Source organism: Bradyrhizobium sp. CCBAU 11386 (assembly GCF_028128955.1).
Lineage (GTDB): Bacteria > Pseudomonadota > Alphaproteobacteria > Rhizobiales > Xanthobacteraceae > Bradyrhizobium.
Genome location: NZ_LBKA01000227.1, coordinates 1 through 55659 on the forward strand (window position 1 = coordinate 1; position 55659 = coordinate 55659).

The window sequence follows — 55659 nt, forward strand, 5'->3', positions numbered from 1 at the left end:
CTCGGAATGGTGGGCGACATCAAATCGGAACGGTGGGCGAGATCATTCCGGAATGGTGGGCGACATCGAGCGGAATCAGCACGAGGAATACGCTTTGCCCCAAAAGCGGTCAATTTTGCGCGGCGATGCAATATGTTGCGATGGGCCAACAGTTGCCGTCGGCCAAGTTCAAATTCTTGATGCTTGATCCAAAAAAAAGACCGCCTCGCGGCGGTCTTTCCGAATTCGATCAGCTGCTTTGTTCAAGTGGTTGGGCGATAGCAGCGGTGCTATTCCGCCTTACGGCGGCGCTTAATCATCCAATAAACACCGTAGCCGACCGCAAGGATGGGGAGACCGGCTCCAGCGACAGGCACGGGCGCGCCGCGAACACCACCACCATTTTGACCCTGGTTATTGTTATTTTGACCTTGGTTATTTTGGGCCTTGGCCAAATTCGGGATACCGAACACCAGAGCCCCGGCCAGCGCGAATAGGGCAGTAATTTGTGCTAATTTCATCATGGCGGACCTCCAGATGAAACGAACAATAAGCAACTCGCTTAATGCGTCAATTTAAATCGACGAATTAAATTATTAAATTTAGCCGCCAAGCAGGTCAACTTGTCGCGGATCGACATTCCGCCGATGCCGTTCTGTACATCCCACTGAGACGACAATGGTCACAATCTCGCTCTCATGGCGTCTCGCGACGAACGTCTATGTCCGCGATGGGTCATTTTCGACCAAAAGCGCCCGGTTAGCAGGTGCCTTTACGTCCGCTTTTGACCGAAAGCGTCAGACTGGCCCCGCGGGCCTGATCCATCCTTCGTGGCTCCGCACCAGTTTTCACCAAAAAGGAACAGTGATGAGAGGAACGATCCGCCGTGTTGCGGATGCGGCCGGACTAGATCAGGCAACCGTGCGGCGAGCCGTCCAGTCGGCCGGGCTTGATCCCAAAACCGTCAGCTTCGAGGAAGGCTTGAACCTGGCTCGCTCGATTGCCGATCCGGCCCGCGTCATTGGACATGCTGCAAACCGCAGAGGCGAGGGCGGGCACAGTGCCGTAACCGACACCCTGGCTGAAGCTAAGGCCCATGCTGAGCGACTGAGAGCCCGAAAGATTGAGCTTCTGAACGCCAAACTCGAAGGGTCGCTCATACCCCGGGAGGCCGTGACGGCTACAGGCGCTCGCATTCTGTCGGAGGCGCGAACAGCTCTGCTTTCGCTGGGCCATCGCGTCGCTGTCAAGGTGGCGGGCAAGACTGATACGCGTGAGATCGCGCGCATCGTTGAAAACGAAGTTCGTGATGTGCTCGGGGCGCTCGCGAATGACGAGAGATTTTTCGTAGAGTTGCGCTCGGACATCTCCTTCAGCCAATCGTACTGATAGGTCGCGTCGCGCTCCAAAATGAAATGGTCAGCCTCGGCAAAGCTGCGGGCGACATGTTCCGGGCTGAACGTATCTCGGAAAGGGAGGAAGTAGCTCTTAGGTGCCCTGCCAAGGGCCACAAGAACGAGCCAATCGTGGTCGGACAATAGCAACATGCGACCATCGCGCGGCACGACCTTGTTGACCAGATCGATATCGCTGCTATCGAGCGAGATCCGAACCTCTCCCGCCCCTCGTCCCAATTTCAGTCTGGCGATGCTTGGATATTGCAAGTACGACTGCAGCCCGATCGGCACGTTCTGTTGCCTGTCCTGCGCGCTCAGCAGCACCACAACCGAGATCGCTGCTGTTGCCGCCGACGATAACGCGGGGGCGAGTTGCGAAGTCGTTTGGCCGAGGACGACGCGGAATGCAGATCGACACCACCAAGCGCAAACCGCAAGATAAGCAAAGGCGTTTTGCTGCCACACCGCGTCAAGTGACCGATTCATCCACTTCGCCATGAACACCAGCGCGACGAGAGACAGTACAAGAAGATACGCGCGCTCGATGCTACGCCAGTTGGCCCACGTTGCGGCAACGCTAACAGTTGTTCCGATGGCCATCGCCGGCAAGATCAATTGGTAAATCGTCCCAAATCCGGGACGCCAGTTCATCGTCACCCCCACCCAATTCGAGACGCTGTGCAGCCCGATTGGCGCGAGAAAGGCATGCAGGAAGTCCATCGAAAGTACGGCCGGACCGAAGGCCGCGACGAACAACGCGATCAGGATCGCGATAGACAGTCCGGTGAATGCCGCGACCTCCCAAGGCCAGCGCTTCTCGAACAGCCGCACTGACAACGCCGCGCAGCCCACGGCCCATGTATAGATCCCCGTCTCGGTGTTCCAGAAGATCGAGCCGGCACAGACGGCGGACATCGCCACCAATAACCGACCTGAAGGTTGCGCCAGGTAATGCGCAAGGATGCCAGAGGCAACGAACACGAACATGTACCGCATGGCGAGAGCAGACGGTGCGCTGAGCGCTTCGCCGTCGCCAAATTGACAGACTACAAGAAACGTGACCGCCAGGAGAAACGGCAGTGCTCTGCTCTGGAAGAAGTCGCGCAGCACCCAATAAGCCGACAGGTGATAGATCGCGAGACATGCAGCAACGAAGCCAATGTAACGTAAGTATAGAACGTTTGTGTCAGCGCGGAGCAGTTGACCAAATAAGTAGGACGGTCCGTATCCGTAGAAGGACAGGAAGTCGCGGCCAGGCACCAGGCCATCAGTAAATTGATAGAGCGCCGGCCCAACCAGAAAAGATACGGCGTGAGCGTTGGCCGCGGCCATCCCAGCCAAGCGTTGCACGCTCGCAGGTAGGGTAAGGGCGAGCAATGCCGTGATCAGCACGGCGTCAATCCATCCAAACTCAAAAAATTTGATCGACTGGAGCGCCGGGGTGCCTTTGATGCTGATTTGGGCCCGGAAGCGTGTCACGAAGGGAATGAAGATCGCTGCGACCGAGACGGCCAGCGCGATCATCTGAGGTTTTTGCTGGAATGCAGCCTGGAGAAATGCCTCGAGTGCCAAGACAATTGCCAGCGCCGAGACGGCGAACAGGATCAGCGAACGGCCTTCAAAGAATTTCCTGAGCCTGAGCGCTGCGAAGCCTGAGGCGATGCCGAACACGTAGAACAAGACATAGAAGATTTTCTCGGCACGCTTGACTGCTGCACTGTCCGAGAAATTCAATTGGACGACCGGGAAGTCCTGCGCGAGATTTGCGCCTAGGTCCAGCTTGGTGGCGTTCAAGATCAGATAGGCAAATATGCCAGCCGCAATAGCGCCGACACATGCCCCCCACGCCGCAAAACTCTGAAACCTCCAAAGGCTGAGCTCTGATTCTGTCGCTGGCTTGATAAGACGCGAAATCCTGATCGCGGGACCTCCCGCCATTGTTCTTGCTTTCATTTCGGTGCCCCAACCCGATGTTGTCGGGCGTCAGGATAGCTCGCCCCGCTGCCGGGTCGCTACCCTTTTCCGACGGCTCCTGGAACTCGGAAGCAGCGGCATAACATTGCCCCCCATGGAATCCGCCGAACATTGCTCGGTGCTCTGAGCACCAACCGATGTCAAGCTTGTCCCCACATATCGTCGCGAAGACTGCTGCCGCACTACCGCTTATTCGGCCGTTTGATTGGTCGCGCGCGGCTGGCGGCGTCAGCTTGCCGGAAGCCTGATCTGCCGGCCCCGCGCCAGCGTGTCTGAGGGCGCCTCGTGGAAGGTGGCACGGTAGGCCGCGGCAAACTCGCCCATGTGGTGGAAACCCTGGGCGCGCGCGCAGGTGGCAACGGTGGCGCCTCCGCCTTTGAGCAGCCGGGCGCGTGTCGCCCACAATCTCTTCAGGCGGATGTACTGGTGCAGGCTCATGCCGCGCACCTTGCTGACGGCGCCGCTGAGCGTCCGGATCGAGACGCCGAACTCACCGGCGAGGTCGGCCGTGTAGATCGGAGCGGTCGGATAGGCCGTGACGTAATCGTCGATCCGCTGCACGAGCTTGGTCGACCGCCCGCCCTGGACCGAGGTGCTCCGATCCGGGCGCGCATCGATCCGAAACAAATCGTCGAGCGCGAGCAGCAGGCCTTCCTGGAGATGGGCGGCGACCTCGGTGGTCTCGAACAGGAGCGGCTGCACCGACGCGGTTCGCAGGATGTCGAGCAGGAGTTGCCGTGTGTGCAGCAGCGCGGGCCGGTTCGCGACATAGGCCCGCAAATCGTCGGCATGATCGAACCAGCCCCGGTCTTTCAGGCCCGGAGAGAAGATGATCATCGCGTGATAATTGGTTTGGGGTTCGACGAAATGGCATTCATCGTTGCCGCGGAGCGCAACGAAGAAGCGCGCGTCGAGATCCATTCCCTTGGAATTGACCTGAAGGTCGTCGGTCATCGGCAGGATCACCATCCCGCCCGGCATGCGATAGGCGGTGTCGAGGATGCGCGCGAAGGATCTCATCACGATGATGCGGCACGCCGGCAGAGAGACGACGGCGCGGGCGGCCGCGAAGTTCGGGACGTCGAGCGGAATGCTTCGGGCATCCTCCATCGACTCGATCGGCCGAAAGGCATCAACATCGGCAAAGCCGATCAGTTGAAGCGCGGAGGACGGGGCGAGGGCGTCGAACATGCGTCTGGCCGGCTGCTGCAATGTGACAATCAAATGAACGTCGGTACATCGCCATCAATGGCGAAACATCGAGCTTCAGTAAACGGGATTCCGGGCCGTAGTATTGCGGACATCATGCCATGACGTCCGTCAGATCATTGTCACCGTCAACGTTCTCGGCTCATCGGTTGGCCGGAGGCGAGGTCGATGAAATGCACGCGCGTGCAGGCAGGACAGGCGAAGGACTCCGCCCCTCCGGTCTCTGCTGCTTCTCCAGATGGGTCTGCACATTCATGCCCGTCTGGGGGCATCGAAAAACAATCAAATCGGCCATCGCCGTAGAATGACGGCGCGGCGAATTTTCCTCTTTGATCTGGATCAGTTTTGGAATTGCTCCAGACCGGCCGGACAGGCGCGTGGGCAATCCGCGATCTCGCAAAAGCGAAGGGGCCCCGAGGGCCCCTTCGAATGTTACCAGCGGCGATAGCCGTAATAACCATAGCGCGGGCCGTAGCCGCCGTAGTAGCGCGGCGGTCCATAATATCGGGGGCCGTAGTACGGCCGCGGGCCGTAATAGCCATAATAGTTCGGACGCCAGAAACAGCGCCCCCAGGCATCGCAGACCATGCGGACCTGCTCGACGTCGGAGACCTGCGGGACGGCAGGTGCAGGCGCGATGGGCATGGCGGACGCCGCCGGTGATGCCGCGAGGGCACCGAACATTGACGCGGCGACGAGGCCAATCTTGAGATTCATGATGTCTTCCTCCGCTTACGCAATACAGGATATCGAAGTTGTTCTGATCAAATTGTGGCGGAACCGAAATGTAATGCTGATGAACAAATCTTCAGTTGTCCCGCCCCGGGCCTGATCCAGCTCCGCCAGACTACGCCAGCTCCGCGCTTCTGGCCATGCCGTGCTCGCCTCGCGGCCGCATCGCGGGACATCGCCATCATCCTTGATCCTGCGCAATTCGCCCTTGATGCTTCCTCCCTAGTGTTGTCGCCGTGGGCCGTCCTTCGCGGAATACGAAGGGCGTCGGCCGGTCGTCGGCATCGGTCGCCCACTGTTTGTTTGGAGCTGTGCAATGGACAAGATGAGAATCGACAAGGGTGACTGGCTGGTCGTGTGCGACGGGCGCAAGGCGCTCATTCTGGAAAACCTCGGCGACGAGATGTTTCCGAACCTCCACACCAGGGAGGTGCACGAGCAGCCCAATCCCCCGACGAGCGCGCAAGGAAGCGACGCGCCGGGCCGATTGCATGGCGCTGCCGGGGGTGCGCGCAGCTCGGTCGAGCAGACCGATTGGCACGATGAGGCCGAGCGCGCCTTCCTGCGCGGCCTGGCCAGCCGGCTCGACGCCGCGGTCAGCTCGGGCGAGACGTCGGCCCTGACCATGGTGGCCTCACCGCGTGCGCTCGGCATGATCCGGGCCGATTATTCGGACGTCGTGCGCAAGGCGCTTCAGGGCGAGGTGGGCAAGGACCTCGTCAAGCTGCCGGTCTACGAGATCGAGAAGCAATTGCTGCTGTCGGGCGTCGCCCGATAGGGACGCCCGCAGCGGACGCGCCAGCGCCCCTCAGTAGCAGGGGTGCCGGCGGCGGTCCTGGCCGACATAGGCGGCCGCGCTCTGGTAGCAGTGGTTGGTCGAGGGGCCGTCGTAATAGGCGAAGGTGCCGGGGGTGATGCCGGGGCCGTAATTGTGCAGATAGCTGATCGGGTAGGGCAGCGGGTTGGCGTAGGAGCGGTGGTAGCGGTGATGTCCCCGCGCCTCCGCGAGGCCAGGGGCTAGGATTGCGGCCGACAGGGCAGCAACCGCGGCTACAAGCTTCAACTTGCTCATCTCGATTCTCCGGAACCCGCGCGAATAGGTCAGCCGGTTATAGCCATTTCAGGCCGCCAGGACACCCGTCCGGCGGCCGGAAAACGGGGCCAATCCCGCAGATTTCCGGGTGGGTGTGACAGAATTGCCGGAAGTGCGGCCGGATCCTGCCCATTTTTGGCCTTTTCGGGATGCTTAACGAATTCCCCACACAAGTATGACCAAAGAGAATTCGGATAAGAATCCTGTTGCCGGCCCTTTGGGGGTCCTTCGAGGCCGGTCCCATTCCTGAAGGCTGTCGTCGTCCGCCGCCATGCGCATCACGCTTTTGAGCCTGCTGTTGCTCTGCCTCGCCGCCGCCACGCCAGCGCGGGCCGAGCTGCACATCACCCGCGACCATGGCGGCTATGTCGAGGAGTACAAGGCCAAGTACAAGCGCGTCCGCGAGAAGGGCGAGCGCGTCATCATCGACGGCATCTGCAACTCGGCCTGCACGCTCGTGCTCGGCATCGTGCCGATGAACAAGATCTGCGTGACGCCACGCGCCAGCCTCGGCTTCCATCAGGCCTATTATGACAAGGCCTTCACCTTCGGCATCAAGGTCACCAGCGCGGAAGGGACGTCCGACCTGATGTCCTACTATCCTGACACGGTGAAGGACTGGATCCGCCGCAATGGCGGGCTCACCACCGACATGAAGAAGATCAAGAACGGCGTCGAGCTCTGGAAGATCATCGACCCCTGTCCGGAAGAATGGTGAGCGGCTGATCCGAGCCGCTGCGGTCCGTCGCAGCGCAGCATCGCTCAGGTCGAAATTCGCATTGCCGCATAGGCCCCCATCGGGCAATGAGGGCGGCAATGAACCATAATCAAGAAGCCCTGACCGCCCGCGCCGCGCCGATCCTGTTCGTCCTGCTCTGGAGCACCGGATTCATCGGCACCAAATACGTCATCAACAATGCCGATCCCTTGACCTATCTCGCCATCCGCATGGCGATCGTGGTCGGCCTGATGGCGATCATCGCAGGCATCGCGCGGCCGAAATGGCCGGACCGAATCGGCATCGCGCATAGCGCGGTTGCCGGCATCCTCGTCCACGGCTTCTATCTTGGCGGCACCGCGATCGCGATCGCGCATTCGATTCCGGCCGGGCTCTCCGCGCTGATTCCGGGCCTGCAGCCGATCCTGACCTCGACCATCGCCAACCGCTGGCTGGGCGAGAAGGTGACGCCGGTGCAATGGGCGGGGCTCGTGCTCGGCCTCGGCGGCGTGGTGCTGATCCTGCACAACCGCCCCATGACCGGCGAAGCCGGGCTCGGCTGGCTTGCCTCGGTGGTCTCGCTGGTCAGCATCACGCTCGGCACGCTCTATCAGCGCCGCTACTGCAACCACATCGACTGGCGCGCCGGCAATTTCGTGCAATATGTGGCCGTCACCATCTTCTTCGCGATCGGCGCCTTCCTGTTCGAGGAACGCGTGGTGCACTGGACGCGGGAGTTCGTGCTTGCGCTCGGCTGGCTCACTGTGGCGCTCTCGATCGGATCAATCGGGCTGTTGTACTGGCTGATCCGCCACGCCGCGGCGACGTCGGTCGCGAGCCTGTTCTATCTCGTGCCCGCCGTGACCGCGCTGATGGCTTACGCACTGTTCGACGAGAAGCTCGATGCGCTGGCGATTGCCGGCATGGCGATGTGCGCAGCCGCGGTGTTCGTGGTCAACCGGCGCGTCTAGGCTGACGGGGCGAGGCGATAGCATACATCCCTGACGTGCGCGGCGCGCCGTGTTAGGCTGGCGGCATTTCAGCTTCCCTTTCACGCGGTGATTTCCATGAAGAAGGCGAGACGTGCGCTGCTCGGCCGGTCCCTGAAGCCGGTCCGGATTGCCTGCATCAACTACGCGGAGGAGTCGATCAGCGGCCGCATCATGAGCCAGCTCACCGCCGCGCTCCAGAAGTGTTACGACAAGCATTTCCTGCCGGTGTGGGGCTATCCGGTCGATCTCTACGTCACGAAGAAGCCGAAGCCTGCCGATTGGCAGCTCGTCTATTTTGACGACGCCTCGCATGAAGGGATGCTCGGGCGCCATGAGCTGACGCATCGCGGCCAGCCGATCTCGAAGATCTTCGTCAAGGCGCTGGACGGGGAGCCCGTCAGCGTCGCGGCCTCGCACGAGCTGTTCGAGATGGTGCTCGACCCCATGGCCAATCTCTGGGCCGACAAGAACAGGAACACGCAATATGCCTATGAGGTCTGCGACGCCGTGGAGGAGGACTCCTTCTTCGTCGACGGCTTCGAGATGTCGAACTTCGTCTACCCATCCTGGTTCGAGCCGTTCGAGCATCCCCGCGGCACCAAGTTCGACCACAAGGGAACGCTGAAGGAGCCGTTCTCGATGACCGAGGGCGGCTACGTCATCAAGAAGGTCAACGGCAGGCGGGTGATCAAGCAGTTCGGCTCGCCTGAGAAACGGCGGCGCTTTGCCAGGGAGGACCGGCGCGGCCATCGCAGCGAATTTCGCGATCCGCAAGGGGTCCATCACCCGGGCCGGCGCGCAGCCAAGCGGCGAGGATAGGCTATTGCCGGGAGAAGCCTCCGGGCGCGTCCGCACCCGGAGGACTGTTCGTGTCTGTTTTCGGGAGCGCGATCAGCGCTTGGACTTCTTGGCCTTCTTCTTTTTGGCGGCCTTCTTCGCGGATTTCTTCACTGCCTTCTTCGCGGTCTTCTTGGCCGCTTTTTTTTTCGACGACTTCTTTGCGGCCTTCTTGGCCTTCTTCTTGGAAGCCTTCTTGGCCTTCTTCGGCGCTACTTTCTTCGCGACCTTCTTGGCGGCTTTCCTGGGCTTCTTGACGGCAGTGACTGCGGCGTCCTTGGTCACATCCACGGCGGTGGTGACCGTCTCCATTGGCTGTTCGGTGATCGGCTTGTCGTCGTCCATATCGTCCCCCACGGTTTGTATGGAGCGATGACGATAGCGGGTTTCAAAATTGTGTCAAAGCAACCCTCAACCTTTGCGGATCTTTGCGTAGGCGGAGAGCGCACGCTCGCGTCCCCTGGTGTGATCGACGAGCGGCTGCGGATAGGTCTTGCCGAGCATGACGCCGGTGCTCGCCAGCTCGATCGGCGTCGCCTGCCAGGGCTGGTGGATCAGCTTCGCCGGCAGTCCTTCCAGCTCCGGCACCCAGCGCCGCTTCGAGCTGCCGCTCGACCGCCTGATGCGGCGCCTGGGCGATCCCATTCCAGTAGACGGCGCCGGCGCCGCTCTCGCGCGCCACCTCGGGGATCACCGCGGCCGCGGGGCCCTTGCGCAGGATCAGCAATCCGCCGCGCGCGGCGATCTCGGCAGCGAGCGCCCGCAGCGGCTGCGCCAGCCACCAGCGCACCGCGCCGCCCGGTGCTCGCCCGGCGGTTTGGCCCAGCACGTAGAGGCAGATCACCGGCGCGCCGGTCTTCGCGGTGGCGTGGAGGGCGGGGTGGTCGGACAGGCGGAGGTCATCGCGAAACCACACGATGATGGGCGGCGCGCTCGGCGTGGTCAGGTGTGTCCTCGTTTACGATTTGGAAAGCATGCCGCGTGCGGCGGCGGGAACCGTCGTTAATGCGACCGTAAGCCCCTTGCACGATTATGCAGGAATTACGGGGGTCATTCCATTCATGTCCAGCCTTTCGACGGCGAAGTATCTGCCGCAGTTCAAGCTTGGTACCAAGGCCGTCCTGTGCGCCGTGCTGCTGATCGCCGTGAACACGGCGCTGGTGGTCGGCGCCGGCTATTGGTCGCTCACGTCCGCCTTCAATGATCGCGCGCTGCGCGACATCGAGGTCAATCTGCGCACGCTGGCGCTGGCCTTTGCCGAGACCGTTCCGGACGCCAGGATCACGGTGAGGGATGGCGCGGTCGCGCGCGCCGAGATCCCCAAGATGCCCGAGTTCAAGGATCACGCCATCGTCGATCGCGCGGTGTCCTATGTCGGGGGCAACGCGACCCTGTTCGCGTTCGACGAGGCGAGCGGGCAGTTCGTCCGCCGCTCGACCAATGTGAAGAAGGAGAATGGCGACCGCGCCGTCGGCACCCAGCTTGCCGCCGATCATCCGGCCCAGGCCCTGCTGCGCCGTGGCGAGGCCTACAAGGGCCCGGCCGTTCTGTTCGGCAAGTCCTTCATGACCGCCTATTTCCCGGTCGCGGACGCGACCGGCAAGGTCGCCGGCATTCTCTACGTCGGCATCCCGATGGCCCAGTTCGAGAGCATGCTGACCCAGGCGATCGAGAGCATGGCGGCCGCCGCCGGGCTCGCCGCGCTGCTGGTCCTGGTCCTTACCCTGCTGATCGTCCGCCGTGTCACCCGGCCGCTCACCTCGGTCACGCGCTCGCTCACCGCGCTGGCGAACGGCCAGAGCGACGTCGAGATCGACTGCGAGGATCGCGCCGACGAGATTGGCGAGATCGCCCGCACCGTCGCCGTGTTCAAGAGCAATTCGCTGGAGCGAGCCCGCATGCGCAGCGAGCAGGCGGCGGCTTCGGCTGCCGCAGTCGAGCAGCGCAAAGCCGACCTGCGCAACTTCGTCGAGCAGTTCCGCGGCAGCGTCGGCGGCATCCTCGACAAGGTGTTGACGTCGTCAGGCGAGTTCGAGCGGGTGGCGCGGCAATTGACCGACACCGCACGCTCGACCGCCGATCTGTCGGCGCAGTCGGCCGGGGCGTCCGAGGACGCCTCCGAGCACGTGCGTTCGGCGGCGTCAGCCTCCGACGAGCTGTCCCAGTCGATCTCCGAGATCACGCGGCGCGTGCAGGAATCGAACGAGATCTCCGCCGAGGCGGTGAGGCAGGCCGAGGCCACCGACCAGCGCATCGCGCAGCTCTCCGAGGCCGGCGCGCGCATCGGCGACGTCGTCAAGCTGATCACCTCGATCGCCGAGCAGACCAACCTCCTGGCGCTGAACGCCACCATCGAGGCCGCGCGTGCCGGCGATGCCGGCCGCGGTTTTGCGGTCGTGGCTCAGGAGGTCAAGACGCTCGCCGGCCAGACCGCCAAGGCGACCGACGAGATCTCGAACCAGATCGCCAGCATGCAGCTCGCGACCGAGGAATCGGTCGCCGCCATCAGGGCGATCAGCCAGACCATCGAGCGCATCAGCGGCATCGCCGGCTCGATCTCGGCTGCGGTCGAGCAGCAGAAGAGCGCGACCCACAACATCGTGGCCAGCGTTCGCGCCGCGGTCTCCGGTACGGCCGAGGTCGCCGTCAACGTCCGTCACGCCGCCAAGGGCGCGAGCGAGACCGGCGAGACCTCGAGCCGGATGTTTGCCTCGGCGCAGGCGCTGTCGGGCGAGAGCCTGCATCTGAAGGCCGAGGTCGATGGCTTCCTCGAGCGTGTTCACGCGGCGTAATTCAACGTCGTCATCCCGGGATGGTCCGAAGGACCAGACCCGGGATCTCGAGATTCCGGGTTCGGTCCTGCGGACCGCCCCGGAATGACTGTTGGTTATTTCGGCTGCGGCACGATCCGGATGTAGGGCTTCGGCTCTTTCCAGCCCTGCGGATAGATCGTCTTGGCCTCGTCGTTGGAGACCGAGCCTGCGATGATCACGTCCTCGCCCTGCGTCCAGTCGGCCGGGGTTGCGACGCGATGCTTGGCGGTGAGCTGGAGCGAGTCGATGACGCGCAGGATTTCCTGGAAGTTCCGGCCCGTGGTCATCGGATAGACCAGCACCAGCTTGATCTTCTTGTCCGGCCCGATGATGAAGACGTTGCGGACGGTCTGGTTGTCGGCCGGCGTGCGGGTGAGGGGATCGCCCGAGGTCGAGGCCGGCAGCATCTCGTAGAGCTTGGAGACGTTGAAGTCGGTGTCGCCGATCATCGGGTAGTTGGGGGCGGCGCCTTGCGTCTCCCTGATGTCCTCGGACCACTTCGAGTGGCGGTCGACCGGGTCGACCGAGAGGCCCATCAGCTTGACGCCGCGCTTGTCGAATTCCGGCTTCAGCTTGGCCAGCGCGCCGAGCTCGGTCGTACAAACCGGCGTGAAGTCCTTGGGGTGCGAGAACAACAGCGCCCAACTATTGCCGATCCAGTCGTGGAACTTGATCTTCCCTTCGGTGGTCTCGGCTTCGAAGTCGGGGGCGGTGGCGCCGATCGGAAGTGTCATGGTTCTACCTCATCACATTGAATTTGCTTGTGAATTTGTCACTGGCCGTCACCGTCAGTATAGGGACTTGCGAAGGCTAAGTGAACGCCAAGTGAACCGCTTCAAGTAAAATGTGAATTCCTTCTCTGAAGAGCCGATTTCCTAGCACCTTTCTGTTACAGCGGCACCTGCGGCGAAACATCTCCATCGGAGCCTCACGGTTTCGATTGCCCCGATAAAGCCTTTTATGACCCGCATCACGCTCGCCCGACGCTCTCCGGAACCGGAATGGTCCTCACAGCGACTAATCGGCAACCATTGAGAAAAGTCGCGATCCCCGTATCCAATCATTAACCACCCCTTTACGCCCGCATGAAAATGCTGGTCGGTCAGAAGAAATCTGGAAGTGAACTATGTCTGCCGCAGTGCCGAAGTCAGTTGAGTCGCCGTCCCTCGAACCGTCCTGCCGCGATACCGCGGCTCATGCACTCACCATCGTGCGCGATGGCGTGATCACGGGCGAAGGCCCGACCACCAAGGGCCGGGTCCACTTCTCCCGCTCACTCGATGCCGATGACACCGCCTGGTGCATGCGCATCCTGACCGCCACCGCCGTCAACGACCAGCCGGTCAGCCGCGCCGAAGCCGAGGCGCTGTTCGAGATCAACGAGGCCGCGACCGAGCGCACCGATGGCGGCCGGTTCGACGACCTGCTTGCCAAGGCCGTGGCTCACTACGCCGCGAGCGCCTCGGGCCTGAAGGTGCCGCCGCGCAGCGTCGCGCTGTCGGCCGACACCGACATCGAGAGCTGGGCGCCGTCCTATGCCTCCAAGGTCAACAGCGAGATGCTGGAGTGGATCGCCGGCCAGATGCGCGGCAAGCGCCAGAACAACCGTCGCCTGATGGCGATGGTGGCGACCTTCCTGGGCGCCACCGCGCTGCCTCTGGCGGGCCAATTGCCGAACGTGTTCGACATCGGCATGTAGATTTGCGTCTCTTGAGGACGCGAAGGAGCGGCGGGGTTACTTCCCCGCCGTTTTTTGTTTGCCGGTGTCCGGCTCGAGGCCGAGCGTGCGGCCCGGGAAGCCGGCGGCGTCGAAATAGCGCTGGCTGCCGACGCGCTGGACGTTGAGCACGGTCTGAAGGCCGTTCTCGGACATCTTCGACTTCTCGACGCCCTTGAATGCCTTCGGCACGACGCCGTTGGGCAGGGCCTCCGACATCACGCGGCCGATCAGGCCGCCATTGTGTGCGCCGCGCAGGCCCATCAGCTGGGCGGCGGTCATGCCGACGTCGGCATTGCTGACCGGGATCTCGTCGACATAGCCGGCTTTGAAGTCCGGACCGATCGCCGCCATGAAGTTCATGGTGTCGCCGCGGCTGAAGCTGCCGTGCATGCCCTGGCCCTGGCGCAGCACGGTGTCGGCGACCTGCACCGAGCAATTGGTCGGCGCCTCGCCGCAATCGCTGGCATAGGAGCGGAAGTTGACGACGATCGAGGGCGTCGGCGTCGCGGCCTTGCCGCGCAGATTGATGCGCGACAGCGGCAGCGTGCCGGGGAAGCGGCCGAGCGAGTCGTCGACGAACAGGCCGGAGACGTAATCCTGCTCGAGCAGGGCCTTGATCGTCTTCGCCACCAGCTTCTTGTCCTTGCTCGGCAGGTAGACCAGGTCCGAGCCGCCATTGGTGGCGACGACGAGATCGGGCTTTTCCGGATCCTTGCCGAGCACGCCGTTGCCGGCCTTGGGATGCTTGTTGCCGTCGATCTTCGCGTTCTTGTCGTTGGGGTCGAACAGCGGCAGGTCGAGCGCCTTGGCAAGGTCGAGCGCCAAAAAGCCCATCGGCAGGAAATCCTTCGGCGTGTCGTCATAGCTGACCTTGGCCGAGGGGCTGGTCTTGCTTTCCTTGGAGATGGTCGAGAAGCCGTGATCGGCGGAGACGATGATGTTGGTCGAGGCGGCGAGCCCGAGCTCGTCCAGCGCCTTGCGGAGCTGGGCGAGGTTGTTGTCGGCGTTCCTGATGCCGGCCATCGAGGTCGGCCCGTTGATGCCGGGCAGGATCTGGTTGAGGCTGTCGCCGGTGTTGTGCTGGCTGCCATCAGGATCGCGCGACCAGAACACCAGGACGAACGGCTTGTTGCGCGCCTTGAACATCGGCAGCACCACCTTGGCGGCGACGTCGGCGAAATAGGCCTGCTGCGCGACGTTGGCGACGGTGGTGCCGGGCGTCTTGGCATCGCCGGCCTTGCTGTTGTCGCCGCGCGGCGGCGTGGCGAGGGGCAGGCCCGCCTTGGTCAGCGCCGCCTTCACCTCGTCCGACAGCGCCACGCCGTTCTTGCCGCCGGTGGAGTCGTCGAACACGACCGAATGCAGGCCGGGCTTTTCGGGCTTGTCAGTGTGGTCGAACTGGTAGGTCGGACCGACCTTGCCGATCGCCGCCGTGCTCAGCCCCTTGTCGCGGGCCATCTTCAGAATGGTCTCTTCGTTGAGATAGTCGCCCTTGAAATGCTCGTCGATGTCGCCGAGCACGGCGTCGTTCTCGATGAAGGGGACCACGGTGTCGCCGGCGGGAGCGGAGGTGTAGTTGGTCCAGATCGTGTTGGAGAACACGCCGGTGTCGCCGAGATAGTGGCCGGTCGACATCGCCGAGCCGTTGGCCATCGTGAAGGTCGGGAAGAGGGAGTGCGGGTTCTTGAAGTTGACGCCCTTGTCGCGGACCTCGGCCATCGCGGGGGTCGTTTCAGGGGTGACCTTCAGCGCGCGCAGCCCGTCGGGGATAAACAGGATGAGGTTGCGGGGGGTGTTGTTTTGGGCGGAGGCAAGTCCAGTGGAAAGTCCGGTGGACAGCACTGTCAGTCCGGCGGACAGCAACACCAGTGAACGGCGCATCAAATCTCTCCTAACGGTGAGGCGGCATGGCCGCGACCGCGACCCTGCCATCGTTTAGTTTTGCTGCGTGACAGTTTTGTTACAAGACCCGTTGCCGATGCAAGAGGGCTGGGGAGGGTGACGCCATTGTCACTCTCGTGTCCCGGACGCGCTGCAACGCCCTTGGCGTTGCTGCGCAGAGCCGGGACCCAGGAGGGCGCACAAGCCGCAGTTGCATCATGGGCCCCGGCTCTGCAGCGCACCGCCGAAGAGGCGCTGCGCTGCGTCCGGGGCACGAGATCGAGGGTTCGGTGCATACTGCATCAACCTCGTCATTGCGAGCGCAGCGAAGCAATCCAGAATCCCACCGCGCGAAGACTCTGGATTGCTTCGCTGCGCTTGCAATGACGGAGTGTGGGTGACGGCGCCGCTCTTTCAATTCGCATCTCTTTTGCAGACACACTTCCGCATCCTCGCGGCTTGTTTCGCCCGAGTTTTGCTTTGTCGCCTCACCCTCATCAATGAAAGAGGGCGCAGGGAAGGCCGGGAGCCGGCTGGCTCCCATGGCCACCTGTGCGCAAGATAGGCTGCGTGTGCAGCACAGGCGGAAACACCACAGGGCAACCGGAAACATCCCGGCCTTCCCTGCGCGGATGGTTGGAACGGCTTATGTCGTGCTCTCCCCGGGGAGCGATGCACTATTGCCCCCGTCGCCTTGCGGATGGCTGATGCGCATGGTCCGGTCGGACCACACCCATCACCGCAAGACTTGGCGCACAGACCCCGGGCGCCAGGACGACACGATTTGGCCGTACGCCGATCACACCGGTCGTGCGCGCGATGCTTTCGCTCACGGTTGCCCGCCCTGCGATGCCTTTCGCGCCGATGTGACCCACGTCCACCGCCGCCCGGCCCGCGTTCGTGACGATCGCGATGCGCCCCTCTTCCTTGGGCCGGAGTGAATAATGTCTAACAAAAATCCGAATTCGAATAAATAGAATTATTTCGATGCTGGTCGCTTGACCCCGGTCTTGGGTGTCTTGCCCGACGGGCTGCCAAGGGATTGTGGCCGGGGCGGTCATTCCGGCGCCGTCGGCACCCGCGGAGCCTGCGCGAGGGCCGGTGCCGGCTTGACGGCTGCCGGGGTGGCGGCGCTCCTGGTCCGATCGCGCCGCAGCGAAAGCGGGCGGCGGATTCCGATTTCCCGCGTGCGCTCGGTGACCGAGACGATCATGACATTCATGATGCTGATGCCGCCGACGAGCAGCGAGACCGAGGCGATGGCGACGAGCAGAAGCGCCAAGGTGCGGATCGCGCCCTGCTGCGCTTCCATAGCGGCGGCCGGATCCTGGACCTTGAAATCGTCCTCCTGGCCGACAGGGATACGGTGGCGCTGCCGCAGCAGGCTTTCGATCTCCGATCGCGCGCCCGCCATCTGACCGTCCGCGGCCACCTTGGCGATGATGTAGGCGCGCCGGCGCAAAAAGGCCGTCGTCCGTGACAGGACGACGGGCCTCGTTGCAAAGCCGGCGCTACCAGCTGCGATATCGGCCAGTCAGCGTGCCGTTGTTGTTGCCGTCCGGGCCGACATCGCCCTGTGAGGAGCTCGGTGTCGGATGGTTGGCACCGTTCATCGCGCCATACGGCCCCGCGGCATCCGGATAGTACGCGCGCGGCTCAACCGGTTCGTAGGCGGGGGCGGTGCGGTCCCAGCCTGCCCGCGGTCCGTTCCAGTCGTAGCCCTGCGCGGACGCGGCTGCAGTGCCGGCGACGAGCGATACCGTGATCAGTCCGAGGAGTTTTGACGTGTTTTGCATGCGAGATGCTCCCTGCTTCTTGTCGGGGCCAACGACTGCAATGTGGGAGCGTTCCGGACGCAGACAGCCTTAGCCGATCAACTCCGATCAACTGCTTATGAATCGGCGTCCTGGAACGAAGGGCTTGAAGCAAGCCGGGAATTCCGGGCGTTCTGCCGCACCGGGTTCCCCGTTAATCCCGTATCTTAACCAATAATTAATTATACGTTTGCGGGTGGGCGACAGCCCGGCCTAGCGTGCGGTGGGGAGCCGCCGAAGCCAAACGAGTTGGTGCGTATCATGATGTCCGGATCACATGGCAGATCATTTGGGGCGCTGCTCGCCTCGCTCAGCGCAGCCGCGCTGCTCCTTTCTTCCAGCGACAGTTTTTCAAGGCCCGGCGGCGCCGCTCCGCATGGGCTTGCTGCGGCGCCGCCGGCCGCGGCAATGCGTCCGCCGATCGCGCCGGGTGCGCGGTTCCGCGGCCGCAACACGCCGTGGGTCTATTGGCCGGGCGGAGGCGGGTTCTTCTACGACGGCGCAGGCTATGGCCAGCCCTTCGCCGATGCCGGGCAGCCGCTCTCCACCGACGTGCGCTATACCTATACCTATGACGTTCCCTGGGACTGGACGCATCGCTTCCCGCCCAACGTGGTGCCGTCCGACCGGCCCTATGTGCCGAGCTGCCCGACGGAGCAGGTGACGGTGCCCGGCCGCGGTGGCGGCGAGCACACCGTCAACATCATGCGCTGCTACTGAGCGGCGCGTTGCGCTAACCCAGCTCGAAGCTGGTCACGCCGAAGACACGGTCGAGCCGCAGCGGCGGGATCGGCCCGGTGTACATTCGCGCCGTCTCGAACACCGGCTTGAGGCCGAGCTGTTCCGCGAGTGCGATGGCCTCGCGATTGACGGCGGGGACATCGAGGAAGACTTCGCCGCCGTCCGCGCTCGCCAGCAAGGCCTGCACGACCGCTTCGGCCGCCGCGCGATCGTCGGCGACGAGCGGGCCGATCTTGCGGCCGTTCCGGCACGGGCGGATCACGCCCCATGCGGCGAGCTTGCCGTCGCGCAGCAGCGCGCGGCCGACATGGCCTGATGTCTTGATCCAGGCGCGCAGGAAGGCGCTACGCGGCGCGGGGAAGACCGTGGCATCGTCGGCTTCAACGAGCGCGAACGGGATGGTGTCGAGCGCGACGACGTCGGCGGGCGACCTCAGTGGTGCGGCGACGATGCCGCCATAGCGGATATTGGCGTAGGCAAGCTGGAAGCCGGACTTTCTGTAATTGTCCTGCTGCGCGACGACGCCGTCGAGGCCGATCACGCGGGGGCGCGCATGCGCGATCGCCGCGTTCCAGATGCGCAGGCCGTGGCCGGAGCCGCGAAAACTCTCGCGCACGATGTAGAAGCCGAGAAACGCGAAGCGGTCATCGTAGTTGACGCAGGAGACGGTCGCGACCGGCTCGCCGCCGATCTCGCCGACGAAGAAGCCTTGCGCGTCGGGGATCGCGAAGCAGGCGGCGTCGGACAGGCCCGGATTCCAGCCCTCGGCCGCGGCCCAGTCGACGGCGATGGAGATCTCCTCGGGGCGCAAATTGCGGATCTGCAAATCGCTCATGACGGATGCCTTCGACGGTGGACCTGCCGGCAAGTCTGGCGGTAGAAGGCCTCATGATAGGCCGGGCTCGCGGCTCGCCTCAAGACAGGGATGATCGGTCATGGCAGCAGAGAAAGTCGCACTCGTCACCGCCGGCGGCAGCGGCATGGGGGCAGGGGCCGCGCGGCGGCTTGCGGCCGACGGCTTTCGCGTCGCGATCCTGTCGTCCTCCGGCAAGGGCGAGGCACTGGCGGCCGAGCTCGGCGGGCTTGGCGTCACCGGCTCCAACAAGTCGAATGACGATCTGAAGCGTCTTGTCGGCGGCGCGATGGCGAAGTGGGGGCGCATCGACGTGCTCGTCAACAGTGCGGGCCATGGACCCCGCGCGCCGATCACGGAGATTACCGACGAGCAGTGGCACACCGGACTCGATACGTATCTCCTCAACGTGATCCGGCCGACGCGGCTGGTGACGCCGGTGATGCAGGCGCAGAAGAGCGGCACCATCATCAACATCTCGACCGCCTGGGCATTCGAGCCGAGCGCGATGTTTCCGACATCGGCGGTGTTCCGCGCAGGCCTTGCCGCCTTCACCAAGATCTTCACCGACACCCATGCCGCCGACAACATCCGCATGAACAACGTACTGCCGGGCTGGATCGACAGCCTGCCGCAGCTAGATGCGCGCCGCGACAGCGTGCCGATGAAGCGCTACGGCAAGGTCGAGGAGATCGCGGCGACGATCTCGTTCCTGGCGTCCGACGGTGCAGCCTATATCACCGGCCAGAACATCCGTGTGGACGGTGGGCTGACGCGCTCGGTCTGACGCCGGCGGATTCGCATCACGTTCGCGCGGGCCTTGTCGTGATGCGACACGGCCGCACGCTGCGCGCCGCCGATGAAGGATGAGGCGTGGCTGCTGGGTTACACTCCTCATCCGTTCGCGCGACGTGGCGCGCACACTACGTCACAGTCCCTATGAACTTCGTTGCAGCCCAAGACGGCATGGGGCCGGCAGCCTATGCCCGATCTGCGCCGGATGCCTCCCGCCCGCGCGCATTTGAAACGCGAACTGGTCGCGTGGGCAAGGAGACTGGAATGAAGAAGTTTTTGCTGGCGGTCGCTTCGGTTGTTTTGGGCACCGCATCCGTGCAGGCGGCCGACCTCGCGGCGCATTACACCAAGGCGCCGATGATCGCGCCGGCCTACAACTGGACCGGATTTTACGTCGGCGGCAATGTCGGCGGGCAGTGGGGCAGCTCCGATCCCAGCACCTCGACCGTGTTTTCTCCGACCGGCTATTTCGCCACCAGCAGCGTTCCTGCCGTCAACACGGTCGGCGCCCAGGGCATCAACAGCTCCAGCGTGACCGGCGGCTTCACCGCCGGCTACAACTGGCAGGTTAACAACGCAGTGCTTGGCCTCGAAGGCGACATCAACTATTTCGGCTTCAAGGGCAGTGCGACCGGCTCGGCGCTTTATCCCTGCTGCGCGCCGAGCGGCTTTACGGTGTCATCGTCGGTCTCGGCCGACTGGCTCGCGACCATCCGCGGCCGCATCGGCTTCCTGGCCGCTCCGACCTGGCTGCTCTACGCCACGGGCGGCGCTGCGATCGCGGAGGTCAAGGGCAATTTCAACTTCACCGACACGTTTGCGGCGGCGACCGAGTCGAGCGCGATCCGCGACACGCGCCTCGGCTGGACCGCGGGCGTGGGCAGCGAATATGCGTTCGGCGGCGGCTGGTCGCTCAAGGCCGAATATCTCTATGTCGATCTCGGGCGCGCCAGCGCGACCAGCACGAACCTTGCTGCATTCGCGCCGGCCATCGCATTCCCGAGCAACGTCTACACCCACTCGGTGGACATCAAGTCGAACATCGTGCGCGTCGGCGTGAACTACAAGTTCGGCGGACCGGTCGTCGCCAGATACTGAGCTTCATCCCGTTCCGAATCTGGCGTGGAAAGCCCCGGCTCAGCCGGGGCTTTCTGTTTCGAGGGCCGGGTTCAGCGCGAGGAGGCCACGAGCTTCGCCAGCGCCGGCAGGATCCTGTAGCGCGCGATCTCGTGCGGATATTCGCCGCGATTGGCCAGCAGCACGATGCCGATCCGCCGCGACGGCACGAGGCCGATATAGCCGGAGGCATTGTTGAGGCCGCCCGGCTTGTCGACGACGGTGGCCTCGGGAAGATGCACCGTCTCCCAGGCCATGCCTTGCCCGAATTTCTCGTCGACGCGGAAGGCCTCGTGCTGCGTCATCCGCAATGCCTCGCGCAAGTGCGGTTCGACCGAGCGGCCATCGACGCAGGCCGCAACGAAGGTCGAAAGATCCCGCGGCGAAGAGAACACCTGGCCGGTGCCGGGAAAGTCGAAATAGCTCTGCTGGTTGCCGGGCGGGCCGATCGCCATGCCCTGATCCGAATAGCCCTGGACGACCCGCTGCATCCACGCTGCATCCATGACGGCGCGGTTGTCCTCGCCGCGTTCGGGCACCGAGGTCGCGGTCATGCCCAGCGGCTTGAAGATGCGCTGTTCGAACTGGGTTGCGATCGGCGCGCCGTAGCAGCGTTCGAGCACGAGCTGGAGCAGCACGTAGCCGGCATGGCTGTAGATGCGCTGCTTGCCGGGCGCCTCGCCAGCCCGCGGTCTCCATGTGTTGAGCATCTCGATGAACTGCGCGCGCGAGAACTGCTCGTTGGGCCAGGGCGGATGGTCGGTCGGCAGCAGCAATCCCGACGTGTGCGTGACGAGCTCGCCGACGGTGACGCGGCGGATGGTGTCGCCGGTGAGCTCGGGCAGGTATTTCGGCAGGGGATCGTCGAGCCGCAGCTCGCCGCGAAGCGTGCCGAGCGCGACCAGCGTCGCCTCGAACGGCTTGCGCAGCGAGCCGAGGTTGAACAACGTGTCCGATGTCACCGGCCGTCGCGTCGTGTCGTCGGCAAAGCCGTAGTTGAAAAACTCGACATGGCGGCCGGCATAGAGCGCGGCGGCGAGGCCGCCCGGCTGGTCCGGCGTCGCGGTCGGCGCGAGCTCGTTGGCGACGATGTCGCGCATTTGCGCGATCATGTCGGAATCCGCGGCCGCCTCGCGCGGCCTGATGAGGCTGATTGCGAGCGGAAGCAGGGCCGCCTTGGCGAAGCCACGCCGGCTGACCGAAAGAGGTCGTGAGGTGACAAGTGGGGACACGCGCTTGATGAACAGATTGCCGACGCCCCCGGCGCCAGTCGTACCTGCAAACCGCGTCCCGCCTCAATTCACAATCGCGCGTTGGAAGTTCCGCAGCGGACCTTCTAGCCGCCGCCGAGCTTGTAGTTCACGCCGACGCGAATGACGTCGTTGCGCACGGTGGATTGGGTCCCCATGGTCGGGAAACCGGGATCGGGGGTCGCGAACGTGTGGTTGATGTTGCCGAGATCGAAATGGAGATATTCGATCTTCCCGGTCCAGTTGCCGAACAGCCAGGCCTCGATGCCGCCGCCGGCGACCCAGCCGCCCTTGGTCTGCTTGAAGGTCGAGGTGTAGACGGCCGCGCCGGAGAACACGTCGGTCTCCTCGACCTCGGCCCACGCGCCACCCGCCGTGACGAACAGCAGATAGCCGCGGTCGGCATAGCCGAGCCGGCCGCGCACGGTCGCGAGCCAGTTGAAGCGCTGCGACACCGTCTCGATGGGACCGCCGGCCGTGAAGCAGCTCATGGCGCAGGCGGTGTCCTTCTGGCCGCTCCATTGCGCATCGCCCTCGACGCCGAGCACGACATGGCCGGTCTGCCAGTTGTAGCCGAACTGCCCGCCGGCGATCGCGCCCTGTGGCGACACCTTCTGCGGCGCGAAGGAGGAGATGTAATGGGTGAGCTCGCCGGCAAGCGGAGGCGCGGCCGGGTCGAAATACTTGAACTCCCGGAACGAGGTGTTGCCGACGCCGTAGCCGCCGTTGAGACCGCCATAGACGCCGGTCCAGCGCCACGCATTCGCGGCCGGGTCGACCGGCAGGGGAGCGAAGGCTTGCGTATTCCACAGCCGGTAGTTCAGTCCGACGCGGACGATGTTGTCGGTGACGTGGCTGCGCACGGTGTTCGTCTCGTCGAAGGGCAAGAGGCCTCCGGTCGTGGCAATGCGCGTCGTCGTGGTCGTCGGCCTGAAGTCGAGATGCAGATACTCGACCTTGACAGTCCAGTTCTGCCACAACCGTCCCTCGATGCCGCCGCCGAACGCCCATCCGGCGACGGTGTTCCTCACCGTGGACGAGGCGACAGAGTCGTCGAACTGGAGCGTCGCCGTTTCGCGTACGCCGGCCCAGGCGCCGCCACCGGTGACGTAAAGCAGGTAACCTGCATTGGCGAGGCCCAGCCGGGCGCGTGCGGTCGCAAACCATTCGAGCTCGTGATGGACGCGCGCGGCGCCGACTTCGGCATTGTAGTTCTGGATGCACTCGAAGCCGCCGCAACCCGGGTCGCGCTGGCCGGTCCATTGGGCGTCGCCCTCGAGCCCCAGTACCCAGCGTCCGGCCTGCCAATTGTATCCGAGCTGACCGCCGAACACGCCGCCGGTCGGCAGCACCCTGCCTGACGCCTGCTGCTCGCGGCCGGGCGGAATGCCTGCGAGAGACTGGTCAAACGTGTCGCGGCCAAAGCTGTAGCCGGCGTTGACGCCGCCATACAGGCCGCTCCAGCTCCAGGGATCGGGCGGCGGCGCCTTGTACTTGACGGGAAGGTCGGCAGCCGACGCGCCGAACGCCGACGCTGCCAGGATCGCTGCTCCCACGCCAATCCGGTTCAATCGCATTGCCATTCCAAATCGGGCTGAAAATGAATCGAAAATGGTCCTGTGTCATTTCAGCACAAGGACCTGCTTTTCGGCTGTAACCCGGCCGCCACAATCGCAGGTATTTCAGCTGGCGGGCCTGCGTCGCGGGGCCTCGCAGAGCCGGCGGGCCGCATCACTTAGCCGATGGGCTAACAATTGTTGACGCCGGTGCGGGTGGCGGCTATAGTTAGCTACATGGCTAACCAATTATCCCGGCTCGACCAGATCTTCGCGGCCCTTGCCGACCCGACACGGCGGGCGATCGTGATGCGGCTCTGCGTCGGCGAAGCATCCGTCGGCGAGCTCGCAGATCCCTTCGACATGGCGCTGCCGAGCTTCATGAAACACATCCATGTGCTGGAGACGAGCGGGCTCGTTCTGTCGGAGAAATCCGGCCGCGTGCGCACCTGCCGCCTCAGCCCGGACGCGCTTCTCGGTGCGGAAGACTGGTTCCAGCAACAGCGCGCGATCTGGGAGGCGCGCCTCGACCGGTTCGAGGCCTATGTGATGCAGCTCAAGAAAGAGAAGGAGAGGGCGGCCGCCAAGCGGCCGTCCCGCACAACCAAACGGAAAGGTGCCTGACGATGACGAATTCTGCCAACCCCGCCTTGTCGCAATGGTCGCTCGACCGCGAGATCGTGATGTCGCGCGTGATCGACGCGCCGCGCGAGCTGGTGTTCGAGGCCTGGTCCGACCCGAAGCATCTGCCGCAATGGTTCGGGCCGAAGGGTTTCAAGGTCGAGACCTTCGAGATCGACGTGCGGGTCGGCGGCGTCTGGCGCTTCAACATGATCGGCCCTGACGGGACGGTCTATCCGAACCGCATGCGCTTCCGCCGTATCGAGCGGCCGTCCTTGATGGAGATGGATCACGGCACCGACCAGGACGACGATCCCGGCATGTTTCGCTTCACCGTCACCTTCGCCGAGCAGAGCAACGGCAAGACCGTGTTGATGATGCGGCAACTGGCCTCGAGCACGGAGCAGCGCGACGGCATGATCGGGTTCGGCGCCGTCGAATACGGCTACCAGACGCTGGATAAGCTCGCGGCCTATGTGAGCGGGCTGAAGAAATAGAACGCCGGCGTGATACCGGGGGCCTCGAAGTAGCGCCCCCGGAATCAAACTCGGAAAACGCCCGGAGACGCCGTCGGCTTCGCGAATATGACAACGCGCGGGCCAATTATGACAGCGGCGTCACGCAGATTCTTGTCGCGCCGTGCTGCATATTTATGACAGAATTGCTACCGTTGGATGTCAAGATGACTACAGCGGAGCGATTCATGTTGCAGTGGCAGGCGCGGTCAAATCCCCTCGCGTGGTGGTGGGGATCACTGACGCTCGTGAGCAGCGCCAATATTCTGGTCTGGTTCATGCTGTATCGCGAGTTCTACCCGACGGTCGCCGGCAGCGTCGGCGGCGGCTCCGACATCGGGCTGATGTTCCTGCTCTGCGCGGGATATGTGTTCGGCTGCGCCTTCCGCTCGTTCCTGCCGCGCGCCGACGTGCAGCGCATCTGCCTGTTCGACACCTGGCTGTCGAGCGTCTTCGTCGGCCGCTCGGTCGCGACGGTGGCCGAAGTCTGCTTCGCCGCGCAATGGGCCATCATCCTGCATCAGCTAGGTCACATGACGGGTGCGGAGACCGCGGTGAACATCGCGCTCGTGATTGTGCCTATCATCATCATCGCGGAGTGTTTCTCCTGGTACGCGGTGGTGACGACCAACTTCCTCTACAACGCGATCGAGAATTCACTGTGGGCAGTCACCTTCTTCCTCGCCGGCATCGCTTTGTGCCGGCTGATGCCGGAATTCCAGGGCGTGGTGCGCTGGGCGCTGATCGCCGGCATCGTCGGCATCGCCTGCTTCCTCGCGTTCCTGGTCACGGTGGACGTGCCGATGTATCTCAGCCGCTGGCGGGCAGGGCATGCCGAGGGCGGCAGGTTCCTGGGCTTCCTCGAAGGCCTGCATGACGTCTCGACGCGCTGGGTTGTGACCCACGACATCGCGCACTGGAAGGGCGAGCTGACCTGGATGTTCCTGTATTTCAGCGCGGCGGTGTGGTCGAGCCTGGCGCTCTGCGCACTCTACGCCATGGAAGGCTATCTGACGCGTTATCTGGCCTGAGCGTTACTTGCCGACCAGGCTGCACTTGCTGCGGTCGAGCGGGCGGAAGGCCTGGTCGGGCGGGATCGTCGCGACCAGCTTGACGAAATCCCACGGGCCTTTTGACTCTTCCGGCGTCTTGACCTGGACCAGATAGAGATCGTGCACCATGCGCTGGTCCTCGCGGATGCGGCCGTTGGTGGTGTAGGCATCCGACACCGGCGTCGCCTTCATCTTGGCCATCACGATCGCGCTGTCGTCCGTATCGGTGTCCTTGATGGCCTGCAGATAGTGGCGTACGGCGGAATAGATCCCTGCCTGGATCTGCGAGGGCATCGCCTTGCGGCGCGCATGGAACGCATCGGAAAATTTCCGCGCCGCCGGCGAGACATCCTCGAAGAACGAGGTCACGATAAGGTCGCCGCGCGTCGCCTTCAGGCCGACCGCTTCGATGTCGACATTCTGGAACGACATCGGCACGATCTTCATGCCCTGCGCGGCGAGCCCGAATTCTTCGGCCTGCTTGATCGCGGTGGCGTTGTCGCCGGCGACGTTGATTGCGAGAATCTTTGCACCCGAGGACTGCGCCTGCAGCAGGAACGAGCTGTAGTCGGGCGTGCCGAGCTGGGCTTTCACGCTGCCGGCAACCTTGCCGCCGAGCTCGGTGATGCGGGCGCGCGCGGTCGCCTCGATCGAATGGCCGAAGGCGTAGTCGCCGGTGATGAAGAACCACGGCTCCTTGCTGGTCTGCATGATGCCGGAGACCACGGCAGTCGCGGTGGAGTAGGCGTCCTGGGTCCATTGCACGCTGGTTGGCGCGCAGGCCTCATCGGTGAGCTGGTTGGCGCCTGCGCCGGAGACGAGGAAGATCCTGCCGTTGCCGCGCACCAGCTCCTGCACCGCGAGCGCCGCGCCTGAGCTGCCACCGTCCGCGATCGCCTGCACGCCGTCGCTGAACCACTTTCGCGCGAGTGAGGCTGCGAGGTCCGGCTTGTTCTGATGGTCCGCCTGCAGGATCTCGATGGGCTTGCCATTGATCTTGCCGCCGAACTCCTCCGCAGCCATGCGCGCGGCCTCGACCGAGCCCGGGCCCATGGCAGTGGCGAAGATCCCGTTCATGTCGGTGAGGACGCCGATCCGGATGGCTTCGCCTTTGATTTCGGCGCGTGCGCCGGTGCCTGCGAGCGCCAGCATGATCAGCAGGATGGCGGAGGTCGTGTGGTGAATGGCCATGGCGTTTCCTGATTTGTTATCGTTTTGATTTGATCGAAGGCAGAGGTCACTCCGGTTCGGCGATGACCTTGTTGCGCAAGACACCAATGCCGGAGATCTCGACCTCGACGGTGTCGCCGGGGCGCATCCACAAAGGCGGCGTGCGCTTTGCGCCGACGCCGCCGGGCGTGCCCGTGACGATGACGTCGCCGGGGACCAGTGGGCAGATCGTCGAGATGTAGGCGATCAGCCCGGGGATGGCGGTGATCAGGAGATCGGTGGTGGTGTCCTGCACCACCGTGCCGTTGAGCCGGGTCTGAAGGGTGAGCTTCGACGGATCGGGGATCTCGTCCGCCGTCACCAGCCACGGGCCGAAGCTGCCGCTCTCTGCAAAGGTCTTGCCGGAAAGGAACTGGCTGGTGTGGCGCTGCCAGTCGCGGATGCTGCCTTCATTGTAGCAGGAATAGCCGGCGATGTGGTCGAGCGCGCGGTGTGCGGGGATGTGGCGGCCTTCCTTGCCGATGACGAGCGCAAGCTCACCCTCATAGTCGAAATCGTCGCTGACTTTTGGCTTCACGATCGGCTGGAGATGGCCGACCTGGCTACAGGGAAAGCGCACGAACAGCGCCGGCTTCTCGGTGACGGTACGGCCGGTTTCGGCGACATGGTCGCGATAGTTCAGGCCGACGCAGATGATCTTGCCCGGGTCAGGGATGACGGGTGCGAAGCTGATCTTGTCGAGGGCATGATCGGGCGCCGTGGACGCGACGAGCTTTGCCGCCTCGGCGACGCGATCGGCTTCGAGCAGCTGCCTCAATGTCTTGAGGCCTGCCATGCGCGCGCCGAGATCGACCACGCCGTCGTCCTTGACGGCGCCGAAGGAGGCGCGACCGTCGGCGATGAAAGAGAGCAGCTTCATGAGATATCCTTGGAAAGCGGGTTCGGTCAGGCCGCGGACGGCACGTGGGTTGGAGGAGTGACGGCGGCGACGAGCCGCTCGAGCTCGGAATCGTTGCGGGCAGTGCCGCGCACATAGCGGTCTGGACGGACCAGCGCGGCGATGATGCCGTGCTCACACAGCCAGTGCCCGACGCCTTCGGCGTCGTCGCCGGTCAGGATTGCGATCCCGGCCTGCGACAGGGGGAGACGCGTTGGCCGCGCGGCCGCGCTCTCGACGAGCAGCACATGGTTATACCCGGTCCGGTCGTCGCTGCTGCGTCCGTCTCTCAACTCGAACTGCGGTGCGAGATGCCCGGCCAATGGCAGGCCGTCGAGCGCAAGCCCGGGGCCGAGCAGGGGCTTTTTCACCTCGAGCTTGACCGGCGCATTCGCGCGGGCTTTGCCGACCGCCAGGCCCGCTTCGATCGCCTTCGTGTTGATGACACCGCCAAGGCGGATGGCGAGCTCGATGAACTCGCGCACATGCGGTTGGCGCTCGCTCTGATAGGTGTCGAGCAATTCAGGCGCGGCGCCGTCGCGAATGATCGCGCCGAGTTTCCAGGCGACGTTGGCCGCATCACGGATCCCTGCGCACATGCCCTGTCCGAGGAAGGGCGGGGTCTGGTGTGCGGAATCGCCCGCGAGCAGCAGCCGTTCGCTCCGCCACTGCTGCGCGATGACGGAATGAAAAGTATAGACCGCGGCGCGCTCGATCTCGGCGTCATCGGGCGTGATCCAGCGCGACAGCAGCTCCCAGACCTTGGCCGGCTGCGCCACATCCTGCGAATCCTCGTCCGGGAGGACCGTGATCTCCCAGCGCCGCCGGGTGCCGGTGCCTCGGACATAGGTTGCCGGCCGCCGGGGATCGCAGTGCTGGATGCTGAAGTCGCCGAGGTCGCCGCGGTCGCGCTTGAGCAGCACGTCGATCACCAGCCAGCGCTCGTGAAAGCCGAGATCGTCCATGCCGGAGCCGATGAAGCGGCGCACCAGAGAGCGGGCACCGTCGCAGCCGATGACATAGCCGGCGCGGACCTCGCTGAGCTGTCCGTTGGAGAGATCCTCGTAGCGGACGCGCACGCCGGTCTCGTCCTGATCCAGTGCGAACACGTCGCAGCGGCTGCGCAAGGTGACGTGCGGCCAGCGCGCAAGGCCGCTGATCAGCACGTCCTCCAGATCAGGCTGGTGGAAGCGGTAGCTGAGATTCCAGCCCATCGGCGTGAGCGTCTGCGGGCGCGACCAGTCCAGCAGCATCCTGCCGCCGGCGTCGAGAAAGAGCATCCCGGGGCTGAGGATGACATGCGGCAGGATCGCGTCGGCGAGGCCGATGGTCTGGAACACGCGCATGCATTCGTCGTCGAAATGCACCGCGCGGGGCAGGTGATAGGTCCGCGCCTCGCGGTCCAGCACCAGCGTCCGGACGCCGCACAGGCCGAGCAGATTGGCAAGTGTCGCGCCGACCGGGCCACGGCCGACGATCACGACATCGAACTCTTCGGGGGCGGATTTATCCTGCATGGGGCTATCTCTTCCCCAAGCCGCGCCGCGGCATCAATGCCGCTGCGCCAAGTGTCCGCCCAGCGGACGGACCCGCTAGACCTCGACCGGGATGGCCGACGCCGTCTCCTGAAGCTGTCCTGCAAACTGCGCCACCGCCTCTTCGATCCCGAGAGCCGAGCGAATCCAGATGATGGAGATGCAGCCGAATACGACGCCGTTCCGAACGATGGGCACGGCGATCGAGGCGGTCTTGGGGTTGTATTCGCCCTCGCTGCGGATCGCGTAGCCGCGCGCGGCGATCTCCGCGATCATGCGGTCGAGGCGGGCTTCGTCGAGGAAGGGGCGATCGTCGGCCTCGTCGATGCGGCGGAGATGATTGACGATCAGGTCGCGCTCGCGCACCGGACAGGCGGCGAGATAGGCGCGGCCCGCGGACGTCCGCAGCATCGGCAGGCGCTTGCCGATCATGCCGCGGTCGATCGAGAGCGGACTGCGGGAATGAGTGGTTTCCTGTACCACCATCGCCGCGTTCTCATATGTAGAGAGATCGACCGGCCAGACCAGGTTCTTGCTCAACTCAGCCAGATAGGGCGCCGCCACCTGGCAGATCACCACGCCGGGATCGTAGCCGTCGCCGAGACTGAGCGCGCGCCGGGTCACGCGAAAGCGGTCGTCGCTGGCGCTGCGGGCGACATAGCCGAGTTCCTCCAGCGTCTCGAGCAGGCGGTAGACCGTCGGGCGAGGCAGGTCGAGTGCGCGGGCAACGTCGCCCGCGCGGATGCCACCGGACCGGTTGACCTCGTGCAGCACGTCCAGACCACGCTTGAAGGCGCGGACGCCCTCCGACTGCCGCGGCGCTCCGGTCCGCGTCCGCTCCTTGGACACTTCGCATTTCCTCCCTTGTGCCGCTTCGCTCCGCGACTATCGTCATTGCAAACGCGAAGCGATCGCGGACGCCACCGTAGGATCGTGCGCGGCCGGTATCAAGTTCGCCGCAGTGCGGCGGGTGCGATGCCCTCGGGAGGACGTCGATGGAAATCACCGCGCTTGGTTATGTCGGGATCAATTCGTCGCAGATCGACCAGTGGAGCCGGATGGCGACAAGGCTGCTCGGCATGCAGCAGGTCGACCGCGGCGGCAAGATGCGGGCCTTCCGCATGGACGACCGCAAGCAGCGGCTGATCGTCGACGGCAGCAGCGATGCCGGGCTGGCGGTGATGGGCTGGGAAGTTCCCTCAGCCGCCGAGCTCGACGGGCTTGCCGGCCGGCTGGAGGGCCACGGCGTAAGAGTGACGCGCGGATCGCGCGCACTCGCCGACGAACGGCATGTGGCCGAGCTGATCACGTTCGCGGACCCTGCCGGCAACCGGCTTGAGGCCTTCTGCAAGCCCGAGCTTGCGACCGAGCCGTTCAAGCCGGGGCGGCCGATCTCGGGCTTTCGCACCGGCGCGCTCGGCATGGGGCACGTGGTGCTGAACGTCGAGGACGTCGAGCCGCTGTTGCCGTTCTACCGCGACGTGCTCGGCTTCCACGTCTCCGATTTCGGGCTCAAGCCCTATGGGCTCTATTTCTTCCACGTCAACGGCCGCCACCACAGCTTTGCGATGGTTGGTTCGGGACGTCGGGCGCTGCATCATTTCATGGTCGAACTCGGGAGCCTCGACGATGTCGGGCAGGGCTACGACCTCGCGCAGCTGGATGACGGCCGTATTGCCTATACGCTGGGGCGGCACACCAACGACCACATGACCTCGTTCTACGTGAATACGCCCTCGGGCTTCTTCATCGAATATGGCTGGGGCGGTCGCATCATCGATCCCGAGACCTGGCAGCCGCACGAGACCTTTGACGGCCCGTCGTTATGGGGCCACGAGCGGCTCAACATGCCGGAGGAGCAGCGCAAGCGCTTGCGGGACATGAGGCTGGACGCCGCGGCCCGCGGCGTGCGCGTCGCCGACCCGCATGTGCCGCCGCTGAACTGCGCATGGCTGGACGCGGTGGTCGCGCGCGAATGATCGGCGGCCAAGCGGGGTAGCGCGGGCTGCGATCAGGCCTCGCCGAGATCGACCTGCGTCAAGATTCCCTGGCGCAGTGCCAGGCGGACCAGCTCGATGTCGGAGTCGACGCCGAGCTTGTCCTTGATCAGTGAATGCAGGTTCGCCACCGTCTTCGGACTGACGTGGAGCGTCTCGGCGATCTCCTCCGTCGTCTTCTCGGCCAGCAGCAGCCGCAGCACCTCGAACTCGCGCGGCGTGAGGACGTCGGCAGCCGAGCTCTCGCCGCTGATGCGGCTCAGTGCGAGCTCGTGGTCGATGTCGGGACTGATGGCGATCTTGCCGGCGAGAACGTCCATCACCGCGCGCACCAGCGTTTCCGGCGGGCTCATCTTGGTGACATAGCCCCTCGCACCGGCGCGGATCGCCTGCACGGCGAAGCCCGCATTCTGGTGCATGGTGAAGACGAGGATTCTTGCGCCCTTGTCCCACTGCCTGATCCGCCTGATGGCCTCGATGCCGCCGATGCCCGGCATGCTCAAATCCATGATGACGAGGTCGGGTGCCTCGGATTTGTAGAGACGATAGGCCTCAGCGCCGTCGGCGGCTTCGGCGACGACGCGCAGGCCCGGTTGCTTCTGGAGCACCGAGCGATAGCCTTCGCGGACGACGGAATGGTCGTCAACCAGCAGGATGGTCGCGTCGGCCGCGCTCATGCCGCGTGCTCCAGCACCGGCCGATCGGCGGCGACAGGGATGGTGACGCGTAGCGCAGTGCCGCCATGCGGGCCGGCCTCGAAGCTCAATTTGCCACGCAGAGCCGCGACGCGCTCACGCATGCCGAGCAGGCCCATTCCGGATTTCGCGGCGGGATCGCTCGACCGTCCGTCGTCGTCGATCGCAAGTGCGATCTCGTCGGTCCGCATCGTCAATTCCAGGCTCACCTTGGTTGCGCCGGCATGCTTGGCGGCGTTGGTGAGAGCCTCCTGCACGATGCGATAGAGGCTGGCGCTGATCGCGGCCGGGAGGGTCTCGAAGGCGCCGTCGAACCGGATCGCAAAACGCGTCTCGCCGCGGCTGCGTCCGTTCCAGCCGGCGACCAGGCCTTCGAGGCTGGCGACCAGCCCGAGCTCTTCGACATCGGGCGGGCGTAGCCTGAACAGCGTGCCGCGCAGCATCTCCATCATGCCGGTTGCGGTCCGTGCGATGCCGTCGCATTCGGACAGCAGGGAAGGGCAGTCCTGCACGGCGGTCTGGCGGGCGGATGAAGCGAGCGCGCGGATGGCGGCCAGAGACTGGCCGAACTCGTCGTGCAGCTCGCGCGCAAGATGGCGGCGCTCCTCGTCCTGGAGCGCGATCAGCTTTCGCGTCAGTTCGCTGCGCTCGGCAAGCGCGGTGTCGAGGCTTTCGGCGAGATGGTTGAAGACGTCGCGGATGGCGGAGAGCTCGGCGAGGTCGAACGGCGGCAGCCGTGCGGTGAGGTCATTGGCGGCGATCCGCTCGAGGCCGGTGCGGATCATTCGGGTGGGGCGCAGCGCCCGCGCCAGTGCCGCATAGACCAGTGCGCAGAGCAGCGGCAGTGCGATCGCAAGCGCGATCATCAGCCGGCCGGCCTCGTGCCAGGCCTCCGCCGTCTGCACGGCCGGATCGACCGAGACCACGGTCTCGCCGAGCTTCGCTCCGCGTACGATCACTGGCCGCGCCGCCTCGCGGCCGGGGTCGAACAGGCTGCGATAGAACGCCGCGAAGACCTGCGGCGGCGGGTTTGCCGGGGTCGGCGCGCCACTACAGAATCGCTGGAGTATGTCGCCGCTCGTGCCACGGAATGCCAGACACAGGCCGGGCGTCATCACGTAGGCCGATACGGGGTCAAGGTTGGGGAAGTCCGAGCGCGGGCTCGCCACCCACTGGACCTTGCCCTGTTGCAGCTCCAGCGACTTCGCCACGATGGCGGCGATACCGTCGATGCGCGCATGCGCCTCGCGGTCAGCCGTGACAAGGAAATAGGCTGATATCACGGCGAAGCAGGCGGCCGATATTGCGGCCACGCGCAACGTCAGACGGACCTTGAGATCGGATCTCGGGCGGTTCCACATCGGCGGGCACCTGGCGCGAACGGGTTTGTCGCCTGCGCATTAAACGGCAGAACGCAAGCGGCGGAAAGCGCTGCGCTTACCGCAGTGCAACGTCGTGAAATTTTCCCGGCACTCGCCGGGACGGATACGGGTGCATGGCCTGAGGCGACCATCCAGTTTTTCGGGCCGCTCCGTCACACGAGGCCCGCTCATGCACCTGTCCCGGCTGATCTTCTCTGCTTTTCTCCTTGTCGTCCTTCCGGCGGCCCATTCGCCAGCCGGTGCCGAGGCCGCCATCGGCGTTGCCATGGACGACTTCAGCTATACCGACACGTCGGCCGAGCCGGCCAACCAGACCGCCGCCCATGAGCGGCGGTTGTCGGCGTTCATGGCCGCGCTCAGGCGGGATATCAGTGCGGACGGCCGCTACCGGCCAGTGCCGTCGGCGCAGGGCGGCGCGGCCTTCAAGGTCATCGGCGGCATTCAGAAGACGAGCACGCTGGTGCAATGGGCCAAGGTCGCCGTGATCGACGTCGGTGCCAAGAAGATCGTGATGGACAAGCTCTACACCTTCCGCGGCGACAATGATGAATCATGGGAGCGCGCCGAGATCTTCGTGTCGCGTGAGGTCATGGCCGCGCTCGGCACGCAAGCGCCGGTCGCGCTGGCGGTGTTCGAGTTCGAGCTCGAGGACATGACCGCGGCGTCGATGGGCGCCTCGGCCAGTTCGGATGCGTCGTACCTGGCTGAGGTCACCGGCAGCGTGCGCGAGGCGCTGGGGCAATCTGGTCGCTACCGCCTCGTAGAAGTCAGTGGTGCGGACGAACAAGCTGTGAAGGCGCACGCCTTGCGCGACTGCAACGGCTGCGAGGCGGCGATTGCGCAAAAGCTCGGCGCGGACCAATCGCTGATCGGCGTGGTGCGGAGGGTCAGCCGCACCGAGTACACGCTCGGCTTCCAGGTCCGCGATGCCAGGACCGGCGCCGTGGTGTCACGCGGCGACAGCGGACTGCGCCTGGGCGCGGACTATTCGTGGAAACGGGGCGCGGTGCGGCTGGTCAGCGACCGGCTGATCGAGGGCCAATAGCGCTGGCTTCACCTCTCCCTACGGGAGAGGTGAACTAAGTCGCATCGCGTTTCTAAAACGTCAACTGCACCTTCATCGACTGCGCGCGGTCGCTGGCAAGCTCGAACGCGGCGACCGCGTTCTCGAACGGCATGGTGGCCGTGATCAGCGGCTTGACGTCGATCAGCCCTTCGCCCATCAGCCGCACCGCGAGCTCGAACTCGGGATCGAAGCGGAAGGTGCCGCGGAGCTGCAATTCCTTGGCGACGATGGAGTTGATCGGCAGCGTCATCTCGCCGCCGAGGCCGAGCTGCACCAGCGTCGCGCCGGGCCGCAGCACATCGAGCGCGGTGCGGAGCGCCGCCTGATTGCCCGAGGCCTCGAACAGCGTGTCGAACACGCCCTTGCCGGCGCGCCAGGGATCGAGCGCAGTGGCATGGGTCGCGACGTTGATGGCGTGGGTGGCGCCGAGCTTCTTGGCGACCGCCAGCGGCGCATCGGCGACATCCGTCACCACGATCTCGGCGGCGCCGCCGAAACGCGAGACCAGGATCATCAGTGCACCGATCGGGCCGCAGCCGGTGATCAGCACGCGCTTGCCGAGGAGGGGACCGGCCTGCTTGCCGGCATGCAGGCATACCGCGAGCGGTTCGGCGACCGCGGCTTCCGCGAGCGACAGCTTGTCGGAGATCGGCACGGCCTGCGTCGCATCGACCGTGAGGAACTCACGGAAACCGCCTTGCACATGGGGAAAGCGCATCGCGCTGCCGAGGAAGCGCATGTCGAGGCACTGGTTGCGCATGCCTTCCTGGCAATGCAGGCACTGGCCGCACGGCTTGCTCGGATTGACCGCGACGCGCGTGCCGGGCTTCACGCTGGTCACGCCGTCACCGACGGCCGCGATCACGCCGGCGATCTCATGGCCCAGCGCCATCGGCTGCTGGATGCGCACGACGCCGAAGCCGCCGTGATGGTAGTAATGCAGGTCGGAGCCGCAGATGCCGCCATTGGCAATCTTGACGCGGACCTCGCCCGGGCCGGGTGCCGGATCGGGGTAGCTGTCGATCCGCAGGTCTTTCGGGGCGTGAATGACGACAGCGCGCATGGGCTCGCTCCTCAATATTCTTCGCGGATCACATCGCGGCGATCATGCCGCCATCGACATAGATGATCTGGCCGTTGACGTAAGTGGAGGCGTCCGACGCCAGGAAGATCGCCGCGCCCACCAGTTCGTCCGGCCGGCCCCAGCGCTTCGAGGGAATGCGGCCCATCAACCAGTTGTTGAAATCGGTGTTGTTGACCAGGGCCTCGTTCATGTCGGTGAGCATGTAGCCGGGGCCGATCGCATTGGCCTGGATGCCGTGCTGGGCCCATTCCACCGCCATCGAACGGGTCAGGTTCTTGATGCCGCCCTTGGCGGCGGTGTAGGGCGCGATGGTGGGACGCGCGAGCTCGCTGCCGAGCGAGCCGATATTGATGATCTTGCCGTGCTTGCGCGGGATCATGCGCTTGGCGGCCTCGCGGCCGATCACGAAGGCGCTGGTGAGGTTGGTCTCGATCACCTTGCGCCATTCGTCGGTGGTGAACTCGACCAGCGGCTTGCGGTGCTGGATGCCGGCATTGTTGACGACGATATCGACGGCAATGCCTTGCCTGTCGAAATCGTTGAAGGCGGCGACGATCGCCGGCTCGTCCGTCACGTTGAAGGCCGCGCCTTCGGCCTGATGCCCGGCGGCGCGAAACTCGGCGACGGCCTGCTCGACGCGCTTGGGATCGACGCCGTTGATGATCAGCCTGGCGCCGGCCTTGGCCATGCCCTCGGCGATGGCGCGGCCGAGCCCGCGGGAGGAGCCGGTCACGAGCGCGGTGTGGCCGGAAAGGTCGAAAAGGGCGGTGCTCATCTCAAGAAATCCTCAGACGTTGGAGCGGCGCACGGTGAGATCGCTGCGGTCGAATACCGCAGGCAAGAGGTCGACGCCAAGGCCGGGGCCTTCCATCGGGAAGACATAGCCGTCCTTGATTGTCGGCATTGTGGTGACGAGCTCATTGTACCAGCCCTTGTAGAAGGCGCGCACCGATTCCTGGATCAGCGTGTTGGGCTGGCTGAACGACATGTGGATGGCGGCGATGAAGCCGATCGGGCCGATGCAATCATGGGGAGCAAACGGCCGGTGATAGGTTTCCGCCATCGCCGCGATCTTGCGGCCCTCGGTGAGGCCGCCGGTCCAGCACAGATCCGCCATCACCACATGCATGGCGTCGCGGTCGAGCATGTCCTTGTAGGGGAAGCGCGAGCCCAGCGTCTCGCTGGCGCAGACCCAGACGTCGGTCGAGCGCGCATATTCGGCGAGCGCCTGCGGCGAGTTCATGCGGATCGGGTCTTCGTACCAGGTCGGCTTGTAGGGCTCGAGCGCGCGCGCGATCTGCTTGGCGGTCGGCAGGTTCCAGAGCGAATGGAGCTCGACCATGATCTCCATCTTGTCGCCGACGGCTTTCCGGATCTTCTCGAACGGCTCGATCGCCCGCTTCATTTGCGCCGCGGTGATGTAGAGGCCCTTGTTCTCCTGTGCCGCCGGATCGAACGGCCAGATCTTCATCGCTGAGATGCCGCTCTCCAGAAGGCTTTCGGCGAGCGCGTCGGCGTGGTGCATGAAGCCGTCGAGGTCCTCATAGGGCCCCTTGGAGGCGCCGAGATTCCAGTTGGCGACCGGGCTGATATTGGTGGAGCGGACATATTGCGTGCCGGCGCAGGTGTTGTAGATGCGCTGCTTGTCGCGGCAGAGGCCGCCGAGCATCTGGTGCACCGGCTGATTGCAGACCTTGCCGAACAGGTCCCACAGCGCGATGTCGATCGCGGACGCCGCGCGGTATTCGACGCCGGTCGAGGACTGCGCCATCGGCAGGTTCAGCATGTCGCGGTGGATCGCCTCGATGTGCAGGGGATTACGGCCGAGCAGGCGTCCGGCAAATGTGTCGTGGATCTGCGCTTCGACCGCGCCCGCACCATAGAAGGTTTCGCCGAGACCGATCACGCCCGTGTCCGTGTGGACGCGCACCCAGATGACGTTGGAGAATTCCTCGGTGCGCAAGGTCTCGATCGACGTGATCTTCACCAGCTTTCCTCCCATCACAGGCGCCTCGCGCCGTCTTGTTATTTCGCACTGCAACATGCAGCGCGGCACGCGGAAGTCTTACGCCCGCTTGTAATATATCACAACATGTTTTAAGGCTCTCACAAATAAGGCACCGCCGTGCGGGGGGTAACGCAAGGCCGACGGGGAGGACAACATGGCACGGCGCAAGCGCGCGCTCGCGGTGGTGAGAAACGAGGACGACGGCGAGGGCAAGCCCTCCCGGCGCAACCGTCTCAACTTCTTCGAGCTTGCCTACCAGAGGATCGAGGAACTGCTGGTTCATTGCGAGCTCAAGCCCGGCCAGTTCATGACGATGCTGGAATTGCAGCAGATCACCGGCTTCGGCCGCACGCCGGTGCATCACGCCGTCAATCGTCTCTCCGCAGATACGCTCATCATCATCCGCCCGCGGCACGGTCTGCACATCGCGCCGATTGACCTCGCGCGTGAACGCATGCTGCTCGGCCTGCGCCGCGACATGGAGCGCTTCGTGATCCGCCTTGCCGCCGATCGCGCCAGCCTGTCGCACCGCAATCAGGCGCTGCACATCGAGCGCCTGCTGCGCGAGCGCCGCGCCAGCCTGACCCTCGACGAGTTCAACCACATCGACCGCCGCATCGATGCGCTGGTGCTGGAGGCGGCCGGCGAGCCGTTCCTGGTGCACACGATGCGGCCGCTGCACACGCTGTACCGGCGCATAGGCTACATCCACCACCGCTTCATGCCGGGCCAGGCCGATCTTTCCGGCACGATCGACCATCATCTCGCCATTCTCGCTGCCGTCGCCAGCCGCCGCGTCGATGACGCCGTGAAGGCGAGCGATGCGCTGATCGACTACATGGGCGAGATGTTCACGGGCATGGAGGCGGGGATCGACCCGCGCCTGCTCGATTGCAGCATCGAGCCGCTGCTCGGCGCGTAAAAGAGTTTTGAAGAGAGGACCAAACATGTCGACGATGGCCATGCCACAACCGACCGCGAGCGAAGCCGCGGTCCGCTACCTGATCACGAATTACAGTCCCAAGGGTAACAAGGTCGGCTGGCTGATGATGGCCTCGATCCTGGTCGAGGCCTGGGATCTCTATTCGATCGCCTTCGTGCTGATCTTCATCAAGGAGCAATACAATCCCGATCCGCTGATGCTGGGCCTCGCTGCGGCCGGCACGCAGGGCGGCGCCCTGATCGGCGCGTTGCTCGGCGGCTGGCTCTCCGACAAGATCGGCCGCCGCGTCATGTTCCTGGTGACGATGGTGCTGTTCATCGTGCTGGCGCTGGCGCAGGCCTTCGTGCCGAACGTCACCTGGCTCATCGTGATCCGCTTCCTGCTCGGTATTCCGCTCGGCTCGGATATCTCGACCGGCTACACCTACATCATGGAATCCATGGCCAAGGGCGAGCGCGAGGTCATGGGCAACCGCTGGCAGTTCATGTTCGCGGTCGGCGAGGTCCTCACCATCGGCGTCATCGTGATCTTCCTGCTGATCGACATGCAGCACGAGATGCTGTGGCGCGTGACGCTCGGCCTCGGCGCGGTGCCGGCGCTGATCATTCTGATCATGCGTCACGACGTGCCGGAGACGGCGGTATGGCTGGTGCAGAAGGGACGCTACCGCGAGGCCAAGCAGGTCGCGCGCGAGATGTTCAACGACGATCTTGCCATGCTGCCGGATCACGATGTCAAAGTGCCGAAGGTCAGCACCCGCGCCTTCCTCGCCGACCTCAAGCAGGATCCGATCCGCTGGCGCGCAACGATCTACGGCTGGATCGCCTGCTTTGCGCAAGGCAGCGAGTTCTCGACCTTTGCGTTCTACCTGCCGGTGCTCTTTGTCATGGTCGGCGTGTCGAGCGTGCTCGGCATCAACCTGGTGACGATGGCGCTGTTCTGCTTCGCCGCCCTGTCCGGCTGGGTCGGCCCGCTGCTGACGCCGAAGATCGGCCATCGCGGCATCTCGATCGCCGGTTTCAGCATCGTGCTGGCGTCGTTGCTGGTTGCGGCCTTTGCGCTCCATACCGACAACAAGATCCTGCTGCCGTTCGCGGCCGCCGCCATGCTGTGGGGCCATTATTGGGACGCGTCGAACTGCATGACGATCCCGACCATGGTCGCCAAGCCGAAGTACCGCGGCACCGCCAGCGGCTTCGCCTACATGTTCGTGAAGCTGCCGTCGTTCCTGGCGATCTTCCTGTTCCCGACGGTGTTCGCTGCGATCGGGCAGGCGAATGCCACGCTGATGGTCGCAATCTTCCCGCTGATCGGATTGCTCGCTGCGATCTTCATCCTGCCGGAAGTCTACGGCTACGAGAACGACTGAGGATGCACTGCCCGGTCGCGGCCATTACGGCCGCGATCGGGCTTTTCCCGCTACGGGCTCAGGAAGACGGGATCGATCCCGGTCCCCTGGCTGAGCAGGCCGATCGCCTGAAGCTGGGCGGAGTGCAGGTCGATTTCCACGATGGCGAACAGGGCCAGCAGCGCCACGACGGAGAAGATGAGCAGGGGATGGGATGTCTCCCCTCGGCCTTCAGCGGGCGCGATGAAGCTCTGGATTTCGCGACGCAGGGAAAAGCTCTGCGGCAGCGCCTTTGATCGAATCTGCATGATGAACCTTCCTTCCCGCGGCATGCTTGAATCACGCGACAAGTGAACTCTAGCCGCGGTAGCCCCGCCGGCATTGATGCACCGCAAACAACTGCACCTAATTGGCCGGCGCGTTCGGCCGCGGCTACCTGACCGCCACAGCCAGCGCGGTGACCAAAGCGGGCGGCGTCACCAGCAGACCGAGCTTGAGGAACGGCCAGGCGCCGACCTCGATCTTCTCCCGCCGCAGCGCGACCAGCCAGAGGATGGTGGCAAGCGACCCCGTTACCGACAGATTGGGGCCGAGGTCGACGCCGATCAGGATGGCGCTGACGACGGGCGCGGGCAAATGATCGCTGGCAGCGACCGAGCCCGCGACGAGGCCGACCGGAAGGTTGTTGGCAATGTTGGTGGCGATTGCGGTTGCGATGCCGACGCTCCAGGCCGCCTTGGGCACCGATTGCGCGACGGCTTGATGTAGCAGCGCGCTGAGCTGCCCGATCACGCCTGTCTTCACCAGTGCTTCCACCATCACGAAGAGCCCGCCGACCAGCGGCAGCACGCTCCACGACACGCCCCTCAGCACGGGCAGCGGCGATTGCCGGCTCAGCAGCAGCACGATCGCGGCCGTCGCCACGCCGCAGATGAAGGTCGGCAGGCCCAGTGGCTTGTCCAGCGCCGAGGCCGTGACCAGCACGACTCCGATCGCGACGATGCCCGCGGCCGTGAGCTTACCGCCGCGGCCGAGTTTCGGATGCGGCACGCTGCGCGCGATGGTCTCTTCCTTCAGCGCGCGATGCTGGGTCAGGCGCAGCACGACATAGGTGAGCAGGATCGATGCCGCCGAGGGCAGGGCGAACAGGCGGAGCCATTCGGTCAGGTGCGGCGTGCGCGCGCCGAACACGACGAGATTGGCCGGATTGGAGATCGGCAGCACGAAGCTTGCGGCATTCGCGATGAAGGCGCAGACGAACAGGTAGGGCAGCGGCTGGGCGCCGGCCGCGCGCGTCGCGGCATAGACGGCAGGCGTCAGCACGATCGCGGTGGCATCGTTCGAGAGCAGCACGGTGACAAGCGTGCCGACGAGATAGATCAGCAGGAACAGCCGCTGCGGCGATCCGTCTGCATATTCCACCGCGAGCGCGGCGAGATAGTCGAACAGGCCCTCGAGCCGCGCCAGTTCGGCGATCAGCATCATGCCGATCAGGAAGAGATAGACGTCGACGCCTTTCTCGATGCCAACAAGCGCATCCTGCCACGGCAGGAGGCCGAGCAGCACGAGCGCGCCAGCGCCGATCACGGCCCAGACCGCCTCGGGCAGGGAAAGGGGCCGGACGATGACGCCTGCGGTCGCGGCGACGATGATGCTCCAGGCCCAGATGGCCTCATGCGGCGCGGTCGGCACGTTCAATCCTTGAGGTGGAATGGGTTCATTCGGCAGCGATAACCGATGTCGGCGGCGCTGTCTTCCCCTGCGGCCGCAGGGTTCCATGCCGCGTCTCGGGCAAGGCGACAAGGCAGACGATCGCGCCGACCAGCATCGCGAACGGCACCATCACCACTTGGGCTGCGACGATGCAGGCCGACATCAGGCTGGTGCCCATGTTCTTGTCCTGGAGCGCGAGCTTCTGGCCGACCAGCGGCAGCATCGCCGCGTTGGAGAGATGGAAGAGCAGGACGCAGATCGCGAAGACGAGCAGGGGGCGACAGGTGAGGAGCACCGCGAGCCCTGACGGCTGTTCGCTCCGTGTATCGGCGTCGTGCAGCCCGCCGGCGAGGTCGTGGTCGATGGCCCCGGCAGCTTTGTTCCGCTTCAAAACTTGACCGCGAGCAGCACCGCGCCGGCGCCGATCATGGCAATCCCGGCCCAGCCCTGCGCCGTCGGCCGCTCGCCGAGAAAGGCGAACGCGAAGAGAGCAACCAGAACGACACTGAGCTTGTCGATCGGCGCCACCAACGTGGCGGGGCCAAGCTTCAGCGCGCGAAAATAGCACAGCCAGGATGCGCCGGTCGCGAGCCCCGACAGCACCAGGAACAGCCAGGTCTTGGACGAGATCGCCGAGGGCACGGCGAATTGCCCGGTGAAGAACAGCAGCACCGAAAAAGCGAGCAGCACCACGATGGTGCGGATGAAGGTCGCCAGATCCGGATTGATGTTCTCGACGCCGACCTTGGCGAAGATCGCGGTCAGCGCGGCGAAGCAAGCGGACAGCAGCGCCCAGGTCTGCCAGGCGGAGAGGAGGGCGGGTTTCATGTCATCAAGTTCCGTTACTTTAGGACGGCGCTCCAGCGCCGTCATTGCGAGCGCAGCGAAGCAATCCAGAGTCTTTCCGCGGAGGCAGTCTGGATTGCTTCGCTGCGCTCGCAATGACGGAGTCTGTGGGAGCTTCGTGCAACTATAACACTCACCGCGCCACCGACAGCTTCTCGGTGATCGCCTTGCGCAGGATTCGCGACAGCGATTCCACCGAATACGGCTTCTGGATCAGCTCGAAGCCGCGATGGGCGTTCTCGGCGAGCACGTTGCTGTAGCCGCTGGTGAGCACGACGGGCAGGCCCGGATAGCGCTCGCGGATGATGCCGGCGAGCTCGACGCCGTTCATGCCGGGCATGATGACGTCGGAGAAGACGAGATCGACGGCAAACTCGTTCTCGCCGAGGATGGCAAGCGCCGCACGGGCATTGGCGACGCGCCGGACGACATAGCCGAGGTCCTCCAGCAGCTCGGTCGAGAACTGGCCGACGTCGTCATTGTCCTCGACCACGAGCACGCGGTAGCCGCGCCCGGTGATCGCGGCCTCGCTGGTCAGCGCTGCGGCTTCGCTCTCGGTGGCCGGGCTCTGCGCCTGCGGAAGGTAGATCGTGAAGGTCGCGCCTTTGCCAGGCGTGCTCGTCACCGCGATGTCGCCCTCGGACTGTTTGGCGAAACCGAACGCCTGGCTGAGGCCGAGGCCGGTGCCCTTGCCGACCTCCTTGGTCGTGAAGAACGGCTCGAAGACGGCGTCGATGTTCTCAGGCGCGATGCCGCTGCCGGTATCCGCGACCGAGATCGCGACATAGTCGCCGCCACGCGCCGATTGCGCGCGCAGGCTCGGGATGCCATGCACCTTGCGCACCGCGATGGTGAGGCGGCCTTCGCCGTCCATGGCGTCGCGGGCGTTAATGGCGAGGTTGATCAATGCCGTCTCGAATTGCGCGACGTCGGCGATGGTGAAACAATCCGTATCCTGAACCTCGACGCTGATCTCGATGCGGCCGCCGACCAGCGGACGGACCAGTTGCGCCACGCCCTCGACCTGGCTGCCGACATTGAAGATCTGCGGCTTCAGCGGCTGCCGTCGCGCGAAGGCCAGAAGCTGCGCGGTCAGCTTCGAGGCGCGCTCGACGGTGTCGGAGATGGCGTCGACATAGCGGCGGCGGCGCTCCTCCGGCAGCTCGCGCCGGCGCAGGAAGTCGGTCGCCGAGCGGATGATGGTCAGGAGGTTGTTGAAGTCGTGCGCGACACCGCCGGTGAGCTGCCCGATCGCCTCCATCTTCTGCGACTGCCGCAGCGCCTCCTCGCCGAGGCGCCGCTCGGTGATGTCGACGGCCTCGGGCACTGCGCCGGTGATGTTGCCGTGGCGGTCGAGCACGGGGCGCATGCCGAACTCGAAATCGCGCTCACCGGCCGGCAAGCGCAGCCGCATCTCCATCCGCACCGCTTCGCCCCTCAGCACCGTCTCGAAGGCCTCGCGCGCGACGTCGCTCATGCCCGGGGTCCCCGTGAACCACGGCGTGTCCCAGAACGGCTGGCCGATGACATCCCGCGCCTCGGCGCCGATGCCGGCGAGCGTGGTCTTGTTGGCGTAGAGCAATTCGCCCTTGAGATTGACCAGCCCCTGATACTGGTTGCTGGTTTCCAGGATCGCGCGCAGCCGGGCCTCGTTGGATTCGAGCTCGGCGGTGCGCTCGACGATGCGCTCTTCCAGCGTCTCGTTGAGCCGCCGGAGCTCGATCTCGGCCTGCTTGGCGGCGGTGATGTCGTGGGCGACGCCGATGAAGCCGATATGCTTGCCGGTCGGATCCCAGCGCGGCTGGGATTCGGAGCGCAGCCAGCGCCATTCGCCGCTGGCGTTCTTGTAACGCGCTTCCAGCACGAAGGGTTTTAGCGACGCCTCACCCTGGACGGATTGCTGGAGCACATGCGGCAGGTCGTCCGGATGCAGCACCTTGCGCCAGTCGAAATCGATGGCCTCCTCGTAGGGCAGGCCGACGAAGTCGACATAGGCCTGGTTGGCGAAGGAGCGCTTGCGGTCGAGTTTTGTGACCCAGATCGGCACCGGCGCGCTGTCGGCGATCAGCCGAAACCGCTCCTCGCTCTCGCGCAGCGTCTCACGGGCGAGCATCTGGTCGGTGATGTCGATGTGGGCGCCGACGAGCCGGATGGCGCGCCCGTCGCGGTCACGCGCGATCTTGGCGACGACGCGGATCCAGCGGGTCTCGCCGTCGCTCGGACGGATGATGCGGTATTCGGCGGTATAATCCTCACTGGTCCCGGCCAGCACATCGAAGAAGTGTTTCACCGCGGCGTCGCGGTCATCGGGATGGATGCGGCCGACCCAGTCTTCGTGCGATTCGTCGGCGGCCTCGGGAGGCAGGCCGTGGATCATCAGATATTCCGGCGAGCGACGGTTCTTGAAGCCCTCGCGGAAGTCGACCTCGAGGCCGCCGACCTTGCCGATGCGCTGGATGCGCGCGAGCTCGGCCTCGCGCTCCTGGAGCGCGCGATAGGCATTGTCGCGCTCGCGCGCGACGTCTTCGAGGTGCTGGCGCAGCCTTTCGGCGGCGATGGTCTCTGGCAAAGGATCGTTCAAGGCGTCGGCCGTTGTGATGCATGTGCGCACGTGCCGGACCAATATTCACACAGACAAGGCGTGATAGCCATTGCTCAAAGGGGATAGATTGTCGGAAAGGCCCGGGGCCAGCCTGAACGCGGAAAAGTCGGGCCGGCTAACGGCGGGGCTGGCTATTTGTTCCGAAGATTGGAACGATGCGTCCGCGGAGGCGTCTTTGCGAGGCGCCACGATTCTCATTCATAAGACCCCGTTTTCGACGAGGCTAAATCTTGAAGCTTTTTGTCTGCCAGTCCTGCGGCAACGTCCTCTATTTCGAGAACCGCGCCTGCGAACGTTGCGGTCACCGCGTCGCCTTCCTCCCGGAGAAGGAGACGATGTCGGCGCTCGAGCCCGACGGCGAGGCTCAGGCCGTGTCCTGGACGACGCTGGCCGACAAGGGCAGGGGACGCATGCTGTGCCGCAATGCCGAGTACGATGCCTGCAACTGGCTGACGGATCCGGGCGATACCAACGGATATTGTCGCGCCTGCCGCCACAACGGCATGGTGCCGGACCTCTCCGATCCGGCTCAGCTCGCCGGCTGGCGCGAGCTTGAGGTGGCAAAACACCGGCTGTTCTATTCCCTGATCCGCTGGAAGCTGCCGCTCCAGAACCGGCAGGACAATCCCGAGCACGGCCTGATCTTCAACTTCCTCGCCGACGATCCGAACAGCGGGCAGAGGGTCATGACCGGGCATGACGACGGCCTGATCACGATCGCGCTCACCGAAACCGACGGCATCGAGCGCGAGCGGCGCAGGCTGGAGATGGGCGAGCCCTACCGGACGCTGCTCGGGCATTTCCGCCACGAGGTCGGACATTATTTCTGGGATGTGCTGGTCCGCCAGGGCGGCAAGCTCGACGAATGCCGCGCTGTTTTCGGCGACGATTCGGCCGATTACGGCCAGGCCTTGCAGCGCCATTATGCCGAAGGCGCGCCACCGGACTGGCAGCAGAACTATGTCTCTGCCTACGCCACGACGCACCCCTGGGAAGATTTCGCCGAAACCTGGGCGCACTACCTCCATATCGTCGACACCTTGGAGATGGCCTCCGAGTTCGGTATGGAGGTGCGGCCGCGGGTCGACCGCGACGGAGAGTTGTCGACGCGGCTCCGGTTCAACCCCTACGAGGCGCGGGACGTCCAGACGCTGGTCGACGCATGGCTGCCCTTCACCTTCGCCATGAACAGCGTCAACCGCGCCATGGGCATGCGCGATCTCTATCCGTTCATCCTGTCGCAGGCGGTGGTCGCCAAACTGGACTTCATTCACGCCCTGGTGCGGGGCGTGGCCAAGGCAGCGAAGCGGTAGGCCGTCCCGGGGGCGCGCCAAGCCCGTTGCCCAAGTCCATATGCCCAAGTCCATTTTGGTCTTGCGCTGGTACGCCAGAGGGGCCGGATTTAGACCGTTGCCTCCGGCCTATTTTGATGTACCACGGGGTCACACGGCCCGTCCCAGAGGCCCAACGGTCGGGGAAGGGTCCCGCCCAAGGTCGAGACTCAAGAAAAGCATGTTCAAACGCATCCTGATCGCCAATCGCGGCGAAATCGCCTGCCGGGTCATCAAGACTGCCCGCCGGATGGGAATTGAAACGGTCGCGGTCTATTCCGAGGCCGACCGCGATGCCCTCCATGTCGAGATGGCCGACGAGGCGGTGCTGATCGGCCCGCCGGCCGCCGCCGAGAGCTATCTGGTGATCGAGAAGATCGTGGACGCCTGCCGCAAGACGGGCGCCGAGGCGGTGCATCCCGGCTACGGCTTCCTGTCCGAGCGCGAGGCCTTTCCGCGCGCGCTGGAAGCGGCCGGCATCGTCTTCATCGGCCCGAACCCGGGCGCGATCGCCGCGATGGGCGACAAGATCGAATCCAAGAAGGCGGCCGCCAAGGCCAAGGTCTCGACCGTGCCGGGCTATCTCGGCGTCATCGAGGACGACAAGCACGCAGTCCGCATCGCCGACGAGATCGGCTACCCCGTGATGATCAAGGCCTCCGCCGGTGGCGGCGGCAAGGGCATGCGCATCGCGCATTCGAAGAGCGAGGTCGCCGAAGGCTTCAACCTCGCCAAGGCCGAGGCCAAGGCCTCGTTCGGCGACGACCGCGTCTTCGTCGAGAAGTTCATCGTCGATCCCCGCCACATCGAGATCCAGGTGCTGGGCGACAAGCACGGCAACGTCATCTATCTCGGCGAACGCGAATGCTCGATCCAGCGCCGCAACCAGAAGGTCATCGAGGAAGCGCCGTCGCCGCTGCTCGACGAGGCCACCCGCCGCAAGATGGGCGAGCAGGCGGTCGCGCTGGCCAAGGCTGTGAACTATGATTCCGCCGGCACCGTCGAGTTCGTCGCCGGCCAGGACAAGAGCTTCTACTTCCTGGAGATGAACACGCGCCTCCAGGTCGAGCATCCCGTCACCGAGCTCGTGACCGGCATCGACCTCGTCGAGCAGATGATCCGCGTTGCCGCCGGCGAGAAGCTCGGTCTCGCGCAGAAGGACGTCACGCTCACCGGGTGGGCCGTGGAATCCCGCCTCTACGCCGAAGACCCGTTCCGCAACTTCCTGCCCTCGATCGGACGCCTGGTGAAGTATCGTCCGCCGGCGGAAGCCAGCCAGGACGGCATCACGATCCGCAACGACACCGGCGTGCAGGAGGGCGGCGAGATCTCGATCCATTACGATCCGATGATCGCCAAGCTCGTCACCCACGCCCCCTCGCGCGCGGCAGCGATCGAGGCGCAGGCAACGGCGCTGGATTCGTTCTATGTCGACGGCATCAGGCACAACATCCCGTTCCTGTCGGCGCTGATGCATCATCCGCGCTGGCGCGAGGGGCGGCTCTCGACCGGCTTCATCGCCGAGGAATTCCCCAAGGGCTTCGCGGTGCGCGTGCCCGAAGGCGAGGTCGCCCGGCGGATCGCCGCGGTCGGCGCCGCCATCGATCACGTGCTCGGCGAGCGCAAGCGCCAGATCTCGGGCCAGATGGGCGGCCGGATCGTGCAGCGCGAGCGCCGCCGCGCGGTCTGGCTCGATCGCCAGGAGATTGGGCTCGAGGTCGCGCGCGAGGGCGAGGCGATCGCGATCCGCTTCGTCGATGCCGACGGCAAGGCCGGCAACGCGCATCTGTTGCAGTCGCCGTGGAAGCCGGGCGATCCGGTCTGGCAGGGCACAATCGACGGCCACTTCGTCGCGGTGCAGACGCGCCCGATCGCCAACGGCATCCGTCTTGCGCATCAGGGCGTCGAGGTGCCGGTCTATGTCTGGACCGAAGCCGAAGCGACCTCGGCGCGGCTGATGCCGGTGACCACGGCTTCCGACACCGGCAAGAAGCTGCTCTGCCCGATGCCCGGGCTGATCGTCTCGATCGCGGTGAGCGAGGGGCAGGAGGTCAAGGCCGGCGAGACGCTCGCGGTGGTCGAAGCCATGAAGATGCAGAATGTGCTCCGCGCCGAGCAGGACGGCACGGTGAAGAAGATCCACGCCAGCGCCGGTGCGACGCTCGCCGTGGATGCACTGATTTTGGAGTTTGCGTAAGGACCCCGATGTCGTCCTGGACAAGTGAGCCCTGGCAACGCGTAGCGTTGTCCAGGAGCGAGCGCTGATCCAGGACCCATTACCCCAGGGAGTAGTTGTTGACGGAGATGGTGGCCGTCATCGTCTCCAACAACATGCAGTTGGGGTAATGGGTTCCTGGCTTTCGCCAGGACGACGGCGGGGATGTACTCGGACTGATTGAGAGACAGCGCCATGGCCTTCCGTTCCCGCCGCGAAAAATTGCGATCGATCCTGTCGGGTCCGGCCTGCATCCATCCCGGCTCGGTCTATGACGCCATTTCGATCCGCATCGCCGAGGATCTCGGCTTTCCGCTCGGCATGTTCGGCGGTTCAGTGGCCTCGCTCGCCGTGCTCGGCGATCCCGATATCACGCTGATCACGCTCACCGAGCTCGCCGAGCAGATGCGGCGGATGTCGCGCGCCTCCGCGCTGCCGGTGCTGGTCGATGCCGATCACGGCTATGGCAATGCGCTCAACGTGCGCCGCACCGTGCAGGAGCTGGAGACGGCGGGGGCGGCCGGCCTCACCATCGAGGACACGCTGCTGCCGGCCGCCTTCGGTGAAGCGAAGACGCAACTGATCTCGCTGGAGGAGGGCGTCGGCAAGATGAAGGCGGCGCTCAGCGGCCGCAGCGATCCCTCGCTGGTCATCATGGGCCGCACTGGAGCTGCCTCGATCACCTCGCTCGAAGATGCCATTCGGCGCGCCAGGGCCTATGAGGCGACCGGCGTCGACGCGCTGTTCTTCACCGGCATCAAGTCGCGTGCCGAGCTCGAAGCGGTCGCGGCCGCGACGCAGCTGCCGATCGTGCTCGGTGGTGCGCCGGAAGAATTGAATGCGCCCGATTATCTCGTCTCCCAGCGCGTGCGCGTCGCGCTCCAGGGCCACGCGCCGATCGCGGCGGCGACGCAGGCCGTCTACGACACGCTGAAGGCGCTGCACGAAGGCTCGCCGCCCAAAGCGCTCAAGGGATTGGCGTCCGCGGAATTGACCAACCGTGTCATGCGCGAGGCCGAGACGAAGGCGCGCAGCGCCGATCTGCTCGGACTCAAGAAATGAGCCGGGCGATCCTCCAGGTCATGATCCGCGGCCGCGTGCAGGGCGTCGGCTATCGTGCCTGGGTCGAATACCAGGCCGCCACGAGCGGGCTCGAAGGCTGGGTCCGCAACCGCCGCGACGGCAGCGTGGAAGCGCTGTTCGCGGGTGCGCCGAACCACGTCGCCGACATGGTCGCGCTGTGCCGCCATGGTCCGCCGTCCGCGCGCGTCGACAGTGTCACCAGCGAGACGGCCGGTGCGGACGAGCTGGACCTGCGCAGGGCAGGGGAGAAGTTCTCGGTTCTGCCGACGGTGTAGGTGCCCCCTCAGAGAAGGTCGTCATGCCCGGGCTCGTCCCGGGCATCCACGTTCTCTCTACTGCGCGGAAGGCGTGGATGGCCGGGTCAAGCCGGCCATGACGCAGTGAGGGCGGCGAGAGGCGAAGAAAGCGAGAGTCACCTCGGCAGCTTCGCGATCGCTTCGCTCAGCTCGTGGATCTCGTAGGGTTTGCGCAGGATCGGGAAGTCGCCGCGCACGTCGGCGGCGGCCTCGCTGTAGCCGGTGGCGAGCAGGATCGGCAGGCCGGGGCGGATCAGGCGCAGATGATGGGCGAGGGTGAGGCCGTCCATCTTGCCGGGCATCACGATGTCCGAGAAGACGAAGTCGACGCCGTTGTGCTCGAGCTCGCGCAGCGCGGATTCAGCGTCGGGGACGCGGCGAACGCGGTAGCCGAGCTGCTCCAACAGGCCGATGCTGACGACGGCCACATCCGGATTGTCCTCGACCAGCAGCACCGTGCCGTTGCCGCGGAACGGCACCGCCTCCGCCGTTTCCCGCGCCGGCACATCCGTTCCGCGTGGCAGCAGGATGCCGAAAGTCGTGCCCTTGCCGAGCTCGCTTGTGACCTTCACCGTGCCGCCGGCCTGATGCGCAAAGCCGTGCACCTGGGACAGGCCGAGACCGGTGCCCTTGCCGAGCGGCTTGGTGGTGAAGAACGGCTCGAAAATCTTGTCGACGACGTCGGCGGGAATGCCGAGCCCGGTGTCGGCGATGTCGATCGCGACGAACTCGCCGGCGAGCGGCGGCTCGTCCAGCACGACATTGCGGGCGCTGATCGTCACCGTGCCGCCGTCGGGCATCGCATCGCGGGCATTGATGACGAGATTGAGCAGCGCAGTCTCGAACTCCGAGACGTCGGTCCTGATCGGCCAGACCTTGCGGTCGATGTCGAAGGCGAGGCGCACGGAGCTGCCGACGCCGGCCTCGAGCACCTCGCGGATCGCCCCGATGCGCTCGGAAAAATCGACCGCCTGCGGGTTGACGCTCTGTCGCCGCGCGAAGGTGAGGAGCTGGTTGGTCAGCGCGGCGCCCCGCCTGGTCGCAGTCTCGATCGCCGAGATCGCGCGCTGGAGCTTGGCATCGTCGTCGGCGCCCCGCTTCAGGGTGTGAAGGCTGCCGCTGATGATCATCAGGAGATTGTTGAAATCGTGGGCGACGCCGCCGGTGAGCTGGCCGAGCGCGTCGAACTTCTGGGATTCGGCAAGCTGCTTCTGCATCGCCTCGAGCTTGAGCTGCGTGTTGCGTCGCTCGGTGATGTCGCGCGTGATCTTCGCGAAGCCGATGAGCTCGCGGTCCTCGTAGATCGGGTCGATCACGACGCTCGCCCAGAAGAAGGTGCCGTCCTTGCGGACGCGCCAGCCTTCTTCCTCATAGCGGCCCTTGTCGCGGGCGATGCCGAGTGCGCGGGCGGGCTTGCCGTTGGCCCGGTCGGTCTCGGGGTAGAAGCGCGAAAAATGCTGGCCGACGATCTCGTCGGACGAATAGCCCTTGATGCGCTCGCCACCGATATTCCAGCTCGTGATGATCCCCTTGGGATCGAGCATGTACAAGGCGTAGTCGGCAACTCCTTCGACCAACAGCCGGAAACTGCGTTCGCTCTCGAACAAGTCTCTCTGCTGATTGGACTTTCTAACCATTTCGGACACCCTGCCTCGACCCGGGCAAACGCCGAATGGGTCGTTTGGTTCCCGATTTCTGGGACATTCTTAGGCAAATGCGGCGGACGGTATGCACGGGCAGGCCACCCGGGAAGGGCTTGACACTCAATCTCATCCGTCAGATATTTCTGTTATGACAGAAATAACCGGAAAGAAGAAACTCCCCGCCGCCGTCGAGCGCTTCATCCTGCATTGGGGCGACATGGGCGACGAATGGGGCGTCAACCGCTCCGTCAGCCAGATCCACGGGTTGCTCTATCTCGCGGAGGCGCCGATGACCGCCGAGGACATCGCCGACACGCTCGGCATGGCACGCTCCAACGTCTCCAACTCGATCAAGGAGCTGCTGGCCTGGAACCTGATCCGGCGCGTGCCGATCCTCGGCGACCGCCGCGATCATTTCGAAGCCGAGACCGACATCTGGGAGGTTGCGGCCCGGATCGCGGCGCGGCGCAAGGAGCGCGAGCTCGATCCGGCGATCACGGCGCTCAGGGCCTGCGTGTCCGATGCCGCCGACGATCCGACCATCAATCCGGTCGCAAGCAAACGGCTGAAGGAGATGCTCGCCTTCACCGAGCTCGCCAACCACTGGTTCATGCAGATGCTGAAGGTGCCGCGGCCGCGGCTGGTCGCCCTGATGCGGCTTGGCGAGAAGATCGCCAACCTGCTGCCGCTGGGCAAGGTCAAATAGCGCGAGGGAGGGTGCGATGACGTCGGCTCGATTATCAGGCTCCAGCGCATCTCTTCCCGTTCACACCAAACTGCTCGACGACCGCCGCTTCCGTGCGCTCCTGTCGGACGAGGACTGGGGGCGCCTGCCGCTCGCGACCTGGCGGCGCTTTTCCAAACGCGTCGACGACGGCGACAGCGTCATTTATGTCGGCGTGGTCGACGAGGTCGCCTTCAGCGACGCCGGCTGGTGGTTGGCGCAACTCGCTCGCCTGATCGGCGGGCCATTGCCGACCGGCCGCGACACCGGCGTGCCGATGATCGTCACGGTCACCGAGGACGGCGCAAGCGGCGGCCAGACCTGGACGCGCATCTGCGCGCGCAAGCGCGGCTTTCCGCAGGTGATCCATTCCGCAAAACGCTTCGCCGGCCCGACCGGGCTCGAGGAATATGTCGGCCTCGGCGTCTCGATGGCGCTGCGCATCGCGGTCGAGGACCAGGTGCTGACCTTCCGCAGCGTTGCTTACGGCCTCCAGCTCGGAAGCCTGTGGATCCCGTTGCCGCGATGGCTCACGCCGGGCGACCTCACGGTGATGCACAGCGATCTCGGCGAGGGCGCCTTCCGCTTCACCCTCGATGTCACCCACCCGCGTTACGGCGCGCTGATCCACCAGTCCGCCACCTTCAGGGAGGCCGTATCATGACGCCGCTGTTGTGGATCCTCATCGCCGTCCAGATCGTGATGGGCGTGTTCGACACCTTCTATCACCACGAATTCACCGAGCGCCTGGCCTGGCGGGTGTCGCAGCGCTTCGAGCTGAAGCTGCACGGCATCCGCAACGTGCTCTATGCGCTGTTGTTCCTCGTGCTCGGCTGGCTCGAGGTTCATGGCGCGCTGGCGCTGCTGATCGTCGCGGTGCTGGTCGCCGAGATCGTCATCACGCTGATGGATTTCGTCGAGGAGGATCTGAGCCGGAAATTGCCGCCGAGCGAGCGGATCAACCACACGCTGCTCGCGATCAACTACGGCGCCATCCTGGTGCTGCTGCTGCCGGTGCTGATCGATTGGGCGATGCAGCCGCTCGGGGTGGCGGTCGTGTATCAGGGCGTGCTCAGCATCGCTGCGACCGCCTGCGCGGTCGGCGCGGCGCTCTGCGGCATCAGGGATTTTGCGGCGGTGCGCCGGCTCGGCCGCATGACGTGCGCACCGGCGGCCGGGCTCGTCGAGAAACTTCCGGGTCGCAAGACCGTGCTGATATCAGGTGCCACCGGCTTCATCGGCAGCCGCCTTGCGGCGAGCCTCGGCGGGGCAGGGCATCACGTCATCGCGCTCATTCGCAACCCGGCGAAGGCCGAGCTGCTGCCGCCGCCGGTGACGCTGATCACCAGCCTCGATCAGCTCGCCTCGGACATGCGTATCGACGCCATCGTCAATCTCGCCGGCGAGCCGATCGGCAACGGCCTGTGGACCGAGGCGAAGCGCGCAGAGATACTGAAGTCTCGCATCGACATGACCGGCGGGGTCGTCAAGCTGATCGCGCGGCTCGACCACAAGCCCGACGTGCTCGTCAGCGGCTCCGCGACCGGCTGGTACGGCCTGTGGGCCGACCAGGTGCTGACGGAATCGGCGAAGTCGCATGCCTGCTTCAGCCATGAGCTGTGCGCGGCCTGGGAGCAGGCGGCGCGGCCGGCGGAGGAGCATGGCGTGCGCGTGGTCTATTTGCGCATCGGCCTCGTGCTGGGCACGGAAGGAGGCTTCATCACGCGCATGCTGACGCCGTTCGAGTTCGGGCTTGGCGGACCGCTCGGCACCGGGCGGCAGTGGATGTCCTGGATCGAGCGCGACGATCTCATCCGGCTGATCGCCTATGTGATCGCAACGCCCGATCTCGCCGGTCCCGTCAACGCCACCGCGCCGATCCCGGTCACCAACGCAAAGTTCACCGAAGAGCTTGGCCGCCGCCTGCATCGGCCCGCGGTGCTTCGCATTCCCGGTGGTCTCTTGCGCCGGATCGGCGGCGGCTTTGCCGACGAGCTGCTGCTTGGCGGCCAGCGGGTGCTGCCCAACAAGGCGCTCAGCCGCGGCTTTGTGTTTCGGCATGAGACGTTGCGCAGCGCGTTCGAAGCGATCTTGTGAGGTGATGTGATGTCCTGCGCTGAATGCCCTCGCGCTCTGAACGGTTGGTTCCGCGGATGCGTGGCCGCAACTGCGGTCCTGCATTCCATCATGCTGGCCATCTTCATTGGAGCCATGAATAGCGCTGGACAACTGGTGGGCATCGCCTTGATGCTCATCTTCGTGCTGCCGCTGACGTTGCTTGTCGTCTGCACGTTAACGGGGCTTCCGGCTGGCGCGGTGATCTGGCTCGCCGAACGGCTGCGCATCCGATCCCTGTTGTTCTATGCGGCTTCAGGCGCCGCGATTGGATCGCTGTTTTGCGCGCTGCTGTTCCAGGTCGCCGGCTCGTTCGTCGCCGCGTTTGTTTTCGCCGGCGGTTGCGCGGGACTTGTCTATTGGTTCGTCGCTGGCAGATACGCCGCGGAGGAAGGTCAGTGGTTTGGCTAGGCGGTCGCCACGCTCCGGAACGTCGCCGCCACCGCACGCAGCGCCGCCAGCTTGGCGGGGTCGCTGACCTTCGAATGCAGCATGACCTTCGAGCTGCCGAGCTTCGGCAGCCTGTGCGCCGGCCCGATGTCGACCAGTCCCGGTGGCGCGATCCGCCGCGCCAGCGGCGCGATCGCAAGTCCGGCAAGTGCGGCCGCGACCACCGCCGTGACGCCGCCGCCGACAAAGCGCTCGCGCCAGGCGAGGCCGGCCTTGTCGAGCGCACGCACGGCGACGGCGCGGACGCCGCAGGGCGGGGCGAGCGTTGCGAGTGGCAGCGGCTCACCCGTCGGCAGCGTGAAGCGTCGTGACGCGAACCAGCCGAACTCGTCCTCGGTCAGCTTTTCGCCGCCGCGGCGGCTGCCTTCCTGGCGAACGATCACCGCATCCAGCTCGCCCGCGTCATAGGCATCCTGCATCTCGCGCGAGAAGCCGATGGTGACGGCGAGGGTGAGGTTCGAGGACATCGCGTGCAGGCGTTCGAGCAGCGGCACCAGCTCGGGGCCCGCGGCATGGTCGGAGATGCCGAGCGAGAGCGACTGCGCGACGGAGGCCTCGCCGGACAATGCGCGGTCATGCGCCTCGATCAGCGCGCGGGCGCGTTCGAGAAATGCTGCGCCGTCGGCGGTGAGCCGGACCGCGCGCGGCGAGCGCTCGACGAGCCGCTTCCCCAGCAACGTCTCCAGCCGTTGCAGCTTGAGGCTGACGGCCGCCTGCGTCGTGCCGAGCGCTTCGGCGGTGCGGGTAAAGCTCTGGAGGTCGGCGACCAGCAGGAAGGCCTTGATGGTGGCGATGTCGAGCGTTGCTGTCATTATGAA

General features: G+C 65.0%; 52 protein-coding genes and 3 pseudogenes. 25 read left to right on the forward strand and 30 right to left on the reverse strand.

All coding sequences use genetic code 11. The annotated features are described in order from the left end of the window. Positions 1 to 476: hypothetical protein (locus tag XI09_RS20930; protein ID WP_271568525.1), on the forward strand; the 476-nt coding region annotated here is incomplete at its 5' end. A 414-nt stretch (positions 477 to 890) separates the two neighbouring features. On the opposite strand, the gene XI09_RS20935 is transcribed toward XI09_RS20930, so the two are convergent. From XI09_RS20935 to XI09_RS20945, 3 genes are all read right to left on the reverse strand, one after another. Continuing rightward, complete coding sequence (locus XI09_RS20935; RefSeq protein ID WP_271568526.1) at positions 891 to 3329, reverse strand: hypothetical protein; 2439 nt, start codon at positions 3327 to 3329, stop codon at positions 891 to 893. Positions 3330 to 3578: 249 nt separating this feature from the next. Beyond that, positions 3579 to 4541, reverse strand: coding sequence for an AraC family transcriptional regulator (locus tag XI09_RS20940; protein WP_271568527.1), 963 nt, complete (start codon positions 4539 to 4541; stop codon positions 3579 to 3581). 450 nt (positions 4542 to 4991) lie between these two features. After that, on the reverse strand, positions 4992 to 5276 hold the full coding sequence (locus XI09_RS20945; protein WP_271568528.1) for a hypothetical protein: 285 nt from the start codon (positions 5274 to 5276) through the stop codon (positions 4992 to 4994). Between the two features lie 331 nt (positions 5277 to 5607). Here XI09_RS20945 and XI09_RS20950 point away from each other — a divergent pair, with 331 nt between their 5' ends. Further along, complete coding sequence (locus tag XI09_RS20950; protein ID WP_271568529.1) at positions 5608 to 6069, forward strand: host attachment protein; 462 nt, start codon at positions 5608 to 5610, stop codon at positions 6067 to 6069. Between the two features lie 30 nt (positions 6070 to 6099). On the opposite strand, the gene XI09_RS20955 is transcribed toward XI09_RS20950, so the two are convergent. Then, positions 6100 to 6363: a hypothetical protein gene (locus XI09_RS20955; RefSeq protein ID WP_027549261.1), complete on the reverse strand. Its 264-nt coding sequence runs from the start codon at positions 6361 to 6363 to the stop codon at positions 6100 to 6102. Between the two features lie 292 nt (positions 6364 to 6655). On the opposite strand from XI09_RS20955, the gene XI09_RS20960 reads away from it, so the two are divergent. The 3 genes from XI09_RS20960 to XI09_RS20970 all read left to right on the forward strand — a co-directional run bounded on the left by XI09_RS20960 (position 6656) and on the right by XI09_RS20970 (position 8913). Continuing rightward, positions 6656 to 7102: a hypothetical protein gene (locus tag XI09_RS20960; protein WP_271568530.1), complete on the forward strand. Its 447-nt coding sequence runs from the start codon at positions 6656 to 6658 to the stop codon at positions 7100 to 7102. Positions 7103 to 7200: 98 nt separating this feature from the next. Then, the gene (locus XI09_RS20965) at positions 7201 to 8073 is read left to right on the forward strand and encodes a DMT family transporter (protein WP_271568531.1); all 873 of its coding nucleotides are present in this window, start codon (positions 7201 to 7203) and stop codon (positions 8071 to 8073) included. Between the two features lie 96 nt (positions 8074 to 8169). Further along, a complete protein-coding gene (locus XI09_RS20970) occupies positions 8170 to 8913 on the forward strand; it encodes a hypothetical protein (protein WP_271568532.1) in 744 nt (247 codons plus the stop codon). Positions 8914 to 8985: 72 nt separating this feature from the next. Here the strand turns inward: XI09_RS20970 and XI09_RS20975 are convergent, their stop codons facing one another. The 3 genes and pseudogenes from XI09_RS20975 to XI09_RS20985 all read right to left on the reverse strand — a co-directional run. Beyond that, positions 8986 to 9276, reverse strand: coding sequence for a hypothetical protein (locus XI09_RS20975; protein ID WP_271568533.1), 291 nt, complete (start codon positions 9274 to 9276; stop codon positions 8986 to 8988). A 66-nt stretch (positions 9277 to 9342) separates the two neighbouring features. Then, on the reverse strand, positions 9343 to 9576 hold the full coding sequence (locus XI09_RS20980; RefSeq protein ID WP_271568534.1) for an FAD-binding domain-containing protein: 234 nt from the start codon (positions 9574 to 9576) through the stop codon (positions 9343 to 9345). Then, positions 9521 to 9823 (reverse strand): annotated as a pseudogene (locus XI09_RS20985) (deoxyribodipyrimidine photo-lyase); the annotation flags it as partial. The gene XI09_RS20980 and the pseudogene XI09_RS20985, both read right to left, overlap by 56 nt. Before the next feature lie 169 nt (positions 9824 to 9992). On the opposite strand from XI09_RS20985, the gene XI09_RS20990 reads away from it, so the two are divergent. Next, positions 9993 to 11723 carry a methyl-accepting chemotaxis protein gene (locus XI09_RS20990; RefSeq protein ID WP_271568535.1) on the forward strand — a complete coding sequence of 577 codons (1731 nt, stop codon included), beginning with the start codon at positions 9993 to 9995 and terminating at the stop codon, positions 11721 to 11723. Positions 11724 to 11818: 95 nt separating this feature from the next. On the opposite strand, the gene XI09_RS20995 is transcribed toward XI09_RS20990, so the two are convergent. Continuing rightward, positions 11819 to 12478: a peroxiredoxin gene (locus XI09_RS20995; RefSeq protein ID WP_271568536.1), complete on the reverse strand. Its 660-nt coding sequence runs from the start codon at positions 12476 to 12478 to the stop codon at positions 11819 to 11821. 392 nt (positions 12479 to 12870) lie between these two features. On the opposite strand from XI09_RS20995, the gene XI09_RS21000 reads away from it, so the two are divergent. Next, entirely contained in the window at positions 12871 to 13443 is a 573-nt protein-coding gene (locus XI09_RS21000) for a hypothetical protein (RefSeq protein ID WP_271568537.1), read from the forward strand. A gap of 36 nt (positions 13444 to 13479) precedes the next feature. On the opposite strand, the gene XI09_RS21005 is transcribed toward XI09_RS21000, so the two are convergent. From XI09_RS21005 to XI09_RS21015, 3 genes and pseudogenes are all read right to left on the reverse strand, one after another. Beyond that, positions 13480 to 15345: an alkaline phosphatase family protein gene (locus XI09_RS21005; RefSeq protein ID WP_271568538.1), complete on the reverse strand. Its 1866-nt coding sequence runs from the start codon at positions 15343 to 15345 to the stop codon at positions 13480 to 13482. A gap of 1150 nt (positions 15346 to 16495) precedes the next feature. Further along, a pseudogene (locus XI09_RS21010) lies at positions 16496 to 16795 on the reverse strand (ABC transporter permease); the annotation flags it as partial. A gap of 61 nt (positions 16796 to 16856) precedes the next feature. Next, on the reverse strand, positions 16857 to 17141 hold the full coding sequence (locus XI09_RS21015) for a hypothetical protein (RefSeq protein ID WP_271568540.1): 285 nt from the start codon (positions 17139 to 17141) through the stop codon (positions 16857 to 16859). 279 nt (positions 17142 to 17420) lie between these two features. Here XI09_RS21015 and XI09_RS21020 point away from each other — a divergent pair, with 279 nt between their 5' ends. Then, positions 17421 to 17879 (forward strand): hypothetical protein, encoded by a 459-nt coding sequence (locus XI09_RS21020; RefSeq protein ID WP_271568541.1) that lies wholly within the window; start codon positions 17421 to 17423, stop codon positions 17877 to 17879. Positions 17880 to 17892: 13 nt separating this feature from the next. Here the strand turns inward: XI09_RS21020 and XI09_RS21025 are convergent, their stop codons facing one another. Further along, positions 17893 to 18735, reverse strand: coding sequence for a GNAT family N-acetyltransferase (locus tag XI09_RS21025; RefSeq protein WP_271568542.1), 843 nt, complete (start codon positions 18733 to 18735; stop codon positions 17893 to 17895). Between the two features lie 100 nt (positions 18736 to 18835). Here XI09_RS21025 and XI09_RS21030 point away from each other — a divergent pair, with 100 nt between their 5' ends. Continuing rightward, positions 18836 to 19540, forward strand: coding sequence for an SDR family oxidoreductase (locus XI09_RS21030; protein WP_271568543.1), 705 nt, complete (start codon positions 18836 to 18838; stop codon positions 19538 to 19540). Positions 19541 to 19812: 272 nt separating this feature from the next. Next, positions 19813 to 20646, forward strand: coding sequence for an outer membrane protein (locus XI09_RS21035; RefSeq protein ID WP_271568544.1), 834 nt, complete (start codon positions 19813 to 19815; stop codon positions 20644 to 20646). A 71-nt stretch (positions 20647 to 20717) separates the two neighbouring features. Here the strand turns inward: XI09_RS21035 and XI09_RS21040 are convergent, their stop codons facing one another. Together XI09_RS21040 and XI09_RS21045 are read right to left on the reverse strand one after the other, a co-directional pair. Continuing rightward, a complete protein-coding gene (locus XI09_RS21040; RefSeq protein WP_271568545.1) occupies positions 20718 to 21776 on the reverse strand; it encodes a serine hydrolase in 1059 nt (352 codons plus the stop codon). Positions 21777 to 22000: 224 nt separating this feature from the next. After that, entirely contained in the window at positions 22001 to 23491 is a 1491-nt protein-coding gene (locus XI09_RS21045; protein WP_271568546.1) for an outer membrane protein, read from the reverse strand. A gap of 216 nt (positions 23492 to 23707) precedes the next feature. Here XI09_RS21045 and XI09_RS21050 point away from each other — a divergent pair, with 216 nt between their 5' ends. The 3 genes from XI09_RS21050 to XI09_RS21060 all read left to right on the forward strand — a co-directional run bounded on the left by XI09_RS21050 (position 23708) and on the right by XI09_RS21060 (position 25637). Then, complete coding sequence (locus XI09_RS21050) at positions 23708 to 24094, forward strand: ArsR/SmtB family transcription factor (RefSeq protein WP_271568547.1); 387 nt, start codon at positions 23708 to 23710, stop codon at positions 24092 to 24094. A gap of 2 nt (positions 24095 to 24096) precedes the next feature. After that, positions 24097 to 24588 carry an SRPBCC family protein gene (locus tag XI09_RS21055; RefSeq protein WP_271568548.1) on the forward strand — a complete coding sequence of 164 codons (492 nt, stop codon included), beginning with the start codon at positions 24097 to 24099 and terminating at the stop codon, positions 24586 to 24588. Positions 24589 to 24794: 206 nt separating this feature from the next. Beyond that, positions 24795 to 25637 carry a hypothetical protein gene (locus tag XI09_RS21060; RefSeq protein ID WP_271568549.1) on the forward strand — a complete coding sequence of 281 codons (843 nt, stop codon included), beginning with the start codon at positions 24795 to 24797 and terminating at the stop codon, positions 25635 to 25637. Positions 25638 to 25640: 3 nt separating this feature from the next. Here XI09_RS21060 and XI09_RS21065 read toward each other — a convergent pair whose 3' ends face one another. The 4 genes from XI09_RS21065 to XI09_RS21080 all read right to left on the reverse strand — a co-directional run bounded on the left by XI09_RS21065 (position 25641) and on the right by XI09_RS21080 (position 30149). Continuing rightward, entirely contained in the window at positions 25641 to 26849 is a 1209-nt protein-coding gene (locus XI09_RS21065) for an ABC transporter substrate-binding protein (RefSeq protein WP_271568550.1), read from the reverse strand. Between the two features lie 46 nt (positions 26850 to 26895). Beyond that, positions 26896 to 27747, reverse strand: coding sequence for a fumarylacetoacetate hydrolase family protein (locus tag XI09_RS21070; RefSeq protein WP_271568551.1), 852 nt, complete (start codon positions 27745 to 27747; stop codon positions 26896 to 26898). Between the two features lie 26 nt (positions 27748 to 27773). Next, on the reverse strand, positions 27774 to 29282 hold the full coding sequence (mhpA, locus tag XI09_RS21075; RefSeq protein ID WP_271568552.1) for a bifunctional 3-(3-hydroxy-phenyl)propionate/3-hydroxycinnamic acid hydroxylase MhpA: 1509 nt from the start codon (positions 29280 to 29282) through the stop codon (positions 27774 to 27776). Positions 29283 to 29357: 75 nt separating this feature from the next. After that, a complete protein-coding gene (locus XI09_RS21080) occupies positions 29358 to 30149 on the reverse strand; it encodes a DNA-binding transcriptional regulator (protein ID WP_271568553.1) in 792 nt (263 codons plus the stop codon). Between the two features lie 146 nt (positions 30150 to 30295). Here XI09_RS21080 and XI09_RS21085 point away from each other — a divergent pair, with 146 nt between their 5' ends. After that, positions 30296 to 31279 (forward strand): VOC family protein, encoded by a 984-nt coding sequence (locus tag XI09_RS21085; protein ID WP_271568554.1) that lies wholly within the window; start codon positions 30296 to 30298, stop codon positions 31277 to 31279. 32 nt (positions 31280 to 31311) lie between these two features. On the opposite strand, the gene XI09_RS21090 is transcribed toward XI09_RS21085, so the two are convergent. Next, entirely contained in the window at positions 31312 to 31974 is a 663-nt protein-coding gene (locus XI09_RS21090; RefSeq protein ID WP_271568555.1) for a response regulator, read from the reverse strand. Further along, on the reverse strand, positions 31971 to 33353 hold the full coding sequence (locus XI09_RS21095; protein ID WP_271568556.1) for a sensor histidine kinase: 1383 nt from the start codon (positions 33351 to 33353) through the stop codon (positions 31971 to 31973). The genes XI09_RS21090 and XI09_RS21095 overlap by 4 nt, the downstream gene beginning before the upstream one ends. A 190-nt stretch (positions 33354 to 33543) precedes the next feature. On the opposite strand from XI09_RS21095, the gene XI09_RS21100 reads away from it, so the two are divergent. Further along, complete coding sequence (locus tag XI09_RS21100) at positions 33544 to 34419, forward strand: DUF3280 domain-containing protein (protein WP_271568557.1); 876 nt, start codon at positions 33544 to 33546, stop codon at positions 34417 to 34419. 52 nt (positions 34420 to 34471) lie between these two features. On the opposite strand, the gene XI09_RS21105 is transcribed toward XI09_RS21100, so the two are convergent. Genes XI09_RS21105 through XI09_RS21115 form a run of 3 tightly spaced genes read right to left on the reverse strand, consistent with a single transcriptional unit; the run spans position 34472 to position 37511 of the window. Then, a complete protein-coding gene (locus XI09_RS21105; protein ID WP_271568558.1) occupies positions 34472 to 35503 on the reverse strand; it encodes an L-idonate 5-dehydrogenase in 1032 nt (343 codons plus the stop codon). Between the two features lie 28 nt (positions 35504 to 35531). Further along, entirely contained in the window at positions 35532 to 36299 is a 768-nt protein-coding gene (locus XI09_RS21110) for an SDR family oxidoreductase (RefSeq protein ID WP_027549299.1), read from the reverse strand. A 12-nt stretch (positions 36300 to 36311) separates the two neighbouring features. Next, positions 36312 to 37511 (reverse strand): mandelate racemase/muconate lactonizing enzyme family protein, encoded by a 1200-nt coding sequence (locus tag XI09_RS21115; protein ID WP_271568559.1) that lies wholly within the window; start codon positions 37509 to 37511, stop codon positions 36312 to 36314. Between the two features lie 175 nt (positions 37512 to 37686). Here XI09_RS21115 and XI09_RS21120 point away from each other — a divergent pair, with 175 nt between their 5' ends. Both XI09_RS21120 and XI09_RS21125 read left to right on the forward strand, forming a co-directional pair. Further along, entirely contained in the window at positions 37687 to 38454 is a 768-nt protein-coding gene (locus tag XI09_RS21120) for a GntR family transcriptional regulator (protein ID WP_271568560.1), read from the forward strand. A 25-nt stretch (positions 38455 to 38479) separates the two neighbouring features. After that, the gene (locus tag XI09_RS21125) at positions 38480 to 39844 is read left to right on the forward strand and encodes an MFS transporter (protein ID WP_092193045.1); all 1365 of its coding nucleotides are present in this window, start codon (positions 38480 to 38482) and stop codon (positions 39842 to 39844) included. Positions 39845 to 39894: 50 nt separating this feature from the next. On the opposite strand, the gene XI09_RS21130 is transcribed toward XI09_RS21125, so the two are convergent. The 5 genes and pseudogenes from XI09_RS21130 to XI09_RS21150 form a co-directional block, all read right to left on the reverse strand. Beyond that, a complete protein-coding gene (locus tag XI09_RS21130) occupies positions 39895 to 40131 on the reverse strand; it encodes a hypothetical protein (protein WP_271568561.1) in 237 nt (78 codons plus the stop codon). Positions 40132 to 40255: 124 nt separating this feature from the next. Next, positions 40256 to 41515 (reverse strand): arsenic transporter, encoded by a 1260-nt coding sequence (locus XI09_RS21135; RefSeq protein WP_271568562.1) that lies wholly within the window; start codon positions 41513 to 41515, stop codon positions 40256 to 40258. Positions 41516 to 41636: 121 nt separating this feature from the next. Further along, positions 41637 to 41903 (reverse strand): annotated as a pseudogene (locus XI09_RS21140) (MFS transporter); the annotation flags it as partial. 20 nt (positions 41904 to 41923) lie between these two features. Further along, positions 41924 to 42364, reverse strand: a complete 441-nt coding sequence (locus XI09_RS21145) for an EamA family transporter (protein WP_092193051.1) — start codon at positions 42362 to 42364, stop codon at positions 41924 to 41926. A gap of 151 nt (positions 42365 to 42515) precedes the next feature. Next, positions 42516 to 44993, reverse strand: a complete 2478-nt coding sequence (locus XI09_RS21150; protein ID WP_271568563.1) for a hybrid sensor histidine kinase/response regulator — start codon at positions 44991 to 44993, stop codon at positions 42516 to 42518. 221 nt (positions 44994 to 45214) lie between these two features. On the opposite strand from XI09_RS21150, the gene XI09_RS21155 reads away from it, so the two are divergent. The 4 genes from XI09_RS21155 (at position 45215) to XI09_RS21170 (ending at position 49888) form a co-directional block, all read left to right on the forward strand. Continuing rightward, positions 45215 to 46297 (forward strand): zinc-binding metallopeptidase family protein, encoded by a 1083-nt coding sequence (locus XI09_RS21155; protein ID WP_271568564.1) that lies wholly within the window; start codon positions 45215 to 45217, stop codon positions 46295 to 46297. A 199-nt stretch (positions 46298 to 46496) separates the two neighbouring features. Next, on the forward strand, positions 46497 to 48512 hold the full coding sequence (locus XI09_RS21160; protein ID WP_271568565.1) for an acetyl-CoA carboxylase biotin carboxylase subunit: 2016 nt from the start codon (positions 46497 to 46499) through the stop codon (positions 48510 to 48512). Positions 48513 to 48725: 213 nt separating this feature from the next. Continuing rightward, complete coding sequence (locus XI09_RS21165) at positions 48726 to 49592, forward strand: isocitrate lyase/PEP mutase family protein (RefSeq protein WP_271568566.1); 867 nt, start codon at positions 48726 to 48728, stop codon at positions 49590 to 49592. Beyond that, entirely contained in the window at positions 49589 to 49888 is a 300-nt protein-coding gene (locus tag XI09_RS21170; RefSeq protein WP_271568567.1) for an acylphosphatase, read from the forward strand. The genes XI09_RS21165 and XI09_RS21170 overlap by 4 nt, the downstream gene beginning before the upstream one ends. Before the next feature lie 137 nt (positions 49889 to 50025). Here the strand turns inward: XI09_RS21170 and XI09_RS21175 are convergent, their stop codons facing one another. Beyond that, positions 50026 to 51546, reverse strand: coding sequence for a PAS domain-containing sensor histidine kinase (locus XI09_RS21175; RefSeq protein WP_271568568.1), 1521 nt, complete (start codon positions 51544 to 51546; stop codon positions 50026 to 50028). A gap of 154 nt (positions 51547 to 51700) precedes the next feature. Between XI09_RS21175 and XI09_RS21180 the strand changes: the two genes are divergently transcribed. The 4 genes from XI09_RS21180 to XI09_RS21195 all read left to right on the forward strand — a co-directional run bounded on the left by XI09_RS21180 (position 51701) and on the right by XI09_RS21195 (position 54802). Then, positions 51701 to 52258, forward strand: a complete 558-nt coding sequence (locus XI09_RS21180; RefSeq protein ID WP_271568569.1) for a GbsR/MarR family transcriptional regulator — start codon at positions 51701 to 51703, stop codon at positions 52256 to 52258. Between the two features lie 16 nt (positions 52259 to 52274). After that, positions 52275 to 52940 (forward strand): DUF4166 domain-containing protein, encoded by a 666-nt coding sequence (locus XI09_RS21185; RefSeq protein WP_271568570.1) that lies wholly within the window; start codon positions 52275 to 52277, stop codon positions 52938 to 52940. Further along, the gene (locus tag XI09_RS21190) at positions 52937 to 54373 is read left to right on the forward strand and encodes a TIGR01777 family oxidoreductase (protein WP_271568571.1); all 1437 of its coding nucleotides are present in this window, start codon (positions 52937 to 52939) and stop codon (positions 54371 to 54373) included. The genes XI09_RS21185 and XI09_RS21190 overlap by 4 nt, the downstream gene beginning before the upstream one ends. 90 nt (positions 54374 to 54463) lie before the next feature. After that, a complete protein-coding gene (locus XI09_RS21195) occupies positions 54464 to 54802 on the forward strand; it encodes a hypothetical protein (protein WP_271568572.1) in 339 nt (112 codons plus the stop codon). On the opposite strand, the gene XI09_RS21200 is transcribed toward XI09_RS21195, so the two are convergent. After that, complete coding sequence (locus XI09_RS21200; RefSeq protein ID WP_271568573.1) at positions 54799 to 55653, reverse strand: LysR family transcriptional regulator; 855 nt, start codon at positions 55651 to 55653, stop codon at positions 54799 to 54801. The two genes, XI09_RS21195 and XI09_RS21200, sit on opposite strands and share 4 nt — an antisense overlap. Positions 55654 to 55659 lie beyond the last annotated feature (6 nt).

Bases quoted from the DNA above. Each gene is read 5' to 3' on its own strand.
- XI09_RS21195 (WP_271568572.1), top strand. From the start codon at position 54,464: ATGCTGGCCATCTTCATTGGAGCCATGAATAGCGCTGGACAACTGGTG.
- XI09_RS21110 (WP_027549299.1), bottom strand. From the start codon at position 36,299: ATGAGCACCGCCCTTTTCGACCTTTCCGGCCACACCGCGCTCGTGACC.
- XI09_RS20935 (WP_271568526.1), bottom strand. From the start codon at position 3,329: ATGAAAGCAAGAACAATGGCGGGAGGTCCCGCGATCAGGATTTCGCGT.
- XI09_RS21145 (WP_092193051.1), bottom strand. From the start codon at position 42,364: ATGAAACCCGCCCTCCTCTCCGCCTGGCAGACCTGGGCGCTGCTGTCC.
- XI09_RS20970 (WP_271568532.1), top strand. From the start codon at position 8,170: ATGAAGAAGGCGAGACGTGCGCTGCTCGGCCGGTCCCTGAAGCCGGTC.
- XI09_RS21160 (WP_271568565.1), top strand. From the start codon at position 46,497: ATGTTCAAACGCATCCTGATCGCCAATCGCGGCGAAATCGCCTGCCGG.
- XI09_RS21085 (WP_271568554.1), top strand. From the start codon at position 30,296: ATGGAAATCACCGCGCTTGGTTATGTCGGGATCAATTCGTCGCAGATC.
- XI09_RS21200 (WP_271568573.1), bottom strand. From the start codon at position 55,653: ATGACAGCAACGCTCGACATCGCCACCATCAAGGCCTTCCTGCTGGTC.
- XI09_RS21120 (WP_271568560.1), top strand. From the start codon at position 37,687: ATGGCACGGCGCAAGCGCGCGCTCGCGGTGGTGAGAAACGAGGACGAC.
- XI09_RS20950 (WP_271568529.1), top strand. From the start codon at position 5,608: ATGGACAAGATGAGAATCGACAAGGGTGACTGGCTGGTCGTGTGCGAC.
- XI09_RS21000 (WP_271568537.1), top strand. From the start codon at position 12,871: ATGTCTGCCGCAGTGCCGAAGTCAGTTGAGTCGCCGTCCCTCGAACCG.
- XI09_RS21060 (WP_271568549.1), top strand. From the start codon at position 24,795: ATGTTGCAGTGGCAGGCGCGGTCAAATCCCCTCGCGTGGTGGTGGGGA.
- XI09_RS21105 (WP_271568558.1), bottom strand. From the start codon at position 35,503: ATGCGCGCTGTCGTCATTCACGCCCCGAAAGACCTGCGGATCGACAGC.
- XI09_RS21180 (WP_271568569.1), top strand. From the start codon at position 51,701: ATGACAGAAATAACCGGAAAGAAGAAACTCCCCGCCGCCGTCGAGCGC.
- XI09_RS20945 (WP_271568528.1), bottom strand. From the start codon at position 5,276: ATGAATCTCAAGATTGGCCTCGTCGCCGCGTCAATGTTCGGTGCCCTC.
- XI09_RS21055 (WP_271568548.1), top strand. From the start codon at position 24,097: ATGACGAATTCTGCCAACCCCGCCTTGTCGCAATGGTCGCTCGACCGC.
- XI09_RS21185 (WP_271568570.1), top strand. From the start codon at position 52,275: ATGACGTCGGCTCGATTATCAGGCTCCAGCGCATCTCTTCCCGTTCAC.
- XI09_RS20940 (WP_271568527.1), bottom strand. From the start codon at position 4,541: ATGTTCGACGCCCTCGCCCCGTCCTCCGCGCTTCAACTGATCGGCTTT.
- XI09_RS21020 (WP_271568541.1), top strand. From the start codon at position 17,421: ATGATGTCCGGATCACATGGCAGATCATTTGGGGCGCTGCTCGCCTCG.
- XI09_RS21090 (WP_271568555.1), bottom strand. From the start codon at position 31,974: ATGAGCGCGGCCGACGCGACCATCCTGCTGGTTGACGACCATTCCGTC.
- XI09_RS20955 (WP_027549261.1), bottom strand. From the start codon at position 6,363: ATGAGCAAGTTGAAGCTTGTAGCCGCGGTTGCTGCCCTGTCGGCCGCA.
- XI09_RS21100 (WP_271568557.1), top strand. From the start codon at position 33,544: ATGCACCTGTCCCGGCTGATCTTCTCTGCTTTTCTCCTTGTCGTCCTT.
- XI09_RS21040 (WP_271568545.1), bottom strand. From the start codon at position 21,776: ATGATCGCGCAAATGCGCGACATCGTCGCCAACGAGCTCGCGCCGACC.
- XI09_RS21070 (WP_271568551.1), bottom strand. From the start codon at position 27,747: ATGAAGCTGCTCTCTTTCATCGCCGACGGTCGCGCCTCCTTCGGCGCC.
- XI09_RS21025 (WP_271568542.1), bottom strand. From the start codon at position 18,735: ATGAGCGATTTGCAGATCCGCAATTTGCGCCCCGAGGAGATCTCCATC.
- XI09_RS21125 (WP_092193045.1), top strand. From the start codon at position 38,480: ATGTCGACGATGGCCATGCCACAACCGACCGCGAGCGAAGCCGCGGTC.
- XI09_RS21005 (WP_271568538.1), bottom strand. From the start codon at position 15,345: ATGCGCCGTTCACTGGTGTTGCTGTCCGCCGGACTGACAGTGCTGTCC.
- XI09_RS21015 (WP_271568540.1), bottom strand. From the start codon at position 17,141: ATGCAAAACACGTCAAAACTCCTCGGACTGATCACGGTATCGCTCGTC.
- XI09_RS20990 (WP_271568535.1), top strand. From the start codon at position 9,993: ATGTCCAGCCTTTCGACGGCGAAGTATCTGCCGCAGTTCAAGCTTGGT.
- XI09_RS21130 (WP_271568561.1), bottom strand. From the start codon at position 40,131: ATGCAGATTCGATCAAAGGCGCTGCCGCAGAGCTTTTCCCTGCGTCGC.
- XI09_RS21190 (WP_271568571.1), top strand. From the start codon at position 52,937: ATGACGCCGCTGTTGTGGATCCTCATCGCCGTCCAGATCGTGATGGGC.
- XI09_RS21035 (WP_271568544.1), top strand. From the start codon at position 19,813: ATGAAGAAGTTTTTGCTGGCGGTCGCTTCGGTTGTTTTGGGCACCGCA.
- XI09_RS21045 (WP_271568546.1), bottom strand. From the start codon at position 23,491: ATGCGATTGAACCGGATTGGCGTGGGAGCAGCGATCCTGGCAGCGTCG.
- XI09_RS20965 (WP_271568531.1), top strand. From the start codon at position 7,201: ATGAACCATAATCAAGAAGCCCTGACCGCCCGCGCCGCGCCGATCCTG.
- XI09_RS20960 (WP_271568530.1), top strand. From the start codon at position 6,656: ATGCGCATCACGCTTTTGAGCCTGCTGTTGCTCTGCCTCGCCGCCGCC.
- XI09_RS20975 (WP_271568533.1), bottom strand. From the start codon at position 9,276: ATGGACGACGACAAGCCGATCACCGAACAGCCAATGGAGACGGTCACC.
- XI09_RS21175 (WP_271568568.1), bottom strand. From the start codon at position 51,546: ATGGTTAGAAAGTCCAATCAGCAGAGAGACTTGTTCGAGAGCGAACGC.
- XI09_RS21095 (WP_271568556.1), bottom strand. From the start codon at position 33,353: ATGTGGAACCGCCCGAGATCCGATCTCAAGGTCCGTCTGACGTTGCGC.
- XI09_RS21170 (WP_271568567.1), top strand. From the start codon at position 49,589: ATGAGCCGGGCGATCCTCCAGGTCATGATCCGCGGCCGCGTGCAGGGC.
- XI09_RS21165 (WP_271568566.1), top strand. From the start codon at position 48,726: ATGGCCTTCCGTTCCCGCCGCGAAAAATTGCGATCGATCCTGTCGGGT.
- XI09_RS21065 (WP_271568550.1), bottom strand. From the start codon at position 26,849: ATGGCCATTCACCACACGACCTCCGCCATCCTGCTGATCATGCTGGCG.
- XI09_RS20980 (WP_271568534.1), bottom strand. From the start codon at position 9,576: ATGGGATCGCCCAGGCGCCGCATCAGGCGGTCGAGCGGCAGCTCGAAG.
- mhpA (WP_271568552.1), bottom strand. From the start codon at position 29,282: ATGCAGGATAAATCCGCCCCCGAAGAGTTCGATGTCGTGATCGTCGGC.
- XI09_RS21050 (WP_271568547.1), top strand. From the start codon at position 23,708: ATGGCTAACCAATTATCCCGGCTCGACCAGATCTTCGCGGCCCTTGCC.
- XI09_RS20995 (WP_271568536.1), bottom strand. From the start codon at position 12,478: ATGACACTTCCGATCGGCGCCACCGCCCCCGACTTCGAAGCCGAGACC.
- XI09_RS21030 (WP_271568543.1), top strand. From the start codon at position 18,836: ATGGCAGCAGAGAAAGTCGCACTCGTCACCGCCGGCGGCAGCGGCATG.